This is a genomic window from Pseudomonas sp. FG13, assembly GCF_057809755.1.
In genome coordinates this window covers 1-43,398 of sequence record NZ_JBMDKO010000047.1, presented here as the reverse complement: position 1 = coordinate 43,398, position 43,398 = coordinate 1, and the positions used below count along the sequence as shown (strand labels likewise).

General features: G+C 61.4%; 36 protein-coding genes and 1 pseudogene. 16 read left to right on the top strand and 21 right to left on the bottom strand.

All coding sequences use genetic code 11. From position 1 onward, the window contains the following. Positions 1-92: 92 nt before the first annotated feature. Positions 93-1,403: an MFS transporter gene (locus ACODTO_RS24995; RefSeq protein ID WP_489107221.1), complete on the bottom strand. Its 1,311-nt coding sequence runs from the start codon at positions 1,401-1,403 to the stop codon at positions 93-95. Between the two features lie 160 nt (positions 1,404-1,563). Between ACODTO_RS24995 and ACODTO_RS24990 the strand changes: the two genes are divergently transcribed. The 8 genes and pseudogenes from ACODTO_RS24990 (at position 1,564) to ACODTO_RS24955 (ending at position 12,957) form a co-directional block, all read left to right on the top strand. Beyond that, positions 1,564-2,688, top strand: a complete 1,125-nt coding sequence (locus tag ACODTO_RS24990; RefSeq protein WP_489107220.1) for a sugar diacid recognition domain-containing protein — start codon at positions 1,564-1,566, stop codon at positions 2,686-2,688. Positions 2,689-2,910: 222 nt separating this feature from the next. Beyond that, entirely contained in the window at positions 2,911-4,047 is a 1,137-nt protein-coding gene (locus ACODTO_RS24985; protein WP_139648669.1) for a glycerate kinase, read from the top strand. A gap of 188 nt (positions 4,048-4,235) precedes the next feature. Further along, positions 4,236-4,955 (top strand): annotated as a pseudogene (locus tag ACODTO_RS24980) (MCP four helix bundle domain-containing protein); the annotation flags it as partial. 42 nt (positions 4,956-4,997) lie between these two features. Further along, complete coding sequence (locus ACODTO_RS24975) at positions 4,998-5,861, top strand: methyl-accepting chemotaxis protein (protein WP_489107222.1); 864 nt, start codon at positions 4,998-5,000, stop codon at positions 5,859-5,861. A gap of 42 nt (positions 5,862-5,903) precedes the next feature. Next, positions 5,904-7,085, top strand: coding sequence for a pyridoxal phosphate-dependent aminotransferase (locus ACODTO_RS24970; protein WP_489107219.1), 1,182 nt, complete (start codon positions 5,904-5,906; stop codon positions 7,083-7,085). A 319-nt stretch (positions 7,086-7,404) separates the two neighbouring features. After that, positions 7,405-8,202 (top strand): hypothetical protein, encoded by a 798-nt coding sequence (locus tag ACODTO_RS24965; RefSeq protein ID WP_041022189.1) that lies wholly within the window; start codon positions 7,405-7,407, stop codon positions 8,200-8,202. A 180-nt stretch (positions 8,203-8,382) separates the two neighbouring features. Next, a complete protein-coding gene (locus ACODTO_RS24960) occupies positions 8,383-10,416 on the top strand; it encodes a hypothetical protein (protein ID WP_041022188.1) in 2,034 nt (677 codons plus the stop codon). A 207-nt stretch (positions 10,417-10,623) separates the two neighbouring features. Continuing rightward, positions 10,624-12,957: an autotransporter outer membrane beta-barrel domain-containing protein gene (locus ACODTO_RS24955; RefSeq protein ID WP_041022187.1), complete on the top strand. Its 2,334-nt coding sequence runs from the start codon at positions 10,624-10,626 to the stop codon at positions 12,955-12,957. 88 nt (positions 12,958-13,045) lie between these two features. On the opposite strand, the gene ACODTO_RS24950 is transcribed toward ACODTO_RS24955, so the two are convergent. The 3 genes from ACODTO_RS24950 to ACODTO_RS24940 form a co-directional block, all read right to left on the bottom strand. Next, positions 13,046-13,492, bottom strand: coding sequence for a hypothetical protein (locus ACODTO_RS24950; RefSeq protein ID WP_041022186.1), 447 nt, complete (start codon positions 13,490-13,492; stop codon positions 13,046-13,048). Positions 13,493-13,664: 172 nt separating this feature from the next. Next, positions 13,665-16,766 (bottom strand): multidrug efflux RND transporter permease subunit, encoded by a 3,102-nt coding sequence (locus tag ACODTO_RS24945; RefSeq protein ID WP_489107218.1) that lies wholly within the window; start codon positions 16,764-16,766, stop codon positions 13,665-13,667. Between the two features lie 14 nt (positions 16,767-16,780). Beyond that, positions 16,781-17,938 (bottom strand): efflux RND transporter periplasmic adaptor subunit, encoded by a 1,158-nt coding sequence (locus ACODTO_RS24940; protein ID WP_489107217.1) that lies wholly within the window; start codon positions 17,936-17,938, stop codon positions 16,781-16,783. 146 nt (positions 17,939-18,084) lie between these two features. Here ACODTO_RS24940 and ACODTO_RS24935 point away from each other — a divergent pair, with 146 nt between their 5' ends. Together ACODTO_RS24935 and ACODTO_RS24930 are read left to right on the top strand one after the other, a co-directional pair. Continuing rightward, the gene (locus ACODTO_RS24935) at positions 18,085-18,786 is read left to right on the top strand and encodes a response regulator (protein ID WP_024777367.1); all 702 of its coding nucleotides are present in this window, start codon (positions 18,085-18,087) and stop codon (positions 18,784-18,786) included. A 4-nt stretch (positions 18,787-18,790) separates the two neighbouring features. Further along, entirely contained in the window at positions 18,791-20,095 is a 1,305-nt protein-coding gene (locus ACODTO_RS24930) for an ATP-binding protein (protein WP_139648684.1), read from the top strand. 111 nt (positions 20,096-20,206) lie between these two features. Here the strand turns inward: ACODTO_RS24930 and ACODTO_RS24925 are convergent, their stop codons facing one another. After that, the gene (locus ACODTO_RS24925; protein WP_489107216.1) at positions 20,207-20,848 is read right to left on the bottom strand and encodes a DUF1345 domain-containing protein; all 642 of its coding nucleotides are present in this window, start codon (positions 20,846-20,848) and stop codon (positions 20,207-20,209) included. Positions 20,849-20,851: 3 nt separating this feature from the next. After that, entirely contained in the window at positions 20,852-21,481 is a 630-nt protein-coding gene (pncA, locus tag ACODTO_RS24920) for a bifunctional nicotinamidase/pyrazinamidase (RefSeq protein WP_139648688.1), read from the bottom strand. Between the two features lie 263 nt (positions 21,482-21,744). Between pncA and ACODTO_RS24915 the strand changes: the two genes are divergently transcribed. Beyond that, positions 21,745-23,823: a putative bifunctional diguanylate cyclase/phosphodiesterase gene (locus ACODTO_RS24915; protein ID WP_175362192.1), complete on the top strand. Its 2,079-nt coding sequence runs from the start codon at positions 21,745-21,747 to the stop codon at positions 23,821-23,823. A gap of 324 nt (positions 23,824-24,147) precedes the next feature. After that, positions 24,148-24,456 carry an RcnB family protein gene (locus ACODTO_RS24910; protein WP_041022179.1) on the top strand — a complete coding sequence of 103 codons (309 nt, stop codon included), beginning with the start codon at positions 24,148-24,150 and terminating at the stop codon, positions 24,454-24,456. A 26-nt stretch (positions 24,457-24,482) separates the two neighbouring features. On the opposite strand, the gene ACODTO_RS24905 is transcribed toward ACODTO_RS24910, so the two are convergent. Both ACODTO_RS24905 and ACODTO_RS24900 read right to left on the bottom strand, forming a co-directional pair. Beyond that, a complete protein-coding gene (locus ACODTO_RS24905) occupies positions 24,483-24,806 on the bottom strand; it encodes a protealysin inhibitor emfourin (protein ID WP_139648692.1) in 324 nt (107 codons plus the stop codon). Beyond that, positions 24,806-25,864, bottom strand: a complete 1,059-nt coding sequence (locus tag ACODTO_RS24900; RefSeq protein ID WP_139648694.1) for a M4 family metallopeptidase — start codon at positions 25,862-25,864, stop codon at positions 24,806-24,808. Before ACODTO_RS24900 ends, ACODTO_RS24905 begins: the two co-directional genes overlap by 1 nt. A 177-nt stretch (positions 25,865-26,041) precedes the next feature. Between ACODTO_RS24900 and ACODTO_RS24895 the strand changes: the two genes are divergently transcribed. Continuing rightward, on the top strand, positions 26,042-26,383 hold the full coding sequence (locus ACODTO_RS24895; protein WP_489107215.1) for an FKBP-type peptidyl-prolyl cis-trans isomerase: 342 nt from the start codon (positions 26,042-26,044) through the stop codon (positions 26,381-26,383). A 16-nt stretch (positions 26,384-26,399) separates the two neighbouring features. Here the strand turns inward: ACODTO_RS24895 and ACODTO_RS24890 are convergent, their stop codons facing one another. Beyond that, positions 26,400-27,533, bottom strand: coding sequence for a cytochrome P450 (locus tag ACODTO_RS24890; RefSeq protein WP_489107214.1), 1,134 nt, complete (start codon positions 27,531-27,533; stop codon positions 26,400-26,402). An 82-nt stretch (positions 27,534-27,615) separates the two neighbouring features. On the opposite strand from ACODTO_RS24890, the gene ACODTO_RS24885 reads away from it, so the two are divergent. Continuing rightward, positions 27,616-28,371, top strand: coding sequence for an ArsR/SmtB family transcription factor (locus ACODTO_RS24885; RefSeq protein ID WP_139648700.1), 756 nt, complete (start codon positions 27,616-27,618; stop codon positions 28,369-28,371). Between the two features lie 105 nt (positions 28,372-28,476). On the opposite strand, the gene ACODTO_RS24880 is transcribed toward ACODTO_RS24885, so the two are convergent. The 5 genes from ACODTO_RS24880 to ACODTO_RS24860 all read right to left on the bottom strand — a co-directional run bounded on the left by ACODTO_RS24880 (position 28,477) and on the right by ACODTO_RS24860 (position 34,696). Continuing rightward, positions 28,477-29,496: a branched-chain amino acid aminotransferase gene (locus tag ACODTO_RS24880; protein ID WP_139648702.1), complete on the bottom strand. Its 1,020-nt coding sequence runs from the start codon at positions 29,494-29,496 to the stop codon at positions 28,477-28,479. 229 nt (positions 29,497-29,725) lie between these two features. Further along, on the bottom strand, positions 29,726-31,111 hold the full coding sequence (gene lpdA / locus ACODTO_RS24875) for a dihydrolipoyl dehydrogenase (RefSeq protein WP_489107213.1): 1,386 nt from the start codon (positions 31,109-31,111) through the stop codon (positions 29,726-29,728). Between the two features lie 14 nt (positions 31,112-31,125). Beyond that, complete coding sequence (locus ACODTO_RS24870) at positions 31,126-32,400, bottom strand: dihydrolipoamide acetyltransferase family protein (protein ID WP_489107212.1); 1,275 nt, start codon at positions 32,398-32,400, stop codon at positions 31,126-31,128. Beyond that, a complete protein-coding gene (locus ACODTO_RS24865) occupies positions 32,401-33,459 on the bottom strand; it encodes an alpha-ketoacid dehydrogenase subunit beta (protein WP_139648707.1) in 1,059 nt (352 codons plus the stop codon). It abuts the gene before it with no gap. Between the two features lies 1 nt (position 33,460). Then, positions 33,461-34,696, bottom strand: a complete 1,236-nt coding sequence (locus ACODTO_RS24860) for a 3-methyl-2-oxobutanoate dehydrogenase (2-methylpropanoyl-transferring) subunit alpha (RefSeq protein ID WP_489107211.1) — start codon at positions 34,694-34,696, stop codon at positions 33,461-33,463. A gap of 191 nt (positions 34,697-34,887) precedes the next feature. Between ACODTO_RS24860 and bkdR the strand changes: the two genes are divergently transcribed. Then, positions 34,888-35,376, top strand: a complete 489-nt coding sequence (gene bkdR, locus ACODTO_RS24855; protein ID WP_003202929.1) for a Bkd operon transcriptional regulator BkdR — start codon at positions 34,888-34,890, stop codon at positions 35,374-35,376. Positions 35,377-35,503: 127 nt separating this feature from the next. Here the strand turns inward: bkdR and ACODTO_RS24850 are convergent, their stop codons facing one another. Further along, on the bottom strand, positions 35,504-36,367 hold the full coding sequence (locus tag ACODTO_RS24850; RefSeq protein ID WP_489107210.1) for an MBL fold metallo-hydrolase: 864 nt from the start codon (positions 36,365-36,367) through the stop codon (positions 35,504-35,506). Between the two features lie 137 nt (positions 36,368-36,504). Between ACODTO_RS24850 and ACODTO_RS24845 the strand changes: the two genes are divergently transcribed. Beyond that, complete coding sequence (locus ACODTO_RS24845) at positions 36,505-37,305, top strand: sulfite exporter TauE/SafE family protein (protein ID WP_489107209.1); 801 nt, start codon at positions 36,505-36,507, stop codon at positions 37,303-37,305. A gap of 134 nt (positions 37,306-37,439) precedes the next feature. Here the strand turns inward: ACODTO_RS24845 and ACODTO_RS24840 are convergent, their stop codons facing one another. The 6 genes from ACODTO_RS24840 to ACODTO_RS24815 all read right to left on the bottom strand — a co-directional run bounded on the left by ACODTO_RS24840 (position 37,440) and on the right by ACODTO_RS24815 (position 43,194). Beyond that, positions 37,440-38,306 (bottom strand): aldose 1-epimerase, encoded by an 867-nt coding sequence (locus ACODTO_RS24840; RefSeq protein ID WP_489107208.1) that lies wholly within the window; start codon positions 38,304-38,306, stop codon positions 37,440-37,442. Positions 38,307-38,514: 208 nt separating this feature from the next. Further along, positions 38,515-39,795 carry a TRAP transporter large permease gene (locus ACODTO_RS24835; protein WP_175386746.1) on the bottom strand — a complete coding sequence of 427 codons (1,281 nt, stop codon included), beginning with the start codon at positions 39,793-39,795 and terminating at the stop codon, positions 38,515-38,517. Then, complete coding sequence (locus ACODTO_RS24830) at positions 39,795-40,322, bottom strand: TRAP transporter small permease (protein ID WP_139648719.1); 528 nt, start codon at positions 40,320-40,322, stop codon at positions 39,795-39,797. Before ACODTO_RS24830 ends, ACODTO_RS24835 begins: the two co-directional genes overlap by 1 nt. 76 nt (positions 40,323-40,398) lie before the next feature. Further along, a complete protein-coding gene (locus ACODTO_RS24825) occupies positions 40,399-41,367 on the bottom strand; it encodes a TRAP transporter substrate-binding protein (RefSeq protein WP_175362203.1) in 969 nt (322 codons plus the stop codon). A gap of 56 nt (positions 41,368-41,423) precedes the next feature. Beyond that, complete coding sequence (locus ACODTO_RS24820) at positions 41,424-42,329, bottom strand: SMP-30/gluconolactonase/LRE family protein (RefSeq protein WP_139648723.1); 906 nt, start codon at positions 42,327-42,329, stop codon at positions 41,424-41,426. 43 nt (positions 42,330-42,372) lie between these two features. Next, a complete protein-coding gene (locus ACODTO_RS24815) occupies positions 42,373-43,194 on the bottom strand; it encodes an NAD-dependent epimerase/dehydratase family protein (protein WP_139648725.1) in 822 nt (273 codons plus the stop codon). Positions 43,195-43,398: the final 204 nt, after the last annotated feature.

Genomic DNA, 43,398 nt, shown 5'->3' with positions numbered 1-43,398 from the left:
CGCGATTCACCTGGGAACCGAGGCGCCTTCATCGCGGGCAAGCCATGCTCCCACAGTCTTGCTGTCACAGCCTTGCTGTCGCTGATCTGGTGTCAGGCTTTCAAAGTACGGGTCATGCGCAATGCCAGCCCGCTCCCGCAGACAATCACCCCCGCCAGCAGGTACAGCGCCGCATCGGTCGACCCGCTGGCGTCTTTCACCCAGCCCACCAGGTATGGGCTGAGAAAGCCCGCCATCTGGCCCATGGAATTGATCAGCGCCAGGCCGCCGGCCGCCGCGCCCGCGCTGAGCAGGGCGGTGGGCACCGGCCAGAACATTGGCAAGCCGGTGAGGGCGCCCATGGTGGCGATGGACAGGCCCAGTATGGCGATGACCGGGGTGCCGGCGAAGTTGACCGCGATCAGCAACCCCAGCGCGCCCATCAGCATCGGCACCACCAGGTGCCAGCGACGTTCCTTGTGCAGGTCCGCCGAGCGCCCCACCAACAGCATGAACAGCGCAGCCAGCAGGTAGGGAATCGCGCTCAGCCAACCGATTGTCAGGTTATCGCTGAAGCCCAGGTTCTTGATGATCGACGGGAGCCAGAAGTTGATCGCGTACACGCCACTCTGGATGCAGAAGTACACCAGGCCGAACGCCCAGATCGCCGGGTTCCTGAACACGGCGAGCAGGGAGTCGCTGCTGGTCTTCGGTTTGTTCGCCAGGTCTTGCGCGTGGTCGGCGGTGAGCACGGCGCGTTCTTCCGCGGTCAGCCACTTGGCGTTGGCGAAGGTGTCGCTGAGCAGGAAAAACGCCAGGGCGCCGAGAATGACGGTGGGGATCCCCTGCAGCAGGAACATCCACTGCCAGCCCGCCAGGCCACCCTGGCCCGCCGCGAAGTGGTTGAGGATCCAACCGGAGAACGGGCTGCCCAGCAGGCCGGACACCGGGATGGCCGACATGAACAACGCCATGATCCGGCCGCGGCGGAACGTCGGGAACCATTGCGAGAGGTACAGCACCACGCCGGGAAAGAACCCGGCTTCGGCGGCGCCGGTGAGCAGCCGCCAGGTGTAGAACTCGGTAGGAGTGGTGACGAACAGCAGGCAGGTCGACAAGGTGCCCCAGGTGATCATCATCAGGGCGATCCAGCGCCGTGGGCCGAATCGGGTCAGGGCCAGGTTGCTCGGCACACCGCACAGCACGTAGCCGATGAAGAAGATCCCGGCGCCGAGGCCGTACACGGTTTCGCTGAACTTCAGCGCGTCGAGCATCTGCAGCTTGGCGAAGCCGACGTTGACCCGGTCAAGGTAGTTGAACAGGTAGCAGATGAAGATAAAGGGGATCAAACGCAGGGTGATGCGTTTGTAGACGCTGTTTTTTTCGTCTGGAGTAGCCAGGACGGCTGTGGCGCTCTGGGACATGGCGAGTCTCTCTTTATTATGATTTTTGCGAGCCAAGGGGTAACGTTGACCGCCCCTTGAGTCTCTGCCAGCCCAAGGGCCCGTGTCTTTGTGCCTGGGCACAGGGTTTGCGCCCGGACCCTGTGCGCCTGACCAATCCCCCTTGCAAGGAACTCCGCCCATGTTCGAACTCGATCACGACCTGGCGCAGGACATCGTCGACCGGGCGATGGCGATCCTGCCGTACAATGTCAATGTCATGGACAACCAGGGCCTGATCCTGGGCAGTGGCGAGCGCGAGCGGATCAATACCCGTCATGAGGGCGCGCAACTGGTCCTGGCCAATGGTCGGGTGGTGGAGATCGATGCGCACACGGCGCTGCGGCTCAAGGGCGTGCAACCGGGCATCAACCTGCCGCTGATGCTCGATCAACGGCTGATCGGTGTGCTGGGCATCACCGGCGAGCCGGAGCCGTTGCGCACCTATGCCGAGCTGGTGCGCATGACCGCCGAAATGCTCCTGGGCCAGCGCAACCAACAGGCCGAACAGCAGTGGCGCCGCCAGCGTTGCGATGACTTGCTGGCGTTGTTGCTGGGGGACGCGGGGGATTCGCCGAGGTTGCTGGATGAGGCGCGGCAGATGGGCCTCAAGCCGCAATTGTCACGGGTGCCGTATCTGTTCGAGTTGGGGCTGGAACATGGGCAGGGGCAGACCGTCGAGGCGCTGAGCGCCTGGCTGATGTCCCGCTACCCCGACAGTTGGTGCCTGACCTCGTCCAAGTCCTCCTTGCTCTGGTGCCGACCGGTCACCGCCTCGGTGGAGAACGAGCGCTTGCTGGGCAAGCTCGACGGGTTGGGCTGGAATATCCTGCGGGTCGCGGTGGGCGGCCAGGCCGAGGGACTGGCGGGTCTGCGGCGTTGCTACCGACGGGTGGGGGACTTGCTGGCCTATGGGCGTGATGTGCTGCCGCAATCGAGGTTGCTGACGCTCAATCGCTATCGGTTGCCGGTGATGCTCTGGCGCCATCGCAACGATGACGCCCTGGACGAGTTGCTCACGCCGTTGCGCAAAGTCATCGCCAAGGACAGCAACGGCCAACTGCTTGCGACCTTGCGCAGTTGGTGTGAACACGACGGCCAGAGCCAGGCCTGCGCCGAAGCCCTCGGCATCCATCGCAACAGCCTGCGTTACCGCATGGAGCGCATCGCCGAGCTCAGTGGTGTGGACCCGCTGCGGTTGGATGGGATGCTGGCGTTGTACCTTGGCATCCAACTGCTGCCACAGACCGAAAGTCCCGCCACATAACCCTGTGGGAGCGAGCCTGCTCGCGATAGCGCTGTGTCAGTCCACATCAAGGTTGATTGAACTGACGCTATCGCGAGCAGGCTCGCTCCCACAGTGGATCTTCGGTGTACGCACCTGCTTTTGTGAATCTGAACAATAATCCCACGTGTCTTTTGTGCGGCAGACCGGCGCGACGTCGGCGGTCTGCTGGCAGCATGTCGAGCATCGGAACCGGAGACCAGAATGAAAATAATCATTGCCCCCGACTCGTTCAAGGACAGCCTCAGCGCCCAGGGCGTAGCCGATGCCATCGCCGTCGGGCTGGGTGAGGTCTGGCCGGATGCGCAGTTGATCAAATGCCCGATGGCCGATGGTGGCGAGGGGACGGTGGAGTCGGTGCTGGCCGCGTGCAACGGCGAATGGCGTCATACCCGCGTCCGTGGCCCCCTGGGCGCTGCGGTCGAGGCGCGTTGGGGCTGGTTGGCCGACAGTCGCACGGCGATCATCGAAATGGCCGAGGCCAGTGGCTTGCAGTTGGTGCCGCCGGGGCAGCGCGATGCCTGTACCAGCAGCACCTATGGCACCGGCGAGTTGATTCGTGCGGCCCTGGATGAAGGGGCAGGGCGGGTGATCCTGGCGATTGGCGGCAGCGCCACCAACGATGCCGGTGCGGGTGCCATGCAAGCACTGGGCGTGGCGCTGCTGGATGAGCACGGGCAACCCCTGCCGCCCGGCGGCCTGGCCCTGGCAAAGCTGTCGCGCATCGACCTGAGTGGCCTGGACCCGCGCCTGGCCGGGGTGAGTGTCGAGATTGCCGCCGATGTCGACAATCCCCTCTGCGGGCCTCACGGTGCTTCAGCGATTTTCGGTCCCCAGAAAGGCGCCTCCGCGCAGCAGGTGCAGCAACTGGACCGGGCCCTGGCGCACTTCGCCGGACACTGCGCCCAGGTGTTGAACCGCGACGTCAGGGACGAACCGGGCAGCGGCGCCGCCGGTGGGCTGGGATTCGCGGCCAAGGCATTTCTGGATGCGCAGTTTCGGGCCGGCGTGGACGTCGTCGCCCAACTGACTGGCCTGGCCGATGCCATCGAGGACGCCGACCTGGTGATTACCGGAGAAGGCCGCTTCGACGCCCAGACCTTGCGGGGCAAGACACCCTTTGGCGTGGCTCGCGTTGCACGCCGTCATGGCGTGCCGGTGCTGGTCATTGCCGGCACGCTGGGGGAGGGTTACCAGGCGCTGTACGAGCATGGCATCGATGCCGCCTTCGCATTGGTCAGCGGGCCGATGACGCTGCAAGAGGCTTGCGTCGACGCACCACGTTTGCTGCGCGAACGAGCCCGGGACATCGCCCGGCTCTGGCGGGTCGCCGCCCGGTGACCGGCTAACCGTGGCGCAGGGAGCACGCGCCCTTGCCACGATTTTTTGACACATTATGAAATATATTTCATGGGTGCCCTAAATGAAGGCTCACGTCCAGCCGATAACGGGGCAAGCGTTCTCATAGCTCCTGCAATCGATACGCTGACCGGCATGGACGCTCGACCCCATCACACCGAGGTCCACCCATGTCGTTACGCAGCCTGAATATCGCCCCCCGAGCCTTTCTCGGCTTTGCCTTCATTGCCTTGCTGGTCATTATCCTCGGTGTTTTCGCCGCCGATCGTATGTCCGACGTTCGCCAGGCCTCGCTGGACATGGAGCAGAATGAGGTACCCAGTCTCGGCCACCTGTCCAATGTGATGGAGAGCGTGCTGCGCATGCGCATTCTCTCGTTTCGCATATTGGTCAACCGGGACCCGGCCAGCTTGAAGGAAGCCGAGACCCGTATCGGTGTTCTGGTGGAAAAGCTGAACAAGGCTAACGCCGCTTACGCGGCGCTCCCGGCCGGCGCCGAAGAGGCCGGGCTGTACAAGACCTTTTCCGTGACCCTTGAGAAATACCTGAAGGATCAGGAGCAAATGCTCGAGCTGTCGCGACAGGACAAGCTTGATGAGCTACGTGCGCACATCAATACTCGGATCAAGGAAGGCACTGACCTCATGGGCGAGCAGCTCAACGGGCTGATCACGCTGAATGTGGCCAATGCCAGCAAGGCCTCGGCCAGCGCGGGTGAACACTACAGCGGCGCCATCACCGGAATCATCGCCGTCTCGGTCATTGCCGCATTAGCCACCGTATTGCTCGCTGTGCTCCTGACTCGCAGCATCGTCACGCCGCTCAACCGCGCGTTGGAGGCGGCACGGGTCATCGCCGGCGGTAACCTGGTCCAGGCCATTGAAGTCGACGGCAAGGATGAACCTGCTCGTTTGCTCCAGGCCCTGGCCGACATGCAAAGCAGCCTGCGCAAGACCATCGAGCAGATTGCCGGTTCCGCCACCCAATTGGGCGCGGCGGCCGAGGAATTGAGTGCGGTGACCCAGGAATCCTCCCGTGGCCTGCAACGCCAGCACAATGAAATCGAACAGGCGGCGACCGCCGTCAATGAGATGACCGCCGCCGTGGAAGAGGTTGCCCGCAACGCCGTGTCGACCTCCGAAGCGTCAAACCAGTCGACCCAGGCCGCACAGGAAGGTCGCAGCCGGGTGGTGGAAACCGTCGAGGCGATCCAGACCATGACCCATGACGTGCAAGCCACCGCCACCATGGTCGAGGGCCTGGCCGTCCAGGGACGCGACATTGGCAAGGTGCTGGACGTGATCCGTGCCATCGCCGAACAGACCAACCTGCTGGCACTCAACGCCGCCATCGAAGCGGCTCGCGCAGGGGAAGCCGGACGCGGTTTCGCCGTGGTGGCCGATGAAGTCCGGGCCCTGGCCCATCGCACCGCACAGTCGACTCAGGAAATCGAAAGGATGGTCGCCGGCATCCAGAACGGCACCGGCGAGGCGGTGCAATCGATGCAGCAGAGCAACCAGCGCACCCAGAGCACCCTGGAGCTGGCCCGTGCCGCCGGCGTCGCCCTGGAACAGATCACCCAGTCGATCCACCAGATCAACGAACGTAACCTGGTCATTGCCAGCGCTTCGGAAGAACAGGCCCAGGTGTCCCGTGAAGTGGACCGCAACCTGGTGAACATCCGCGACCTGGCGACGCAATCGGCCTCGGGCGCGCAACAGACGAGTGACGCCACCCACGAGCTGTCGCGCCTGGCGGTGGGCTTGAATGCGATGGTGGCGCGGTTTGTGATTTGAGATAGGGTTGAGGCTGGACACCGCATAAACCAGGAGCCGTACATGCGCTATTCAGTCCTGACCCAACGCATCTCCGGCGAGGGTGCCGCCGCGTGGCAGATCCACGACCGGGCACTGGCCATGCGTGAGCAGGGCAGGGACGTGTTGTTGCTGTCGGTGGGCGATCCGGATTTTGACACGCCGCGGGCCATCGTCGACGCCGCCGTGGACAGCCTGCGGGCCGGGGACACTCACTATTGCGACGTCCGTGGCCTCCACGGTCTGCGCGCCAGCATCGCGGACCGTCATCGTCGGCGTAGCGGCCAGTCGGTCGGGGCTGAGCACATCACGGTGCTGCCGGGCGCGCAGTGTGCGGTGTATGCGGTCGCGCAATGTCTGCTCGACCCCGGCGACGAAGTCATCGTGGCCGAGCCTATGTACGTCACCTACGAAGCGGTGTTCGGCGCCTGCGGGGCGAAAGTGATACCGGTGGCGGTACGCCCGGAGAATGCGTTCCGGGTCGAACCGGCCGATGTGGCCCGCCTGATCACCCCGCAGACCCGGGCCCTGCTGCTCAACAGCCCCAACAACCCCTCCGGGGCCAGCCTGCGACTGCCCACCTGGCAGGCGCTGGCGCAACTGTGCATCGAGCATGACCTGTGGCTGATCAGTGACGAGGTCTACAGCGACCTGTTGTACGAGGGCGAGCACATCAGCCCGGCCAGCCTGCCGGGCATGGCCGAACGCACCGCGACCATCAACAGCCTGTCCAAATCCCACGCCATGACCGGTTGGCGCATCGGCTGGGTCATTGGCCCCGAACCCCTGGCCGAGCACCTGGAGAACCTGTCGTTGTGCATGCTGTTCGGTTTGCCGGAGTTCGTGCAGCGGGCGGCCCAGGTGGCGCTGGAGCAGGATCTGCCTGAGGTGGCGCAGATGCGTGAGGAGTATCGCCAGCGTCGCGACCTGGTGTGCGCCATGCTGGATGACTGCCCGTGGCTCACGCCCATTCGGCCCGACGGTGGCATGTTCGTGATGGTGGATGTGCGCCGGACGGGGCTCGTTGCCCAGGCATTTGCCGAGCGGCTGTTGGATGGGTATGGCGTGTCGGTGCTGGCGGGGGAGGCGTTTGGGCCGAGTGCGGCGGGGCATATTCGCATTGGGTTGGTGGTCGACCGGGTGAAGCTGACGGAGGCGTGCCGGCGGATTGCGTTGTGTGCGGCAGAACTGATTCGATGTGCTTGAGGGGCGGTTGAAACGCTTTCACCTCTTGGCTCTCAACCATGGCGGACAACTCCAAGTTGTAAAAAAGCGTCCGCTATGACTAATCAACATTCAAGTGCCTATCCTTATTGTTTACAGCCGCTCCAATGCCTTTTTCGTTTCAAAACATCCGGTGATCGCGGGCTGTCTGCGCACGTATCGCTCCGTCAAATCCGATAAACGGTATTCAGACCTGTCAGATATGACAGTAGGCAGTCGGATAAGTCCAGTGCCTAATTGAATCGAGGGTTTCTCTAGAAAAACATGTGCACAAAAGCACTTTCTCCGGAGTGAATATGTGATGTCATCTCCTAACGAGCAAATCACCGCTCAGCCATTGCGTATAGACGGAGTGAGTGATCAGGATCCGGAGGGCAAGATACCGCTGGAACAACTGATTAATGGCACAACCGGAAGAATACCGCGTTGGGCGGATTTTCCTGATCAACCTGGGGAATATACCGATCTTGTCGTATTTTGGGTTCAGCCTAATGACAGAGAAATTTATCGGAATAGATATACGCCCGCTGATGACAGGCCGGAGTTTACGTTTCCGATAACGCCTCAAGACATGAGTGTGGACGGTATCGCTTATATTCATTATCTGTTGACTAAGCACGACGGTAATACGGATCCTTCACCCGTACGCCGGCTGACCATCGATCATACACCTGTGCTTGTGCCGACGTTGGCGGAACCGACCTTTCCGGACAGCAACCTATGGGGCTACCTCAACTGCACTTCACCCGTGCCGATCTGGGAAAAGGTCCGAGTGGCAATAGCGCCGGAATCCATTTTCAGCGGGCAGGATGAATGTGTTCTTGAATGGCAGGGTTTTGACACTTTGAATGGTAGTCCACCGGCATTGACGCCTGTTTATGAGTTTCGCAAAACGCTAACTAGTAGCGAGGCGGTCAATGGCTTTGTCATGGAGATCCCTTTCGTACCTTACGTAAAGCCCATGGTGAATAACGATTCCGGTATTGCTCAATATACGATTTATCGAAATCGTATTCCCATAGCCAAGTCGTATAAAGGCTTGGTCAAAATTGACCGCGTCATTCCTGGGGAGGAAATGCCGTGCGGGGGATTTGCTTGAGGGAAATGGAGTTTGGGTAAGGATGAGTGTGTAAGTCGGGTCGAAGCAAGATAAGTGCTTGAGGCGTTCGTCGGTGTGGTTGGATAGATCCGCCAATTCAAATCAGGTGGTCGAGTCGATGCGTGTGGTCAATCTGGGTTCGCATGACTTGATCGATTTAATGTCATGGAGAAACGAGAGATGACTAGTAGAAGCGTAAATGTAAATGGTGAGATCTTGACGCTGCGGCAGATTGCCGACCGTTCTCGATTGGCGTTGCGCACCTCGACGACACGTTCCGGTGTCTTGGTGGAGACGCCAATCATTGTCGGTAAGATTGTAGACGACTTGATACCTAAATCGATACTGGATTCGGGTACCATGATTCTGCAGTTTAAAACCGCTGAAATTCAACCTCCTGATGAATTTGATGCATGGAGTTTGTACCAGCTTGCACCGGATGGGTCAGAAACATTAGTGGATCAACGAGCCTTCGGTCCGATAGGTAATCGCCCAGTATTACTTGATGTTCCAATACCAACTGTTCCGCTGCTGGATACTGACACGACTAAGGGTTCAAGTACTTACCAATACCAATTTAATATTATCTGGGGAGGCAATACTAACCCAGATCCATTGCCTTGGGTCCCCGTTGAAATTGACCGGTATGCACCTGAACATGACAAATCATCAGGCGTGAGGCTAAAGCCAGAGGCGGCTGAATTCGTAAACTTGAGCACCGGCGAAGTCATTGATGACGAGTGGCTCGATAACAATACGGCACTTGAACTCACCGTCAATACGACCTATGCCTTCTATCGTGAGGACGACCGTATTGACGTCTATGCAGGGTCCAATTATGGCATCGGGACGCCGATCCACACGCAAACGTTGGCGCCGTCAGGCGAGGTGTCCGTGCCAAAGGCTGATATCCCAGAACCGGATGGGCTCTACTATATTTGGTATGTGTTGCATGACGTGGTGGGCAATGAAAGTGAACCCGCATTCGCGAGTCCTTTCAATGTCCAGAAGCGTCCTCGACCTCTACTTCGAGATCCCGTTATTCCAAAAGGGATATTGCCGGATGTCATAGACCTAGCCGACTTGGAAAGCCCGGTTTATGTAGAGGTGCCCTACACCATCAACGGCCAGGAGAACGATCAGATTCTTCCGCTGATTCGCAATGCCAATGGCAATACCTCATTTAATTTGCCGCCGCAGCCGTTAGGTACGGAGGTGCCTAACAAAAGGCTCCAGTTTCTCCTTCAGAAAAATGTGTTGGTTGCACTTTGGGGGAACTCTACTGCGGACTTGCCTGTCTTTGCGGAATATAACTTTTCACGAGGTGTCGAGGGCCTGATTCCCTCCAATCCGACGGAGTCCGCCCTGGATTTTACCTACCGCGGCCCTATAAATCCGATTTTTCCAGGGTTGGAAAACCCGAACATGGTGAAAGTTACGGTTGTAGCAGTCAATGGTTCCGGCACACTCAACCATATTACTGCGGACGACCGGGGAAAACCGGCGACAATCAGCACACCAATGGTTGACGGGACCAGTACCTGGGTGCCAGTTGGCGATGAACTTGCCAAGTTGTGGTTCGATGGACAGGAAGTTCACAGTGAAGCGCTCGTGGCCGGGACGGTGTCGACATTAACGTATGAGATGGATGCTGCATTCATTGACAGCGTCGGGGTGGGTAGAAAAATTGCCCATTGGACCATTGAGGAAAATGGTGGCCGTAACCGAATGAGGTCACTGCCTACCGAGGTCCAGATCGATGCCGTTAAGGTTGATTTACCCCCTCCTAGAATCAGCGTATTTGGATCGGGAAGTTATGTTTCGTGTGCTTCCTTGATAAGGAATACTTGGGCATTGCCGGTGAAGATTGATATCGATCCGGTTCATATGCCTGCCGGCACTGTCGTTACCTTGAAGTCAGTTGGTACAAGGGATTCGCTAGGGCTTGATCCTATTATTGGCACAGAGTACAGCGATACTTACACTATCTTGGGTACGGAGCCGGGAGGGGAGTTCCAAAAAAATATCGAGCCTTATCTGACAAAAATTAAACCCATCCAGCCTCCTTATAGTTCCGGTCTGCCGAATGGCTTTATAAAGGTATGGTATGAGGTGACTATTGGAGGCGTGCTCACGCCTTCGCAAGAGTTTTTTAATGAGGTTTCTCTACTTAACACCAGTCATAACTATTGCGAAGGAACTCCAACTCTGTAGTCGGCATTGCGCCAATGTCGGGAACGATTCGATTTCTCGACATTGGCGCTTGGTAAGACGAGGAAAAACCCCGCAGCACGATCGGACTTTTCCTACATCAGTCTGTGACAGATATCTGTAGTTTACCCGCCGTCTGGGTGAAGGGTTCGTCGCTCGTTAATCAACTTCGTCATTCTTTGTGGAGTGGCAACTGTGGGTAGTTCTGTTATGCGATCAATAAAGTACGTTGGAATGAGACCGGGGACAGCAAGATGGCTAAGCAGTTCGTCGCTGTCTTTGTCATTATTACTGGTTGAACCAACACTAGCCGGGACATTGGTCGGCCAAAGCGAGACCATTACCAACGGTCACGCCGTGGAAAGCTGGGCGCTTTCGCAGAACGCCACATTGAATGTCGATGGTGCGCAAACGCTCGATATCGTTGCTACACAATCGACGGTAAATGCCAGTGGCGCCACTACCGAACGCATTATTGGCAGGCAGGATTCAACCGTAAACCTGTCAAACACCACGGTCGTCGGTGGCAACTCGTTTGCCGGGCTGGAGCTCCAGAACAGCAGTGCTACCGTCAACGGCAGCACCATCACTGGAAATAGCCTGGGTTTATCGGCCCTGCATGTTGTCGGTACGACGACCGGCTCGACGGTAACGGCTACGGACAGCAGCTTTACAGGCGTCACGGGCGGTGCTCTCGCGACAGCCTTCAGTTCCCTGGGGTTCTCGAACTCGACAGTCGAGGGGACGGGAGCCACCAGCTTCGGGCTTTCGCTGCGCAGTGCTTCAGCGTCCGCCAGCAACGGCACACGCATTATCGGTGGTCAAAATGGCGTCGTCATGGGGCTTGAGACTGGCATATCCACTGCCAGCCAGCTAACGCTGGATCGGTCGAGTGTCGAGGGCAGAAACGGTTCTGCCATCGTTGTGGATTACGCCGGCGGATCTGCTCCAGTTGCGCAGATCGACGTGCTCAATGGTTCGACGCTCACCGGCAGCAACGGGACGATTCTGGAGGTGCGTGGGGCGGGTGACGCCGCCATGAATGTCGGACTCAGCGACCTGACGGGTAATGTCCTGGTTTCCGACAACAGCACCGCCGCATTGACGTTTACCCAAGGTTCTTTGACCGGTGACATAACGGCCGAGGCGGGCAGCACCGCGACGGTGGCGCTGCAACAAGGCTCGCACTTGACCGGTGTCATGACCAATGTCGCGACGGCCGGTATCGACGCTCAATCGAGTTGGACCATGACGGGCGACAGTCAGGTCGGTGACCTCACGCTCAATGGCGGTACGGTGAGAATGGGCGCCGATAATGCGTTCTATCAATTGAACGTGGGAACCTTGTCCGGCAATGGCCTGTTCCTCATCGGCACCGATTTTACGACCAACCAGACCGATTTTCTCAATGTCACGGGAACAGCGACTGGCAATCATCAACTCATGGTTGCCAGTAGCGGCGTCGACCCGGCCAGTGGTCAGCCTATCCAGGTGGTCCATACCGGAGGCGGGGACGCGTCGTTCTCCCTTGCCAATGCCGGTGGCGAGGTCGACCTGGGGGCATACTCCTATGGCTTGAAGCAGAGCGACACCGGCAACGATTGGTTCCTGGATCCGACGGCCCGCACAGTCAGCCCTTCCACCCGCGCAGTCATGGCGTTGTTCAATACCGCGCCGACGGTGTGGTATGGCGAACTCACGTCGTTGCGCAGCCGAATGGGGGAGTTGCGCTTCAATCCGCAGAAATCCGGTGCCTGGCTCAGGGCTTACGGTAACAAATACAACGTATCCGACAGCTACGGCGCGGGCTACCGCCAGGCCCAGCAGGGCTTCACGCTGGGTGCAGACGCGCCTTTGCCGGTAGGCGATGGACAGTGGTTGCTGGGGGTCATGGCCGGTCATAGCACTTCGGACCTGGATCTGCATTACGGTACTTCGGGCACGATTAAAAGCTACTACATCGGTACCTACCTGACATGGATGGACGATGTCAGCGGCTACTACGTCGATAGCGTGCTCAAGCTGAACCGGTTTCGGAATGAAGCCAAGGTCGGTATGAGCGATGGGCGTCGATCCAAGGGCGACTATGACAACAATGGCCTCGGCGGTTCGGTGGAGGTCGGTCGCCATATCAAGCTTGACGATGGTTACTTCATCGAGCCGTTTACCCAATGGTCTGCCATGGCGATACAGGGGAAGGATTATCACCTGGACAACGGCTTGCAGGCAGAGGGTGACCGCACTTATTCATTCTTGGGTAAAGCCGGTGTGACGCTGGGGCGCGACATGCAACTGGACAACGGCGCGACGGTACAGCCTTATGTTCGTGCGGCATTCGCCCATGAGTTTTCCAAGAACAATGAAGTCAAAGTCAACAACAACGTGTTCAACAACGATCTTTCCGGATCACGCGCTGAATTGGGAGCAGGTATTGCCGTCAACCTGTCGCAGCGCTGGCAAGCTCACGCCGAAGTTGAATACATGAATGGTAAGGGTATTGAAATGCCAATAGGGGGCACCGTCGGCGTGCAATTCAAATGGTAGGGTGCCAACAGCAGACCATCTGATGAGTGGTTAATCAGAAAACAAAAGCCCTGATTCAGAGTCAGGGCTTTTTTTATGGCCATTTAATTTACGAGCTGAGTACAGTATCAAAGCGACCTCTGCACAAATAGCTGCCGTTCCCATCGGCCTTGTCAATGTTCGCTTCGAATGATCCAGTGAAGCGTTGTGATGATCCCATTGTGTAGGTGATGCTTCCGGATCTCGCTTTCTGCAGGGTTGGATTGTCCGGATCTTCGTAGTTGTTGTAGATCAGATTGACGTGTCGATCGATATCGGTAATTTCCGCACCGATAGCGTCCTTGATATCTCTCGAATAGGTGATCGTGAATGTCCTGGGTTTGCCGTTGCTCCATTCAGTGGCGATCACGACCCACACATCACCCCGCACAGGGGTGGTAGAAGCCCTCAATGTGGTGAGGGCGGCGCTGAAATTCGAATTGTCTTCAAGGTTGGCAGTGAAGTCCACCTCGGTCTCAAGGGGGGCATTATCTAAGTTTGTGGCTGCGCTGCTCATGAGTAAAAATCTCCATACTGTTCGACGGAAGATCCAGCGGCATCCTACGATGTCGCATGCGTGGACAGTTCATATAAGACTCATATTCTTCCGCTGTATACTGTCAGACATTACAACTATACAAAGCGCAGCTTCTGTGCTTGATGCCGTGTGACGTCCTTGTCAAACCCATTCAGTTAAGATCCTTCCGGCGACCACGCACCAACCTCATCACCCCCACAAAAAACACCGGCACAAACACCACCGCCAACGTCGCGCTGATCATCCCGCCAATCACCCCGGTCCCGATGGCCTGCTGGCTCGCCGAACTGGCCCCCGTGGCGATTGCCAGGGGCACCACGCCGAGGATGAACGCCAGGGAGGTCATGATGATCGGCCGCAGGCGCAGGCGTGCGGCCTGGAGGGTGGCGTCGACCAGGTCGTGGCCTTCGTCGTACAGACTCTTGGCGAACTCGATGATCAGGATCGCGTTCTTCGCCGACAGGCCGATGATGGTCACCAGCCCGACTTTGAAGAACACGTCGTTGGGCATGCCGCGCAACGACACCGCCAGCACCGCGCCGAGTACTCCCAGCGGTACCACCAGCAGCACCGAGGCGGGAATCGACCAGCTCTCATACAGCGCCGCCAGGCACAGGAACACCACCAGCAATGAAAGGCCCAGCAGGATTGGCGCCTGGGTGCCGGACAGGCGTTCCTGCAACGACAGACCGGTCCATTCCTGGCCCAGGCCTGCCGGCCCCTGGGCCACCAGCCGTTCGATCTCCGCCATGGCCTGGCCGGTGCTGTAGCCCGGTGCCGGTTCGCCGGAAATGCTGATGGCCGGGTAGCCGTTGTAGCGGGTCAGTTGCGTCGGGCCCTGAGTCCACTTGGCCTGGACGAAGGCCGACAACGGCACCATTTTCCCGGCATCGTTGCGCACATGGATCTTCAGCAGATCGGCCACCTGGCTGCGCTGGTCGCCTTCGGCCTGGACCACCACCCGCTGCATGCGCCCCTGGTTGGGGAAGTCATTGATGTAGCTCGAACCCACAGCGGTCGCCAGCACATTGCCAACATCGGCGAAAGATACTCCCAGGGCATTGGCCTGCTTGCGGTCGACTTCCAGCTGTACTTGCGGCGCTTCGGCCAGGGCGCTTTCGCGCACGTTGATCAGCACCGGGCTTTTTTCGGCGGCGGCGAGCAATGCGTCGCGGGCCTGCATCAGCGTCGCGTGGCCGAGACCGCCGCGATCCTGCAGGCGGAACTCGAAGCCGCTGGACGTCCCCAGGCCATCCACCGGGGGTGGCAGCACGGCGAAGGCCATGGCGTCCTTGATCCCGCCGAAGGCCTGGTTGGCTCGCTCGGCTATGGCGCTGGCCGAGTCGTCGCTGCCACGGTGTGACCAGTCCTTGAGGGTGGTGAACGCCAGCGCCGCGTTCTGCCCGCTACCGGAGAAACTGAAGCCCAGGATCACCGTGCTGTCACCCACACCCGGCTCGCCGGCGTTATGTGCCTCGATCTGCTCAACCACTTGCACCGTGCGGTTCTTGCTCGCGCCGGGCGGCAGTTGGATGTCGGTGATGGTGTAGCCCTGGTCTTCCACCGGCAGGAACGAGGAGGGCAGGCGACTGAACAGCAGACCCATGCCCACCAGCAGCAAACCGTAGATCACCAGGTAGCGTCCGGTACGTTTGAGGGCATAGGCGACCCAGCCTTGATAGCGCTCGCCCAGTTGATCGAAGCGGCGATTGAACCAGCCAAAGAAGCCGCCCTTGGCGTGATGCTCCCCCTGGCCGATAGGCTTGAGCAAGGTGGTGCACAGTGCGGGCGTCAGGCTCAGGGCCAGGAACGCCGAGAACAGGATCGACGTGGCCATGGACAGCGAGAACTGTCGATAGATCACACCCACCGAGCCCGGCATGAACGCCATAGGAATGAACACCGCCACCAGCACCAGGGTGATGCCGATGATGGCCCCGGTGATCTGGCGCATCGCCTTGCGCGTCGCATCTTTGGGCGACAGCCCTTCGCTGGCCATGATCCGTTCGACGTTCTCCACCACGACGATGGCGTCGTCCACCAGGATGCCGATGGCCAACACCATGCCGAACATGGTCAGCACGTTGATGGAGAAGCCCAGCGCCAGCATGATGGCGAACGTGCCCATCAGCGCCACCGGCACCACCAGGGTCGGGATCAGGGTGTAGCGGATGTTCTGCAGGAACAGGAACATCACGGCGAACACCAGCAGCATGGCCTCGCCCAGGGTGTAGATCACTTTGGTGATGGAGACCTTGACGAATGGCGAGGTGTCGTAGGGAATCTTGTATTCCACGCCGGCCGGGAAGTAGCGCGCCAGTTCGTCCATTTTCGCCCGCACCAGGGTCGCCGTGCTCAAGGCATTGGCCCCCGGCGACAGCTGCACGCCGACGGCCGTGGAGGGCTTGCCGTTGAGGCGGGTGGAAAACTGATACTCCTGGCTGCCGACCTCCACCCGCGCCACATCGCCGATGCGCACGGTGGAACCGTCGGGGTTGGCCTTGAGCACGATGTCGGCGAACTCTTCCGGCGTCGACAACTGGCCCTTGACCAGGATGGTCGCGGTGATTTCCTGGGTGCCGCGGCTCGGCAAGTCGCCAATGCTGCCCGCTGAAACCTGGGCATTCTGCGCCAGGACGGCGGCGTTGACGTCGGCCGGAGTCAGGTTGAAGCCGAGCAGTTTCTGTGGGTCGATCCAGATCCGCATCGCCCGTTCGGCGCCGTACAACTGCGCCTTGCCGACGCCGTCCAGGCGCTTGATCTCGTTCATCACGTTGCGCGCCAGGTAGTCACTGAGGGCGACGTCGTCGAGCTTGCCGTCATTGGACGTGAGGGTGATCAGCAGCAGGAAACCGGCCGAGACCTTGTCCACCTGCAAGCCTTGCTGGGTGACCGCCTGGGGCAGGCGCGACTCCACCGCCTTGAGGCGGTTCTGCACGTCGACCTGGGCCAGTTCCGGGTTGGTGCCGGGCTTGAACGTCGCGGTGATAGTGGCGCTGCCCAGGCTGCTCTGGGAACCGAAGTACAGCAGGTTGTCGGCGCCATTGAGCTCTTCCTCGATCAGGCTGACGACACTCTGGTCCACGGTTTGCGCCGAGGCACCGGGGTACACCGCGTAGATCTCGATTTGTGGTGGCGCGACGTCCGGGTACTGGGCCACCGGCAATTGCGGGATCGCCAGCACACCGGCCAGCAGGATGAACAACGCGACCACCCAGGCAAACACCGGACGGTCGATAAAGAACTGCGGCATGGGAAACGTCCTGCTTACTGACCAAGTGCCTGGGCGAGTGGGAGAGGGGAGTTGTCGATCTGGACTTTTTCACCGGGGCGGGCATGTTGCAGGCCTTCGACGACGATGCGGTCGCCCGGCTTCAGGCCGTGGGTGACGATCCAGCGGTTGTCCTGTACGCCGCCCAGTTCCACCGGTTGCAGGCTGACTTGCTGCTCGGCGTCGACCAGCAACACCTGGGCGACGCCGGCACTGTCACGCTGGATGGCCCGTTGTGGCACGCTGATGCCTTGACGGTCGAAGGCCTGCTCCAGGCGCACGCGCACGAAGCTGCCGGGCAGCAGGTCGAGATCGGGGTTGGGGAACTCGCTGCGCAGGGTGATCTGGCCGGTGCCCGGGTCGACGCTGATGTCGGTGAACAACAGCTTGCCCGGTAGCGGGTAGAGGCTGCCGTCGTCCTGGATCAGCGTGGCCTTGGCCTGGTCCTGGCCGACCTGCTGCAACTGGCCGGCACGCAAGGCCCGGCGCAGCTCGTTGAGTTCGCGGGTCGATTGGGTGAGGTCGGCGTGGATCGGGTTCAGTTGCTGGATTAGAGCCAGCGGCGTGGTTTCGTTCTGCCCCACCAGCGCGCCCTCGGTGACCAGTGCCCGGCCGATGCGTCCGGCAATCGGCGCGGTGACCGTGGCATAACCCAGGTTCAACCGGGCCCGCTCGACGGCGGCCTTGTTGGCGGCGACATCGGCGGCGGTCTGGCGTGCGGCGGCGCGGGCGTTGTCGTAGTCCTGGGCGCTGATGGCGTTGTCCTCGATCAACCGGGCGTAGCGCTGCTCCTGCAAGCGCGCCTGGAACGCGTTGGCCTCGGCCTTGCGCAACGCCGCCTCGGCGCTGTCCAGGTCGGCCTTGAACGGCGCTGGGTCGATGCGGAACAGCACGTCGCCCTTTTTCACATCGCTGCCTTCGCGGTAGACCCGTTGCAACACCACACCGGGCACCCGTGCGCGGACTTCGGCGATGCGCGGCGCGGCGATACGCCCGCTCAATTCGCTGCTGATGGACAGCGGCCGGGCTTCGACGGTTTCGATGGCAACGGTGGGGCGCGGTGCCTCGTCCGTGGGTGGCGAGGCCTTGTCGCAGGCGCTCAACGACAGTACCCCGAGCAGCAGGCCCAGGGTGGCGAAAGAGTTCTTTGGCATGGTGCTTCCCCAATGATGAACGTCGCCATGCTACGGAGAGCGGTGGGGGACAGCGGTAAAGGTTTGTAGGGGGTGTGTGAAATTGTGTAAGGGGTTTGCTCGCGATGGGGCCCTGCCAGGCGCCACAGCACTTTCTGGAACCCCCCATGCCCAACATCCTCCTGGTGGAAGACGACACCGCCCTCAGCGAACTGATCGCCAGTTACCTGGAACGCAACGGCTATCAGGTCAGCGTGCTCAGCCGGGGCGATCATGTGCGCGAACGGGCGCGGGTCGATCCGCCGGACCTGGTGATCCTCGACCTGATGCTGCCGGGGCTGGACGGCTTGCAGGTCTGCCGTTTGCTGCGGGCCGATTCGGCGACCCTGCCGATCCTGATGCTGACCGCCCGGGACGACAGTCACGACCAGGTGCTGGGCCTGGAGATGGGCGCCGACGACTACGTCACCAAGCCGTGCGAGCCGCGGGTGTTGCTGGCGCGGGTGCGCACCTTGCTGCGGCGCAGCAGCCTCAGCGAGCCGCAGACGGCCAACGACCGCATCCTCATGGGCAACCTCTGCATCGATTTATCCGAACGTACCGTGACCTGGCGCGGGCAAGCGGTGGAGTTGTCCAGTGGCGAGTACAACCTGCTGGTGGTGCTGGCCCGTCATTCCGGCGAAGTGTTGAGCCGCGACCAGATCTTGCAACGCTTGCGCGGCATCGAATTCAACGGCACCGACCGCTCGGTGGACGTGGCGATTTCCAAGCTGCGGCGCAAGTTCGACGACAACGCCGGCGAAGCGCGCAAGATCAAGACAGTGTGGGGCAAGGGGTATCTGTTCAGCCGCTCCGAGTGGGAGTGCTGAGTCGATGTGGAAGCTGTTGATCCGCCTTTACCTGGTCACCATCGTGTCCTACAGCGCAGCGATCTACCTGATGCCGGAACTGGTGATCCGCCTGTTCCATGAGCGGTTCATGAGCTACAACCTCGACTACTCCCGTGGCCTGCAAACCCTGATGAGCAAGCAGTTCCATGCCGTGCCGAGTGAGCAATGGCCGGCGCTGGCGGCGCAGATGGACAAGGAATTCGAACCGCTGCGCATCGAGTTGGCTGCCATTGATGACGCGGATTTCAGCGCGGATGAGCAGGCGCGTCTCAAGCGTGGCGAGAACGTGGTGCGCCTGGGTGACTGGGCCTGGCGCACCCTGGCGGTGGCGCCTCTGGACGAGCGCACGGTGGTCAAGATGATCGTTCCTCCTGACCCGACCGACGTCAATTGGTTGTACTGGAGCATCAACGTGTTGATCGGCGCGACGATGCTGGCGTGCCTGTTGCTGTGGCTGCGGCCGCACTGGCGCGACCTGGAGCGCCTCAGGAGCACCGCCGAACGCTTCGGCAAGGGCCATTTGAGCGAGCGCACGCACATCGCCTCCAGCTCGAACATCGGTAGCCTGGCCCATGTGTTCGACACCATGGCCAGTGACATCGAGAACCTGCTCAACCAGCAGCGGGACTTGCTCAATGCGGTCTCCCATGAATTGCGTACCCCCTTGACCCGGCTCGACTTCGGTCTGGCCCTGGCGCTGTCCGATGACTTGCCACCGGCCAGCCGCGAGCGCCTGCAAGGGTTGGTGGCGCACATTCGTGAACTGGACGAGCTGGTACTGGAATTGCTCTCCTACAGTCGGTTGCAGAATCCCGAGCGCCTGCCGGAGCAGGTCGAAGTGCCGCTGGACGAGTTCATCGACAGCATCCTGGGCAGCGTCGACGAGGACCTGGCTGCGCCGGACGTGGTGATCGACGTGCTCTTGCATGGGACGTTGGAGCGTTTTGTGCTGGACCCGCGGCTGACGGCCCGGGCACTGCAGAACCTGTTGCGCAATGCCATGCGTTATTGCGAGAAGCGGATCCAGGTCGGTGTGCGAGTGGGCGACGAGGGCTGCGAGATCTGGGTCGACGACGACGGCATCGGCATTCCCGACGGCGAGCGCGAGCGGGTGTTCGAGCCGTTCTACCGCCTGGACCGCAGCCGCGACCGCGCCACGGGCGGTTTCGGCCTGGGCCTGGCCATCAGTCGCCGCGCCCTGGAAGCCCAGGGGGGCACCTTGACGGCTGACGTCTCACCGCTGGGCGGCGCACGCTTCAGGTTGTGGCTGCCAACGCCCCAGCCATAACCTGCAGTTTCCTGTGGCGAGGATTTACTGTGGCGAGGGGATTTATCTGTGGCGAGGGGATTTAGCGAAACGTCGCACCGCCCCGCTGGGCCGCAAAGCGGCCCCCCTTCATCACCCAAACAACCCCGCAGCAATATTGATCGAGAACCCGAGAATCGCCGTGTTGAACACAAACCCGATCAACGACTGCGCCAGCACGATCTTGCGTAACTGCCGGGTGGCAACGCCCACGTCCGAGGTCTGGACGGCCACGCCGATGGTGAACGAGAAATACAGGAAGTCCCAGTAATTGGGCGTGGTCAGCCCTTCGGCAAACCGCAGGGCCGGCTCCTTGCCGTCCCAGGTGTAATACAAACGCGCGTAATGAACGCTGAAGATCACCCCGATCAGCAGCCATGAACCGATCACCGTGAGCGCGGTGAAACCGTAATGCAGCAGCTTGCTTGCGGTTTGCAGGTCGCGGCTGCCGGCCAGCTCGAAGGTGATGGTCGCCAGGCTGGCCAGCGCCGCGATACAGACCACCAGCAGGACCAGCCCGGCATTTTCGTCTTCGATCTCGGCGATGCGCCTGACGTCGGGCGCCTTGGCGCGCACGATCAGCCAGACCATCAGTGCCAGGTACGTCCAGACTCCGACATTCCAGCCGATGAGGATTTTGCCGATGACTGAATCCGCAGGAACCAGGAGTCCCGCGATCAGGCCAAGGGCCGTTGCGCCGGAAAGGCGTGGGTGGGTGCGAGCGAGGAAGGGCACAGGTTAGTTCGTCATGTCGGTGGACTGAATCAATTGCACACCCGCTTGTTGCATCCGTCGTAGCGCCGCGTCTATCGAACCCTCGATATCGATGCCCCGGCAAGCGTCGAGTACCACGACGGCATTGAACCCCGCGATCCGCGCATCCAGGGCGGTGAACATCACGCAGAAATCCAGGGCCAGCCCCACCACATAGACGGTGTCGACGCCGCGCTCCTTGAGGTAACCCGCCAACCCGGTGGGTGTCTGACGGTCGGCCTCCATGAACGCCGAATAACTGTCGATGTCCGGATTGCAGCCCTTGCGGATGATCAGTTGGGCATGGGGCAGGTCCAGTGCCGGGTGCAACGCCGCGCCTTGGCTGCCTTGTATGCAGTGGTCGGGCCACAGGGTTTGTTCGCCGTAGGGCAACGGGATGGTGTCGAACGGTTGCTTGCCAGGGTGGCTGGACGCAAACGAAGCGTGTCCGGCCGGGTGCCAGTCCTGTGCTAGGATGACCCGCGTGAATGACCGGCCCAGACGGTTGATCAGTGGCACGATCTCATCGCCCCCTGGCACGGCCAACTGGCCACCCGGGATGAAATCGTTCTGTACGTCTATCACCAGCAATGCAGTAGTTGTGGCGCGAGTCATGGCTACGTTCTCCTTGAAGTCGTCTGCAAGCTTAGCGGAACCGGATCGGATCCAGTATCGTCGCGGGCTACTACGTCATCGCGAACAGCCGTGCGAAGCGGCGGCACATCCAACAATAATCTCCATGCACGGCGAAGTGTCTTTCGTCGTAAACATTCCCAGATTGATGGCTTTTTGATACTTCCTGCGATGGGATTGAGTACAATCGCAGCCTCAACCGGGCATGGAGGCAGTTCGGCGTTTCAGCTACGAGAAAACCCCCCATGCTCATCGGCAGTTATTCCCCCGCCCTTGTTTTGATTTCCCTATTGGTTGCAGTACTGGCGTCCTACACCGCGCTGGATCTGGCCGGACGTATCGCCACCACCCGTGGCCGCGCTGCTCACCTCTGGATGGCCGGTGGCGCATTTGCGATGGGGGTGGGCATCTGGTCGATGCACTTCATTGGCATGCTGGCATTCACCTTGCCGGTGGAACTTGGCTACGACCTGTCCATCACTGCGCTGTCGTTGCTGATTGCCATTCTTTCCAGTGGTTTTGCCCTGTGGCTGGTCAGCCAGCCACGTTTACCGGCCTGGCAGTTGGCTTTTGGCGCGCTGATCATGGGCGCCGGCATCAGCGCCATGCATTACACCGGCATGGCGGCCTTGCGGATGCAGCCGGGCATCGACTACGACCCGACGCTGTTCGGCGCTTCGCTGGTGATCGCGGTAGGGGCCTCCGCCGCGGCGTTGTGGATTGCCTTTCGCCTGCGCCACAACAGTCCCCGTGTTCGACTGGCCCGTGCCGGCGCCGCCGTGATCATGGGCGTGGCCATTGTCGGCATGCATTACACCGGCATGGCGGGGGCGCAGTTCAGGGAGGGCAGCTTCTGTGGTTCCCTCGACGGCTTGAGCGGCAAAGGCCTGGACAATGTGGTGCTGATCACGACGTTGGCGGTGCTGGCCATTGCCTTGCTGACGTCGATTCTCGACGCACGCCTGGAAGCCCGTACCGCGGAACTGGCCCAATCGTTGACCCAGGCGAACCGGGAACTGACTCAACTGGCCCTGCACGACCCCCTCACCGGATTGCCCAACCGGGTGCTGCTGGCGGATCGCATCGACCAGGCCATGCACCGGGTGCAGGAGCAGGGTGGCTGCTTCGCCTTGATGTTCATCGACCTGGACGGCTTCAAGCCGGTCAACGACGCCTTTGGCCATCACATGGGTGATTTGCTGCTACGCGACGTGGCCCTGCGCCTGCGCGAAGATTTGCGCAGCCAGGACACCCTGGCGCGGATCGGCGGTGATGAATTCGTGTTGCTGGTGCAACTGGCCGAGCCCGACGATGCCCTGCGGCTGGCGGCGCGCCAGGTCGGTTTGATCGGCCGCACGTTCCGGGTCACTGAGCATGATCTGCAGATTTCCGCCAGCGTCGGTATCGCGCTGTTCCCCGGTAACGGTCTGAGCGCCGAAGAGCTGCTGATGAACGCCGACGCGGCGATGTACCACGCCAAAGGCGCCGGCAAGAACGGCTACAGCTTTTTCGATGCTTCGATGAACAGCAATGCCCGCAAGCAATTGCAGTTGCTGCAAGACCTGCGCATCGCCGTCGAACAGCGGCAGTTCAGCCTGCATTATCAACCCAAGTTCGACGCGGCCAACGGTCGTCCGGTCGGCGCCGAGGCGTTGCTGCGCTGGCACCATCCGACCCAGGGCCTGTTGATGCCCGACACCTTCATCGACCTGGCGGAAAAGACCGGGCTGATCATTCCCATTGGCGAATGGGTACTGAACGAGGCCTGTCGGCAGATGCGTGAATGGTACGTGCTCGGCTATACCGATTGGCGTATCGCCGTGAACCTCTCGGCCTTGCAGTTCTGCCATGCCGGACTGGTGCAAAGTGTCGCCAAGGCCCTGGAGGTGCACCATTTGCTGCCCAACAGCCTGACCCTGGAAATCACTGAAACCACCGCCATGAGCGACGCGGATGCCAGCATGACGGTATTGCAGCAGCTTTCGGACATGGGCGTGGACCTGTCCATCGACGACTTTGGCACCGGCTATTCGAGCCTGATGTACCTCAAGCGGCTGCCGGCCAACGAGCTGAAGATCGATCGCGGCTTCGTGCGCGACCTGGAGCACGACAGCGACGACGCCGCCATCGTCTCGGCCATCGTCGCCCTCGGCCAGGCCCTTGGCCTGCGGATCGTCGCCGAAGGGGTGGAGACCGATGTGCAACAGGACTTCCTGACCCAACTGGGCTGCGACTCACTGCAAGGCTACCTGCTGGGCCATCCAATGCCGGCCGATCGCTTCCTGCAGAATATCCGCCAGGTGCCACGCTTGGCGGTGGTCTGAAACAGCATCGCCTGTGGGAGCGAGCCTGCTCGCGATAGCGATGGCTCAGTTGCAGGTGAGTCGACTGTGCAGCCGTCATCGCGAGCAGGCTCGCTCCCACGGGGGAGTCATGGTGCAGGAGATATCGAGTACGCCGCTGGACCTGTGGGAGCCGGGCTTGCCCGCGAAGGCGGCGGTCCATTCAACATTTTTGTGGCCGATATACCGCTATCGCGAGCAAGCCGCTCCCAGGCTTTATGTATCTTGGTTGGTCGCTACAGTAAAAGGAATGATTCGCCACCGTTGAAGTCGGAGATTCAGTACCTTGATAACTGGAGTCTTTCTATGCGTAAACCAACCTTGATCGCCAGCCTGGCGCTGATCGTCGGCCTTGGAGCCCTTGGGCCTGTTGCACAAGCGGTCGAGAAAACCGGGGATGCCTTGGAGCATTCGCCGAGCAATGGCCGCAGGCTGGTGGAGAACGACCGGGTACCCGCGGATTACCAGCGCGCGGACAGGGCCATGAAAGACTGGAAACAGAAGAAGCTCGAACAGCCGACAAACGACCAGCAATGGGTGCATATCGACGACAAGTACTTGCTGATCGAAACCGTGTCCGGCGCGATCGTCAAGATCGTTCCGGCCACGCGTTAGGCTCTGTGTGAAAAGTCTTTAGGACTTCAGAGCACTTCCCCCTTGTCCCACAGATGAACCAGCTCGCCGGGTGCCCGGTCCTCGGGCACCTGTAACACCATTTCATTGTCCTGATCGTCAGTGCGATAGCGTACTTCGATCTGGAAGAAGCGTTGATCCCCCTGACCCGAGGTGGAGGAGGTCAGCGGCAGGCAACCCTCCAGAACCGAATGGATGCGCGTGCGCTGGTCGAGGTCGCATTGGGCGAACTCGATTTCCCGCGGGCGGGTCAGGGCATGGATCGCTGCCACGCCGCCCTGGCGCGACAGGCGCACCACGGCGTTGTCGTCAAGGTCTGGAAGGGTTTTCATCAGCTCTCCTCGGTCAGGTTGACGCCGACCTGGGCCCAGCCGTCCTGTACCGCTCGTACCTCCCGCTCGCCGAACCGCTGGCGTGCATGCTCGACGGTCAGGTGGGCGAAGGCACTGAAAGTCGCGTCGTTGGCCAGGTTCCTGTCGCACAAGGTTTCATACCAGATCCGCCCGGCCTTTTCCCAGGCAAATCCGCCCAGTGCGGTGGCTATCAGATAAAAGGCGTGGTTGGGGATACCGGAGTTGATGTGCACACCGCCGTTGTCCTCACGGGTAATGACGAACTGGCGCATGTGAGCGGGCTGCGGGTCCTTGCCCAGCAGCGGGTCATCGTAGGCGGTGCCGGGATTGGCCATGCTGCGCAGGCCATCGCCGTTGATCTTATCGGTGAGCAGGTCGGCACCGATCAGCCAATCGGCCTGGTCGGCCGTCTGTTCGAGGACGAACTGCTTGACCAGCACACCGAACACGTCGGAGATAGACTCGTTCAGGGCACCGGATTGATTGGCATAGATCAACCCGGCTTCGCTTTCGGTGACGCCGTGGGCCAGCTCATGAGCCACGACGTCCAGGGAGCGGGTAAAACGCTGGAAAATTTCCCCATCGCCGTCGCCAAAGACCATCTGCGCGCCGTTCCAGAAGGCATTCTCATAGCCCTTGCCATAATGCACGCTGCCTACCAGGGCAAAGCCTTTGTTGTCGATGGAGTCGCGGCCCAGGACCTTCCAGAAGAAATCATAGGTCGCGCCCAGTGCGTCGTAAGCCTCGTCCACGGCCGCATCGCCACTGGCCGCTTGACCCTCGAGGCGCACCGGCTGGCCGGGCAGCTCCATGCTGTTCTGGGCATCGTGCACGCTGCGCTGTGGGTGTCCGGCCTTGCCCTTGGGCAGCACAGCGGCGGCGGGAGAGTTGCCAGGCGGACCCGGGTTGTGCCGCAGGCTACGCACATGGGTCAGGGTGCCGAGGGCACTGGAGCGTTGCTGTTCTGAGCCGTGGGCGATGATGCGATTGAGGATATAGGGAGGAATAAAGCCGTTGAGAGGGCGAGAGTCGATCATCAGAACATCCTTATCTGAATAGCAGGGTCGATACCCATGTGAACCGACGCGGGCGCTACGGTTCCCTCCTGTTTACCGGATTCATCCGCCGGCGCACGTTGCGCTCAAAGACCATTGGAGTTGCCAGGCGCGCCGATTTCTGCGAAAAACCGCGCCTGGAATCACTCGGGAATACCCATGAACGAAGTACTGCAAATCATCGACCTGGAACAGGGCGACGGCAAAAGCGTAGTCAAAGGCGCGCTGATTACCACCCAATACCGCGGCACCCTGGAGGACGGTACCGAGTTCGATTCGTCCTACAGTCGCGGCAAGCCTTTTCAGTGCGTGATCGGCACCGGGCGCGTCATCAAGGGCTGGGACCAGGGCCTGATGGGGATGAAAGTCGGCGGTAAGCGCAAGCTGCTGGTGCCGGCGTATCTGGCCTATGGCGAGCGATCCATGGGCGCCCACATCAAGCCCAACGCCAACCTCATCTTTGAAATCGAACTGCTGGAAGTGCTGACCAGGGACGATTGACGAGCGCTGGGGCACGTCAAGGTGCTTGGGTGCCTGACTGGTCGCTGAACGTCGGGATGCGTCCGTTGATCGAGGGGCGGTAGCTCCAGGTCAAACGGTCCCATCGCGGTTCTCGTTCAAGCATCGCTTCGAGTGTGGCGTGGGCGATGCTCAGCGCCAGGGTTTGCCCGGGACACTCATGACGCCCGGTTCCGAAACTGACGCTGCGACGGTTCGAGCGATCCAGCAGGAAGTCGTCCGGTTGCGGATTGAGCCGCGGGTCACGGTTGGCCGAGGCCAGCAGCACCAGGATCACATCGCCGCTGTTCAGCGTCGCGCCGAGGATTTCGCAGGGGGCGGCGACGAAGCGGCGGGTGTTTTGCACGCCCGGGTCGAAGCGCTGGACTTCGGCCAGCAGCGGGCTGATCTGCTTGGGGGCGGCGATGACTGTCCGTCGCAACGCCGGGTCGCGGATCAGTGCCAGCACCGCGTTGCCGATCAAGCCCGCCGTGGCTTCATAGGTCTGCGAAAGCAGGCCGATCAGGTTGGGGACCAGGCTGTCCGGATCGGTTGCCAAGTCCTGACAGATGCGTTTCAGCAGAGGGCTGTCCGGCGTGTCGATGCGTTCCCGGAACAGCATTTCCAGTTGTTCGGTGGCCCGGTGCGCCGCATCCAACTGCGTGGCTTGACTCAAGGGCGACAGGCCGGCGACGAAATCCCCGGTGAGTTCACTGACCAGGTGGCTTTGCGTCGGACTGAAACCCAGCAGCGCCGCTACCACGCTGGCCGGTCCGATGAACTGCCGAGGGTGCAGGTCGACGTCGTCCTCCGTGATGAAACGTGCCCTGACCAGTGTCTCCACCTGTTGCGGGTCGATGTCCTGTAGCCCAGGTGCAATGGCCGCTCGGGGGCAACGCTGGCGCTCGCCTTCGTTCATGCGCATCAGGCGCCCGAATACTCGGCCGGCAGGGCCATCGGCAATGGCTTTCGGCACGGGTTCGTGGGCTGGGCGCACATGGCAATCGGCGTGGCGCAGCACGGCGCACACCGCCTCGGCGCTGCTGGCGATCCACAATTTCAGGTGCGGATCGAAGGTCAGCCCTCCCTGGGCTCGCAGGCTGGCGTAGTAAGGGTAGGGGTCGGGATGGGTCGCGGCGGTGATCGGGTCCATGCAGCGCTGCCTTGTTCGTGTTGACGAAAGTGTTGCTACTATCCCCAGTCGATGCATGAATTGATTCGTCCGGGAGCGAAATATGAGCGCAGAACACTTTGATCTAGGTGTGTCCCAGGTGGCTGCGGCCATTGCCGAACCGGCGCGTACCCGGATGCTCTGTTCGTTGATGGACGGTCATGCCCGTACCAGCACAGAATTGGCGAGCATCGCCGAGGTCAGCGCCTCCACCGCCAGTGCCCATCTGGCGAAGCTCAAGGACCTGGCCCTGGTCCGTCTACATGTCCAGGGCCGCCATCGCTACTACAGCCTGGCGGACAAGCGTGTCGCCCAGGCGCTGGAAGCGTTGATGGTGATCGGTCAGAAGCCCGCGCCGGCTTTTGTGTCGCGTACTCCGGATCGCCTGCAATTTGCTCGCACCTGCTACGACCACATGGCTGGCACCCTGGCGGTGCGGTTGCATGACCGCATGATTGACGCCGGATGGTTGGTAGAGGGGGAGGGGCAGGATTATCGGCTGAGCGAATCCGGCAAGACGCTGTTCGAGGCGTTAGGCATTGACGTCCAGGCCCTGGCCAGTGAACGGCGCCGATTTGCCTGCCCCTGCCTGGACTGGAGCATGCGTCGGCCGCATCTGGGCGGTGCCTTGGGGGCGGCGTTGCTGCAATTGGCGATCAGGCGCCAGTGGCTGACTCAGGATCTGGACAGCCGGGCATTGGCCGTGACGGCCAAGGGGCGCCGGGAAATGCCCGGGCGATTGGGTGTCAGTGCGCAGAGGGATGTCGAACCCGCCGGTGCTATCGCGAGCAGGCTCGCTCCCACAGTGGATTTGCGTTGAACGCAAGCCTCATGACCACTGAGAATCCCTGTGGGAGCGAGCCTGCTCGCGATGGCGTCATCAGCAACACCATGCGAGAGGGCAAGCCCCCTCGCTTCTATCGGATCAGACCTTGACGATCCAGCCAGCCGGCGCTTCCACATCGCCGGTCTGCACGCCAGTCAGCTCTTTATAGAGCTTCTGGGTGATCGGGCCGACTTCGGTTTCGCTGTGGAACACGTGCAGCTTGTCCTTGTAGCTGATGCCACCGATCGGGGTGATCACCGCCGCGGTACCGCAGGCGCCAGCTTCCTTGAAGTCCGACAGCTTGTCGATGAACACATCACCTTCAATCACTTCCAGGCCCAGGCGGGTCTTGGCCAGCTCGATCAGTGACAGGCGGGTGATGCCCGGCAGGACCGACGGGGAGTTGGGCGTGACGAATTTGTTGTCATGGGTGATGCCGAAGAAGTTGGCCGAGCCGACTTCCTCGATTTTCGAATGGGTCAGCGGGTCAAGGTAGATGCAATCGGCGAAGCTGGCTTTCTTGGCCTGAGAGCCCGGCATCAGGCTGGCGGCATAGTTGCCACCGACCTTGGCGGCCCCGGTGCCTTGTGGGGCGGCGCGGTCGAAGCTGGAGATCAGGAAGTTGTGCGGGGTCAGGCCGCCCTTGAAGTAAGCGCCGACTGGAATGCAGAACACCGAGAAAATGAACTCGGGGGCGGTGCGCACGCCGATGTTGTCACCCACGCCGATCACGAAGGGGCGCAGGTACAGCGCGCCGCCGGTGCCGTAAGGTGGAATGAAGCGCTCGTTGGCGCGAACCACTTGCTTGCAGGCGTCGATGAACTGCTCGGTGTCGACGTGTGGCATCAGCAGGCGGGCGCAGCTGCGCTGCATGCGGGCGGCGTTCTGGTCCGGGCGGAACAGGTTGATCGAGCCGTCCTTGCAGCGGTAGGCCTTGAGGCCTTCGAAGCACTGCTGGCCGTAGTGCAGGGCGGTGGAGCCCTCGCTGATGTGCAGCACGTTGTCGTCGGTCAGGGTGCCGGTGTCCCAGGCACCATTGCGCCAGTGCGACAGGTAGCGCTTGTCGGTCTTGATGTAGTCAAAGCCCAGTTTGTCCCAATTGATGCTCTCGTTACCCATGACACCCTCTATATCTTCATAACCGTCGAAACGGTCAAGGCTTCTGACGTTTTTTGGATGGGGACAACAATACTTCATTCCAGGGGTGTTTCGCAGCCTCACTCGCATGATTGTTCCCACGCTCCGCGTGGGAATACTTCAACGGACGCTCCGCGTTCGGCTTTGGGACGCGGAGCGTCCCTGGCTGCATTCCCACGCGGAGCGTGGGAACGATCCTCAGGTCGCTATCTCACAGATGCAACGCATGCCCCAATGCCCGCAGCGCCGCTTCCTGTACCGCCTCGCCGAGCGTCGGATGGGCGTGGATGGTGCCGGCGATGTCTTCCAGCCGTGCGCCCATTTCCAGGGATTGGCCAAACGCGGTGGACAGTTCCGAGACACCCACGCCGACCGCTTGCCAGCCGACGATCACATGGTTGTCCCGACGCGCCACCACCCGCACGAAACCACTCTTCGACTCCAGCGTCATCGCCCGGCCGTTGGCGGCGAACGGGAAGCTGGAAACGATGCAGTCCAAACCGGCTGCCTTGGCTTCGTCCGGCGTCTTGCCCACCACCACCAGCTCCGGATCGGTGAAGCACACGGCTGCGATGGCCGTCGGGTTGAACTCGCGAGGCTGGCCGGCGATCAGTTCGGCGACCATTTCACCTTGGGCCATGGCCCGGTGGGCGAGCATCGGTTCGCCGCTCAGGTCGCCGATAGCCCAGACGTTGCGCATGCTGGTCTGGCAGCGACTGTCGATTTTCAGCGCCGAGCCGTTCATCGTCAGGTTCAAGGCCTCGAGGTTCCAACCTTGGGTATTGGGCTTGCGACCGACCGCCACCAGGACCCGGTCGGTGGACAGGCTCAAGGTGTCGCCGGCGGGGTCGCGCACTTGCAACGTGCTGGCCTGGGCGTCGAAACCCTCGACGCTGTGCTTGAGGTACAACTTCACGCCCAATTGCTTGAGCGCCTCATGCACCGGCTGGGTCAGCTCGCCGTCGTAGGCCGGCAGGATCCGTTCCTGGGCTTCCACGACGCTAACCTCGGCACCGAGCTTGCGGTAGGCAATGCCCAATTCCAGGCCGATGTAACCGCCACCGACCACCACCAGGTGCTTGGGCAGCGAGGTCGGGGCGAGGGCTTCGGTGGAAGAAACGATGGGCCCACCGATGGGCAGCATCGGCAGATCGACGCTTTTCGAGCCGGTCGCCAGCAGCAGGTGTTCGCACTGGATGCGGCTATCGCCGACCTCGACGGTCTTGCCGTCGATGATCTTGGCCCAGCCGTGAATGACCTGGACCTTGTGCTTTTTCAACAGTGTCGCCACACCGGTGGTCAGGCGATCGACGATGCCGTTCTTCCATTCCACGCTCTTGCCGATGTCCAGCACCGGCGCCGACACCGTGATACCCAGGGCTGAACCCTGGCTATGGTGTTGTGCCTGATGAAACTGTTCGGCCACATGGATCAACGCCTTGGACGGGATGCAGCCGATGTTCAGGCAAGTCCCGCCCAGCGCCTGGCCCTCCACGAGAATGGTCGGGATGCCCAGCTGACCGGCGCGGATCGCCGCTACGTAACCGCCAGGGCCACCGCCAATGATCAGCAGGGTGGTGTTCAAAGTCTGTTGCATGCCTGCTCCTGGTATCAGTCCACAAACAAGGTGGCGGGTTGTTCAAGCAGGCCGCGCAGGGCCTGGATGAATTGCGCAGCATCCATGCCGTCGACCACCCGGTGATCGAAGGAGCTGGAGAGGTTCATCATCTTGCGGATCACCACCTGGCCCTTGATGACCACAGGCCGCTCGACGATTTTGTTCACGCCGACGATCGCCACTTCCGGCAGGTTCAGCACCGGAGTGCTGACGATCCCGCCCAACGCGCCGAGACTGGTCAGGGTGATGGTCGAGCCGGACAGTTCGTCGCGGCTGGCCTTGCCATTGCGGGCTGCCGTGGCCAGGCGCGCGATCTCCGCCGCGCTGTCCCACAGGCTGCGGGCCTCGGCATGACGCACCACCGGCACCATCAGGCCGACGTCGCTCTGGGTCGCGACCCCGACATGCACCGCACCGGAGCGGGTGATGACCTGGGCCTCGTCGTCATAGCGCGCGTTCATCTGCGGGAAATCCCGTAAGGCCACGACCAGCGCCCGCACCAGGAACGGCAGCAAGGTCAGCTTGCCACGGCTGGCACCGTGTTTTTCATTCAGGTGAACCCGCAGCTCTTCGAGGGCGGTGACGTCGATTTCCTCGACGTAGCTGAAATGGGCGGCGCGCTGGGTGGCTTCCTGCATGCGCTGGGCGATCTTGCGACGCATGCCGATCACCGGGATCTGCTGCTCGTCGTGGCGCTCGGCGTAGCCTGAGCCGCCCTTGGCCGGCGTCGAGGGGCCTTGGGCCAGATACGCTTCCAGGTCCTCGTGCAGTACCCGGCCGGCAGGGCCGCTGCCCTGGACCAGACGCAGTTGGATGCCCAGGTCCAGGGCGTGTTTGCGCACAGCCGGCGAGGCCAGTGGGCGCTCGTCGGGATCGCGGGCCACAGGGGCCTGGGGTTGCTGGGCCGGGCGGGGCGCGGCGGCAGGTTTTTCCGCCACCGGCTCAGGCGCTTTGGGCGGTGCGGGCTCGGCGGCCAGAGTCGCAGCCGCAGCCGGTGGTTGTGCCGATTCCTTCAGGTTGCCGGCACCTTCCACTTCAATACGGATCAGTTCGCTGCCCACCGCCATGACTTCACCCGGCTCACCGCCCAGGGCGATGACCCGGCCATGCACGGGCGAGGGGATGTCCACCATGGCCTTGTCAGTCATGACATCGGCCAGAACCTGATCCTCGGTCACCAGGTCGCCAACCTTGACGTGCCATGCCGCCAATTCCACTTCCGCGATGCCTTCGCCGATGTCCGGCATCTTGATAACGTGCGTGCCCATTCAGACCTCCATGACCCGTTTCAACGCCGCGCCCACCCGGGACGGCCCTGGGAAATATGCCCACTCCTGCGCATGCGGGTAGGGGGTATCCCAACCGGTGACACGCTCGATAGGGGCTTCCAGGTGATGGAAGCAATGTTCCTGGACCAGCGACACCAGCTCGGCGCCGAAGCCGCAGGTGCGGGTGGCTTCGTGGACGATCACGCAACGGCCGGTCTTCTTCACCGACTTGACGATGGTGTCCAGGTCCAGCGGCCACAGGCTGCGCAGGTCGATGACCTCGGCATCGATGCCGGTTTCCTCGGCGGCGGCCTGGGACACATAGACCGTGGTGCCGTAGGTGAGGATGGTCACGTCCTTGCCTGGACGGGTGATGGCGGCGACGTCCAGCGGTACCGTGTAGTAGCCGTCGGGTACTTGTGCCGTCGGGTGTTTCGACCACGGCGTTACCGGGCGGTCGTGATGGCCGTCGAACGGGCCGTTATACAAGCGCTTGGGTTCGAGGAAGATCACCGGATCATCGTTTTCGATGGAGGCGATCAGCAGGCCCTTGGCGTCATAGGGGTTCGATGGCATCACGGTGCGCAGGCCGCAGACCTGGGTGAACATCGCCTCGATGCTCTGGCTGTGGGTCTGGCCGCCGTAGATGCCGCCGCCGCAGGGCATGCGCAGGGTCATGGGCGCGGTGAACTCGCCGGCCGAGCGATAGCGCAGGCGCGCCGCTTCGGAAATGATTTGGTCCGAGGCCGGGTAGACGTAGTCGGCGAACTGGATCTCGGCCACCGGCCGCAATCCGTAGGCGCCCATGCCTACGGCCACGCCGACGATGCCGCTTTCGGAGATCGGCGCGTCGAACACCCGCGAGGTGCCGTATTTGTTCTGCAGGCCTTCGGTGCAGCGGAACACGCCGCCGAAGTAGCCCACATCCTGGCCGAACACCACGACGTTGTCGTCACGTTCGAGCATCACGTCCATGGCCGAGCGCAGGGCCTGGATCATGGTCATGGTGGTAGTGGTCATGGCGGTATCCAGCGCAATAGTGTTGTTGTGATCGTTCATGTCAGATCCCCAACTGCTGACGCTGGCGCTTCAAGTGCTCCGGCATCTCTTTGTAGACGTCTTCGAACATCGTCGCGGCGCTCGGCACCTGGCCGCCGGCGAGGGTGCCGTACTGTTCGGCTTCCTTCTGGGCCGCGATGATCTGCGCTTCCAGCTCGGCGGTGACGGCGGCATGTTCCTCTTCCGACCATTGACCGATGCGGATCATGTGCTGCTTGAGACGGGTAATCGGATCGCCCAACGGGAAATGACTCCAGTCATCGGCAGGCCGGTACTTGGAAGGATCGTCGGAGGTAGAGTGCGGGCCAGCGCGGTAGGTGACCCATTCGATCAGGGTCGGACCGAGGTTGCGGCGGGCGCGTTCGGCGGCCCAGCGCGAGGCGGCGTAGACGGCCATGAAGTCGTTGCCGTCGACCCGCAGCGAGGCGATGCCGCAACCGACGCCGCGTCCGGCGAAGGTAGTGGCTTCACCGCCGGCGATGGCCTGGAAGGTGGAAATTGCCCATTGGTTGTTGACCACGTTGAGGATCACCGGCGCCCGGTAGACGTGGGCGAAGGTGAGGGCGGTGTGGAAATCCGATTCGGCGGTGGCGCCGTCACCGATCCAGGCCGACGCAATCTTGGTGTCGCCCTTGATCGCCGACGCCATGCCCCAGCCCACGCCCTGGATGAACTGTGTGGCGAGGTTGCCGGAGATGGTGAAGAAACCGGCTTCCTTGACCGAATACATGATCGGCAACTGGCGGCCCTTGAGCGGGTCCCGCTCGTTGGACAGCAACTGGCAGATCATGTCCACCAATGGCACGTCACGGGCCATCAGGATGCTTTGCTGGCGATAGGTCGGGAAGCACATGTCGTCGATGTTCAGCGCCAGGGCCTGGCCGCTGCCGATGGCTTCCTCGCCGAGACTCTGCATGTAGAACGACATCTTTTTCTGGCGTTGGGCGACCACCATGCGGTTGTCGTAGATCCGCGTCTTGAGCATGGCGCGCATGCCCTTTTCCAGGATGTCGAGGGGCACGTCTTCGGCCCAGGGACCATGGGCATTGCCCTGGTCGTCGAGCACGCGGATCAGGCTCCGGGCCAGGTCGGCGGTATCGGACGGCTCAACGTCGATGGAAGGTTTGCGCACCGTGCCCGCATCGCTCAGATGCAGGTAGGAAAAGTCGGTCTTGCAGCCGGGACGGCCCGTAGGTTCGGGGACGTGCAGGCGTAGCGGTTCGTACGCTGGGTTCATGGCTTTCTACGCTCGATCTTGTGAATTTCTTGTAGTGGGCGCGCTAGCTGACAAATCCCCTGGATGAGGAGAATTGTCCTACAACAATCATAGGCTCGACGGCGAAGAATATTTTTCTCAGTTGGCTTGCTGTTCGGACCATTTGCAGATAAAAAATCTGCACAACGATAAAAATCAGGAATATCTGTCTCATGCGTAAACTGGATCGCACCGACATCGGCATTCTGAACAGCCTTCAGGAAAACGCCCGCATCACCAACGCCGATCTCGCCCGTTCGGTCAATCTTTCGCCGACGCCGTGCTTCAACCGGGTCCGCGCCATGGAAGAGCTGGGGGTGATCCGCGAGCAGGTCACGCTGCTGGATGCCGACCTGCTGGGCCTGCACGTCAACGTGTTCATCCACGTCAGCCTGGAGAAGCAGGTGGAGGAGGCGCTGCAGCATTTCGAAGAAGCGATCTCGGACCGGCCCGAGGTGATGGAGTGCTACCTGATGGCGGGCGATCCGGATTACCTGATCCGCGTGCTGGTGCCGACGATCCAGTCCCTGGAGCGGTTCATGATGGACTTCCTGACCAAGGTCCCGGGCGTGGCGAATATCCGCTCCAGCTTCGCGCTCAAGCAGGTACGCTACAAGACGGCATTGCCGCTGCCGGCCAATGGGTTGACCTTGGGTACCTGAACCTCAACGGATAGTCGCAATCCCCTGTAGGAGCGAGCCTGCTCGCGATAGCGTCAGCGCCTGCGACATCAATGCAAGCTGGCCCACCGCTATCGCGAGCAGGCTCGCTTCCACAGGGTTTTTGCCCTTAAAGCTGATTGAGCGGAATCTTCAGATACGTCACGCCATTGGCCTCGGCGGGCGGCAGGTTGCCTGCCCGCACATTGACCTGGATCGCCGGCAACAGCAGCGTTGGCATACCCAACGTGGCGTCGCGCTGGGTGCGCATGGTGACAAAGGTGGCTTCGTCGATGCCATCGTGAACGTGGATATTGTGCTGGCGCTGTTCGCCCACGGTGCTCATGCAGTGGGGCTCGCGATGATCCGGCGGATAGTCATGGCACACATACAGCCGCACGCTGGCGGGGAAGGCCAGCAGCTTGCGGATCGAGGCGTAGAGCTGGTGCGCGTTACCGCCGGGGAAGTCGCAACGGGCGCTGCCGACATCGGGCATGAACAGCGTATCGCCCACCAGGATCACATCGTCGTCGATCAGGTAGGCCATGTCCGCCGGGGTATGGCCGGGCACGTGTAACGCGGTGGCCTTGAGGTTGCCGATGAAGAACGTTTCATCGGGGCCAAACAGATGATCGAACTGCGAACCGTCCACGGCAAACTGCGCTTCGAGGTTGAACAGTGCCTTGAAGACGTTCTGGACCTGGCCGATGGACTGGCCGATGGCGATCTTGCCGCCCAGTTCCCGACGCAGGTAGGACGCGGCGGAAAGGTGGTCGGCGTGGGCGTGGGTCTCCAGCAGCCACTGCACGGTCAACCGGTGTTCGCGTACGAACGCGATCACCCGGTCAGCCTGCGTGGTGCCGCTGCGCCCCGAGGCCGGGTCGTAGTCGAGCACCGGATCGACCACCGCGCATTGTCCTGCGTCCTGCTCATAAACGACATGGGTGTAGGTCTTTGAAGCGGGGTCGAGGAAGCTTTGGATCTGCGCGGGCATGACGACTAACCTGTACGGAAGGAACCGGTTGCAACACGTAAGGTTGGCAACATATGGTCCGCAGCTTAGTGAGGGCCAAGGCCTCCTGCAAATGCGATCGCATCTGCCAACAGGTGTGCGCGGCTTGAGAGAATCTTATGTTGCTGGCAAGTTTTTTCGGCGTGGTCATGGGCCTGGTCCTGGGATTGACCGGGGCGGGCGGCGGCATCCTCGCGGTTCCAGCGTTGGTGCTGGGGCTGGGCTTGACCATGACCCAGGCCGCGCCCGTGGCGTTGTTCGCCGTGGGCAGTTCGGCGGCGGTAGGCGTCATCGATGGCTTGCGCCATGGCCTGGTGCGCTATCGCGCGGCGTTGTTGATCGCATTGCTGGGGGCGGTGTTTTCGCCACTGGGCATCTTCCTGGCCCATCAACTCCCGGAAAAAATCCTGATGATCCTGTTCAGCTTGTTGATGGTGCTGGTGGCGGTGCGCATGTTGCGACGGGAAAGCGCGCAGCCGGGGCCGAGCGACCACGGTGCGGCCAGTTGGGGCCAGAAGAATTGCATGCTCGATCGCCAGACCGGACGCTTGGCCTGGACCCCGCGCTGCACCGCCACGCTGGCGACGCTCGGCGCGGTGACCGGCGTGGTGTCCGGCCTGCTGGGCGTGGGCGGTGGTTTCCTGATCGTGCCGGCATTCAAGCAACTGACCGACGTGCAGATGCGCGGGATCGTCGCCACCTCGCTGATGGTCATCAGCCTGATTTCGCTGATCGGCGTGGCGGGGGCCCTTCATGCCGGGGTGCGTATCGATCAGGTTGGGGCAATGTTCATCGTGGCCAGCATTGTCGGCATGGTGCTGGGCCGGCGACTGGCGTCCCGGGTCCCGGCCCGGGTGTTGCAGGTCGGGTTTGCCGGAGTGTGTCTGGGGGTGGCGGCGTACATGTGGGTGCGGGCGTAATGCGCGCAGCTGTGGAAACCCAGTGTGGGAGCAAGGCTTGCCCGCGATGAAGTTAGCGCGGTTTTTACCTTGGACCGTGTCGCCTCTATCGCGGGCAAGCCTTGCTCCCACGGCAAGCTCCCCCGCCACAGGGATTACAATGGCTTGCACTGCATCGAAAACCCCAACGCCACAGACTGCCCTTGTTCCAGCAGACGCAACCCCGGTCGCCCTGGCAGGTGGTGGGCGTTGACCGGGTGGCTGACCGGTTCGATGCAAAAGAAGTCCAGGCCCACCGGGCAGTACAGCAGGAAGTAATCGCTGCCGCTGGCTCGGCATTCCAATGCATAGCCCAGGTCGGGTTGTTCGATCAGGCAGTGTCCGTCCCAACCGCCGAAACCGTTATCCACGAGGGCATCCGGCAGCGCACGAGGCTGCTGGAAGTCCCAGTGTGCGGGAACATCACTCAACTGCGTCGGCAGCTTCGTGGCGTCGCACAACCAGACGTCGGTGGCGCAGGTCTGCAAGCGGGTGTTGATGGTCCGGGGGAAGTAAGGATGCAAGCCCAACCCATGCCAGGCCGGCTCTTCGGCCAGGTGGGTGACCTGCATCGAAACCTGCAATTGGCCACCGTCCAGGCGGATGCGCAGATTGGCGCAATAGGCGAACGGGTATTGGCTGTGCAGTTGCAGCAATGCCTCCTGAGGGCTCTGTTCGATCACCTGCCACGCCTGTTGCCAGGCGCTGCCATGGATCGGAAACGGGTCGTTGGGGCTATTGGCCTCCAATGCCAGCCAGCCGCCGGGACAATCGAAGCCGCCGTTGGCGATCCGGTTCGACCAGGGGATCAATGGAAAACAGCCGAGCTTGCCAGGCAGGCGGTTTTCCAGCGCCTGCGGTGCGGGCGGGCGCAACAGAGGCTGGCCGTTGCTGCGCAAGGTCCAACTCACCAGGCTGGCACCCAGGTGCGGCGCCACGGTGAGGTGGGTGAGTTCGTCTTCGAGGTGCAGGAGGGATGTCATGGTGGGCGTTGTCTGCCGAGTGGGAAGGGGTGGTGCAGGAGTTCTTGTGTGAACGCAGTTGTGGCGAGGGAGCTTGGCTGTGGGAGCAAGGCTTGCCCGCGAAAAAGGCGACACGGTTTCAAAGTAAAACCGCATTGACTTCATCGCGGGCAAGCCTTGCTCCCACAGCAAGCTCCCTCGCCACAAGGGGGCTTGCTCGCTTATGGGATTACAACACCAGATGCGGCAGCCACAGCGAAATGGCGGGGACGTAAGTCACCAGGAGCAGTACCAGGAACAACATGGCGTAGAACGGCAGCAGGGCCTTGACGGTGGATTCGATGCTGACCTTGCCAATGGCTGAGCCCACGAACAGCACTGCACCCACCGGTGGCGTGATCAGGCCGATGCCCAGGTTGACCAGCATGATCATGCCGAACTGCACCGGGTCGACGCCGATGCCCATGATCACTGGCATCAGGATAGGCGTCAGGATCAGGATCAGCGGCGCCATGTCCATCACGGTGCCGAGCAGCAGCAACATCACGTTGATGCACATCAGGATCACATAGCGGTTGTCCGACAAGGTCAGGAACGCGGTGGTGATCTTCGCCGGGATTTCCATCAGCGTCATGATGTAGCCGAAGCTGGCGGCGAAGCCGATCAGGATCATCACGATGGAGATGGTGCGCACCGTACGGTGCATCAGTTTTGGCAACTCGCTCCACTTGTAGTCGCGATAGATGCACATGGTCACGAAGAATGCCCAGACCACGGCAATGGCGGCCGACTCGGTGGCCGTGAAAACACCCGAGAGAATGCCGCCAAGGATGATGAACAGCGTCATCATGCCCCACATGGCTTCCTTGCAGATCTTCAACGCTTGCTTGAGCGGAATCACCTCGCCCTTGGGGTAATTGCGCTTTCTCGCAAAGACCAGGCACAGCGCCATCAGGCAGAGGTTCATCATGATGCCGGGGACGATGCCAGCCATGAACAGCGATCCGATGGAAACGGTGCCGCCAGCGGCGAGGGAGTACAGCACCGCGTTGTGGCTGGGCGGCGTCAGCAGCGCTTGCACCGAACCACTGACGGTGACGGCGGTGGCGAACTCACGCGGATAGCCGCGGCGTTCCATTTCCGGGATCAGCACCGAGCCGACCGAAGCGGTATCGGCTACCGAGGAACCGGAGATCGCACCAAAAAAACTCGAGGCCACGAGGTTGACCAATGACAGGCCACCGCGCACGAAGCCTACCAGCACACTGGCAAATGCCACCAATCGGCGGGACATGCCGCCCTCGGCCATGATCGCACCGGCCAGGACGAAGAAGGGAATGGCCAACAACGAGAATTTGTTCACGCCGCCCGTTATCTGAATCATCATGGCCTGGAACGGAATATCGATCCACCACGCCCCGATCAGGGCGGCAGCGCCCAGCGCGTAGGCGACCGGCATGCCGATCAGGATCAACAACAAAAAACTGCCCAGCAGAATCAGAGCGTCCATTAAGCGGCACCTTCGTTTTCTTCAACCAGGTCGAACTGCACGACCCGACGCTTGCTTTGATCACCCAACAGGAGCTTTTCCAGGACAAAAATCAGTGTCAGGAAGCCACCGACCGGGATCGGCATGTAGGTGATGCCGACGCGCAGGGTGGGGATGGCGCTCATGAATTGATTCCAGGTGGTCATGCACAGCTTGGTGCCCCAGACGGTCATGAAAATGCACACCGCGGCCATCAGGAGCTGGGTGAAAATCGAAGCCAGGGTTTGCCAGCGTGGGGGCAGCCGGCTGGTGACCATGTCCACGGCCATGTGCGAGCCGGAGCGATAGCTGGCGGCGGCACCGATGAACGTAAAAACGATCATCAGCAGGATGGCGGTGGGCTCCGGCCAGCTTGAGCCGGTACCGAGTACGTAGCGGGCAAACACCCCCCACGGAATCATCAGCGCAACGGCAAGGACAGAAAGGCCGGCCACCCAGATGCAAGTCATGTAAATCGTGTCGTTGATACGCAGCAGCAAATTCTTCATCGGGTTCCACCGTAACCGGGCGCGCCTTTTAACCGCAGGCGCGCCCAGCCTTTTCATGAGTACAGATCGAGAGGGGTTACTGGACCGCTTCGATACGCTTGATCAGATCGGCATAGGGTGCGCCGTATTTGGCTCGGATCGGTGCGGTGGCGTCGTAGAAAGGTTTCTTGTCGACGGTGATGAACTCGACGCCGGCAGCCTTGAGTTTTTCTTCACTGGCGATGGACTTCTTGTCCCACAGCACGCGCTCTTCGGCCTGGGCTGCCTTGGCGGCTTTTTTCACCATGTCCTGCTGTTCCGGTGTGAGCTTGTTCCAGGTGATCTTCGACATCACGATCGGCTCGGGCAGGATCAGGTGATTGGTCAGGCTGTAGTACTTGGCGTTCTGGTAGTGGTTGTGCTCGAGCATGGTCGGCGGGTTGTTTTCCGCGCCGTCGATCACGCCGGTCTGCAAGGCGCTGAAGATCTCACCAGTGTCCATCGCGATACCGTTGCCGCCCATGGCATTGATGGTCTCGATGAACATCGGGTTGCCTTGCACGCGAATCTTCATGCCCTTGAGGTCTTCGAGCTTGCGCACTGGCTTCTTGGTGTAGAGGTTGCGCGTGCCGCCGTCCATCCAGGCCAGGGCCACCAGGCCAAACTCGGAGTTGGTGATCCGGTCGAGAATCGCATCACCCACTTCACCGTCGATGACGGCGCGCATATGGGCCTGGTCGCGGAAGATGAATGGCATGTTGAAGACGTTCACGTCTGGCACCACAGGGCCGACGATACCCAGGCTGACGCGGGACATCTGGATCGCGCCGGCTTGCATCTGCTCGATGACTTCTTTTTCAGAGCCCAGTACGCCACCTGGGAAGTACTTGAATTTCAGCTCGCCGTTGCTCTCCTTCTCCAAGGTTTTACCCATGGATTCCTCGGCGACCACGGTCGGGTAGCCCTTGGGGTGGATGTCGGCGATCTTGATATCGAGGGCATGAGCTGCCTGCGCCAGGAAGGCCAGGGGCAAAGCTGCGATCAAAAGCGTGCGTTTGAAATTCATGATCAATCTCCAGTGTTGTTGTTTTTATGTCTATCGATGTGAAGCGGCAAAGCAGATCAGTTCGCGGAGTGTTTCCGTCCTCCGAAAGCAGGTTCAGCCAGGCCCTTGATGCCGGGGTTGAGGGCAAACACGCCACCGGCCAGGGATTGCGGGTCGTTGTCATCGCCTGGGCGGATCGAGGTGACGAACAGGGTGTCCAGACGGCTGCCGCCAAAGGCGCACATCGTTGGTTTCTTCACCGGTACGGCCAGCGAACGGTCCAGGCGGCCATCCGGGGTAAAGCGATGGATCAGCCCGGCATCGTTGGCGCAGATCCAGTAGCAACCTTCGGCATCCACGGCCGCGCCGTCGGGGCGCCCGGCCAACGGTTGCATATCGACGAACACGCGCCGGTTGGAGGGCGTACCGCTGTCGGGGTCGTAGTCGAAGGCCCAGATCTGCTGCACCAGGGGGTGAGAGTCGGAGAGGTACATCGTCCGTCCGTCCGGGCTGAAACCGAGGCCGTTGGGCACGATGAAACCGCTCAGTTGCGCCTCGACCGGGCTGCGTTGCCCCGCCTCATAACGGTACAGCCGACCTTCGGCGGCATTGGCGCCCATGTTCAGTACCATGCTGCCGGCCCAGAAACGCCCCTGACGGTCGCAACGGCCGTCGTTGAGGCGCATGTCGGCGCGGCTATGCTCGACGTTGGCGCACAACTCACTGTCCAGCGTCCCGTCGTCATTGGGGTGCAGGCGAAAGAAACCGCTCTCCATGCCGGCCACCCAGCCACCGTCCTGGTGACGGGCGATACAGGCGAGCATTTCCGGCGTTCCCCAGCCCTTTAGTTGGCCGGTCCCGGCGTTCCAGCACTGCAGGCCGCCACTGGGGATGTCCACCCAATACAGCGCGTTTTCCTCGGGGACCCACACCGGGCTTTCCCCGACGGCGTTGCGTGCGTCGACAATCAATTCAGCTTGCATGGTGATTCCCTTGTGCATTCGTATCCCATGAAAAACAGGCGAATCAGTCGTCGAACGGGCCGGCCGCTACGAAAGCACCGCCCTGGTAGATCCTGGCCGGGTCATCGGCGGCCGGCATCGGCTGGGCTTCGACCTTGGCACGGAAGATTTCGGAACTGTCCTTGGGCTGATAACCCAGGTGCGCGGCGTGGCTGTTGTCCCACCAGACATCGCGGTTGGCGGACATGCCGTACACCACGGTGTGCCCGACGTTCGGGGTGTAGAGCGAGCATTCGATCAACTGGGTGAGGTCGTCGTAGCTCAGCCAGGTGCTCATCATCCGGCGGTTCTGGGGTTCGACGAACGAAGAGCCGATGCGGATGCTGACGGTCTCGATGCCGTAGCGATCGAAGTAGAAGCTGGCCATGTCTTCGCCGTAGGACTTGGACAGGCCGTAGTAGCCATCCGGACGGCGAGGGGAGAGGGCGTCGAGGGCTTCATCTTGCTTGTAGAAACCGATGACGTGGTTGGAGCTGGCGAAAATGACGCGTTTGACGCCGTGCTTGCGGGCGGCTTCATAGATGTGGAACACACCGCTGATGTTGGCGCCGAGGATTTCTTCGAACGGACGCTCTACCGAAACGCCACCGAAATGCAGGATCGCATCGACGCCCTCCACCAGTTGATGCACCGCCTGTTTATCGGACAGGTCGCACAGCACCACTTCCTCGCTTTCGTCGATGGCCGGGGTCATGTTGGCGATGTCCGACAGGCGAATGTGTCGGGCGAAAGGCTTGAGACGTTCGCGCAGGACTTTGCCCAGGCCGCCGGCGGCGCCGGTCAGCAGCAAGCGATTGAAGGGATGACGGATGTGTGTGGTAGTCATGGAGTTACCTGAGCAAAACAGTGAGAGGTATCAGTTATGGGTTGCCGTTTGACCGCTGGAAAATATCCTTGTCCTCATGCTGATCTTCAGCGCCATTCCCCTGTGGGAGCGAGCCTGCTCGCGAAAGTGGTGGGTCAGCTTGCATAGAAGTTGGATGTACCGCCGCCATCGCGAGCAAGCTCGGCTCCCACAGTGGTTTGGCGT

Excerpts from the sequence above, each read along its gene's own strand:
- ACODTO_RS24995 (WP_489107221.1), bottom strand. The coding sequence starts at position 1,403 with ATGTCCCAGAGCGCCACAGCCGTCCTGGCTACTCCAGACGAAAAAAAC.
- ACODTO_RS24990 (WP_489107220.1), top strand. The coding sequence starts at position 1,564 with ATGTTCGAACTCGATCACGACCTGGCGCAGGACATCGTCGACCGGGCG.
- ACODTO_RS24985 (WP_139648669.1), top strand. The coding sequence starts at position 2,911 with ATGAAAATAATCATTGCCCCCGACTCGTTCAAGGACAGCCTCAGCGCC.
- ACODTO_RS24975 (WP_489107222.1), top strand. The coding sequence starts at position 4,998 with ATGCAAAGCAGCCTGCGCAAGACCATCGAGCAGATTGCCGGTTCCGCC.
- ACODTO_RS24970 (WP_489107219.1), top strand. The coding sequence starts at position 5,904 with ATGCGCTATTCAGTCCTGACCCAACGCATCTCCGGCGAGGGTGCCGCC.
- ACODTO_RS24965 (WP_041022189.1), top strand. The coding sequence starts at position 7,405 with ATGTCATCTCCTAACGAGCAAATCACCGCTCAGCCATTGCGTATAGAC.
- ACODTO_RS24960 (WP_041022188.1), top strand. The coding sequence starts at position 8,383 with ATGACTAGTAGAAGCGTAAATGTAAATGGTGAGATCTTGACGCTGCGG.
- ACODTO_RS24955 (WP_041022187.1), top strand. The coding sequence starts at position 10,624 with ATGCGATCAATAAAGTACGTTGGAATGAGACCGGGGACAGCAAGATGG.
- ACODTO_RS24950 (WP_041022186.1), bottom strand. The coding sequence starts at position 13,492 with ATGAGCAGCGCAGCCACAAACTTAGATAATGCCCCCCTTGAGACCGAG.
- ACODTO_RS24945 (WP_489107218.1), bottom strand. The coding sequence starts at position 16,766 with ATGCCGCAGTTCTTTATCGACCGTCCGGTGTTTGCCTGGGTGGTCGCG.
- ACODTO_RS24940 (WP_489107217.1), bottom strand. The coding sequence starts at position 17,938 with ATGCCAAAGAACTCTTTCGCCACCCTGGGCCTGCTGCTCGGGGTACTG.
- ACODTO_RS24935 (WP_024777367.1), top strand. The coding sequence starts at position 18,085 with ATGCCCAACATCCTCCTGGTGGAAGACGACACCGCCCTCAGCGAACTG.
- ACODTO_RS24930 (WP_139648684.1), top strand. The coding sequence starts at position 18,791 with ATGTGGAAGCTGTTGATCCGCCTTTACCTGGTCACCATCGTGTCCTAC.
- pncA (WP_139648688.1), bottom strand. The coding sequence starts at position 21,481 with ATGACTCGCGCCACAACTACTGCATTGCTGGTGATAGACGTACAGAAC.
- ACODTO_RS24915 (WP_175362192.1), top strand. The coding sequence starts at position 21,745 with ATGCTCATCGGCAGTTATTCCCCCGCCCTTGTTTTGATTTCCCTATTG.
- ACODTO_RS24910 (WP_041022179.1), top strand. The coding sequence starts at position 24,148 with ATGCGTAAACCAACCTTGATCGCCAGCCTGGCGCTGATCGTCGGCCTT.
- ACODTO_RS24905 (WP_139648692.1), bottom strand. The coding sequence starts at position 24,806 with ATGAAAACCCTTCCAGACCTTGACGACAACGCCGTGGTGCGCCTGTCG.
- ACODTO_RS24900 (WP_139648694.1), bottom strand. The coding sequence starts at position 25,864 with ATGATCGACTCTCGCCCTCTCAACGGCTTTATTCCTCCCTATATCCTC.
- ACODTO_RS24895 (WP_489107215.1), top strand. The coding sequence starts at position 26,042 with ATGAACGAAGTACTGCAAATCATCGACCTGGAACAGGGCGACGGCAAA.
- ACODTO_RS24890 (WP_489107214.1), bottom strand. The coding sequence starts at position 27,533 with ATGGACCCGATCACCGCCGCGACCCATCCCGACCCCTACCCTTACTAC.
- ACODTO_RS24885 (WP_139648700.1), top strand. The coding sequence starts at position 27,616 with ATGAGCGCAGAACACTTTGATCTAGGTGTGTCCCAGGTGGCTGCGGCC.
- ACODTO_RS24880 (WP_139648702.1), bottom strand. The coding sequence starts at position 29,496 with ATGGGTAACGAGAGCATCAATTGGGACAAACTGGGCTTTGACTACATC.
- lpdA (WP_489107213.1), bottom strand. The coding sequence starts at position 31,111 with ATGCAACAGACTTTGAACACCACCCTGCTGATCATTGGCGGTGGCCCT.
- ACODTO_RS24870 (WP_489107212.1), bottom strand. The coding sequence starts at position 32,400 with ATGGGCACGCACGTTATCAAGATGCCGGACATCGGCGAAGGCATCGCG.
- ACODTO_RS24865 (WP_139648707.1), bottom strand. The coding sequence starts at position 33,459 with ATGAACGATCACAACAACACTATTGCGCTGGATACCGCCATGACCACT.
- ACODTO_RS24860 (WP_489107211.1), bottom strand. The coding sequence starts at position 34,696 with ATGAACCCAGCGTACGAACCGCTACGCCTGCACGTCCCCGAACCTACG.
- bkdR (WP_003202929.1), top strand. The coding sequence starts at position 34,888 with ATGCGTAAACTGGATCGCACCGACATCGGCATTCTGAACAGCCTTCAG.
- ACODTO_RS24850 (WP_489107210.1), bottom strand. The coding sequence starts at position 36,367 with ATGCCCGCGCAGATCCAAAGCTTCCTCGACCCCGCTTCAAAGACCTAC.
- ACODTO_RS24845 (WP_489107209.1), top strand. The coding sequence starts at position 36,505 with ATGTTGCTGGCAAGTTTTTTCGGCGTGGTCATGGGCCTGGTCCTGGGA.
- ACODTO_RS24840 (WP_489107208.1), bottom strand. The coding sequence starts at position 38,306 with ATGACATCCCTCCTGCACCTCGAAGACGAACTCACCCACCTCACCGTG.
- ACODTO_RS24835 (WP_175386746.1), bottom strand. The coding sequence starts at position 39,795 with ATGGACGCTCTGATTCTGCTGGGCAGTTTTTTGTTGTTGATCCTGATC.
- ACODTO_RS24830 (WP_139648719.1), bottom strand. The coding sequence starts at position 40,322 with ATGAAGAATTTGCTGCTGCGTATCAACGACACGATTTACATGACTTGC.
- ACODTO_RS24825 (WP_175362203.1), bottom strand. The coding sequence starts at position 41,367 with ATGAATTTCAAACGCACGCTTTTGATCGCAGCTTTGCCCCTGGCCTTC.
- ACODTO_RS24820 (WP_139648723.1), bottom strand. The coding sequence starts at position 42,329 with ATGCAAGCTGAATTGATTGTCGACGCACGCAACGCCGTCGGGGAAAGC.
- ACODTO_RS24815 (WP_139648725.1), bottom strand. The coding sequence starts at position 43,194 with ATGACTACCACACACATCCGTCATCCCTTCAATCGCTTGCTGCTGACC.